The sequence below is a fragment of the Oceanobacillus sp. HCA-5259 genome, from assembly GCF_037892815.1.
GTDB classification, from domain to species: domain Bacteria; phylum Bacillota; class Bacilli; order Bacillales; family Amphibacillaceae; genus Oceanobacillus; species Oceanobacillus indicireducens.
The window spans coordinates 115344-167950 of record NZ_JBBKBV010000005.1; the positions used below are offsets into that span (position 1 = coordinate 115344).

The window sequence follows — 52607 nt, forward strand, 5'->3', positions numbered from 1 at the left end:
TATCAGAACAGCACTCGTAACACCGGCAATTGATGCAATTAAGGTTGTCCCGACGATTTCAGTTGGCGAAACCGAGTTATATTGCATGCGGATGGCTATAACAGTAGTCGGAATCAACGTTAGACTCGATGTATTGATAGCAAGAAAGGTTATCATCGACCTGGATGCGGTATCAGAGTTACTCAGGTTTTTCATTTCTTGCATCGCTTTGATCCCTAATGGGGTTGCAGCGTTACCTAAGCCGAAAAAGTTCGCAGTGAAATTGGAGAGGATATACCCCATTGCCGGATGATCCTTCGGTATGTCCGGGAAAATTTTTATAATAAGAGGTCGCAATAATTTAGTGATTAGCTTAAGTATTCCCGCTGCTTCAGCTATTTTCATTACGCCAAGCCAGAAAACGAGAATGCTGATTAATCCAATCGATAACGTTACGGCTTCATTTGCACTTTCAATTATTGCTTTATTCACATCATCCATCGTACCATTCAACATCGCATAAAGGATTCCGACAATCGCCATCAGTGCCCAAATTAAATTCACCATGTTTGAATCCCTGTCACTTTACGTAATATTTCAGATAAAATAGACGAAACACTGTTTCCAGCGGTTTCTTTTACCTCTGTCTCTTTTTCAGGGCTATTTTCTGTTAACTCTTCAAATCCCCATTCAAATAAGGCGATATGATCATTCCAATCATTCCCGGCATTCAGGGTTACGACAATTAACGAATGGCCATTTTTTTCAGCTGTCGTTACAAGAGTTCTGCCGGTCTGTTTCGTATATCCGGTCTTTCCCCCTGTAGCATTCTCATAATACCCAGTCACAAGTTTATGTTTATTCCGCCAACTGTAGGAACGGTTTTCAGATAAATAACTCGTACTGCCGCTAATTTCCCGAAACTGTTTATTTTTCATCGCCTCTCTTGTTAGAAGCGCCATGTCGTAAGCGCTCGAATAATGTTCTTCATCATCCAAGCCGTGCGGGTTTGTGAAATGAGTCTGATCCATCCCTAACCACATTGCCTTTTCATTCATCAAATAGACGAATCCCTCTTCACTTTCCCCAATATGTTCAGCAATCGCGACAGCAGCATCATTTCCTGAACGCAGCATTAGCCCATAGACAAGATCTTGAATCGTAATCTTCTCCCCCTGTTCCAGATAAATAGAAGAACCTTCTGTATAAATAGCATTTCTTGAAACAGTTGCCTTCTCGTCCATTTTTCCAGATTCAATTGCAAGAATAGCTGTCATGATTTTCGTAATGCTTGCAATCGGTCTTGCTTCAAATGCATCTTTTTCAAATAAAACTTGTCCACTCTCTGCATCCATTAAGATTGCCTGTGCTGCTGATACATCTGGAGCAGCCTGTCCATGCTCAGGTAAAAAGAAAAAAAGGGAAACGCATAATATGAAGCCGAAGAATAATCGCATGCGAACTTGCCTCCTAGCATATTTCTCTATTTCATTCTATGCAGGAAGGTTTTCTATATATGACAAAGATAAACTTAATCGCGGATGTTCATTGCTCTTAACAAGCGATTGTTGACATCCTCCCAGTCCACAATATTCCACCAGGCTTCCACATAATCGGCTTTCTCTGTTTTATATTGTAAATAATAAGCATGTTCCCACATATCAAGGACAAGGAGCGGAATCATCGAAACGAGGTGATTCTGCTGATGTTTCTCAATTGATTCAATTACAAGCCGGTGGTTAACTGGATCGTACAATAATGCAGCCCAGCCCGGACCTTGGACACTTTTGGCGACATTTGTAAAACCTTCCTTAAAATGGGCGAAAGAACCAAAATCCCTATTAATCCATTGCTCTATCTGTTTGCTTGGTACTTTTGATGAGTATGGGGTCATATTTTTCCAAAAAACAGAGTGAAGCAGATGCCCTGATCCGTTGAAAGCCTGCTCTCGTAACCAATGTCTTAACATATCCGGTTCATGATTACGGTAATAAATCTCTTCTTCAGCTTTATTTAATCCATTCACATACGCTTGATGATGCACGAGATGGTGGAGCCTCATGATTTCTTCACTAATATATGGCTCCAATGCATCATAAGCATAGGGAAGCGGGGGAAGAACATGATTCGCATAATCTGCACGGATTAATTCTTTTGAAGAATCACTTAAATGACGCCGCAATTCCTCCCCTTGCTGGTGGAGCTTTATTAATTGTTCTTGTTCCACGCCATTTTCAAGAGAAGCTTGAATTTTCCCGTCCCAGTTTCCCCAAGTATTTATCGTTTCCTCCGGTAAATCTTCCATTTGTATGGTCTTCTTTACATCATCACTCCACTTTTTTAACGCTTGTAAATACAATTCATTCATATTAAAAAGCCCTCCTCCAAAGTATTTTATGAAGGGGGCTGCTAATTGTGCCTATGAACTACTCTTCTAGTTCATCATTAAATCGTTCGAAAAACAAATCAACTTCTTGATTGTTTGTATCGTCTGTCGTTTCCGGAAGTGGCGGCAATTCGTCAAGGGAAGTTAAACCAAAATAAGTCAAGAAATCTTTCGACGTTCGAAAGAGGATGGGACGTCCAATCGTTTCTTTTCTGCCCATCTCTTCAATTAATGAGCGATTAAGTAATGTCTGAACCGGTCCATCGCTCTTCACCCCTCTGATCTCATCGATTTCCGCCCGGGTGATGGGCTGCTGATAAGCGATGATTGCAAGTGTTTCAAGGGCTGCCTGTGACATTCTTGTCGAGCGGGGTGTTTCAATTAATTTCTTGAAATACGAGCTATGTTCCGGTTTCGTTGTCAGATGCAATACTCCATTTGCTTCCATGATTTTCAGTCCACGAGTTTTCTGTTCATAATCATCTTTTAATTCATCAATAAGCTCTGTTGCTACGTCTTCTGTAATATTAAGCACTTTACTTAATTGTTTAATGGTAACTCCTTCATCTCCTGTGGCAAAGAGAAGCCCTTCCGCGACAGCTTTCAGTTCTCCGATATCCACTTTCATTCCTCCATAGCATACAAATATAACACATCAAAATGCTTCGTTTGTTTACAATAAATTTGTCTATCCTTCATTAGTTCTAATAAGGCAAGAAAGGTGACGACTATATGGTTCCGGGTGCGCTCCGGAAATAATTCATCAAACCGGACGCCTTCCCTTGTTTTATTAACGATGGAAAGCACTTCTTCCATCCGCTCTTCTATTGAAATTTCGGCGCGCTGGACTTTCGTATCAAGCGGTTCACTCCATTTTTTCCTTTCTAGCATCTTACCGAGAGCACCAAGCATATCATAAATCGTAATTTCCCCTTGTACAACAGGCGGTTTTTTAGTTAGGATTTCATCAAATCCCATCGGTGGCCGTGTAAAGGTGTGAGTTGCTTCTTCTTCTTTCTTCTTGAACTTCTCAGCGGCTTCTTTGTATTTACGATATTCGATTAATCGCTGCATAAGTTCATCCCGCGGATCTTCCATATATTCTTCCACGTCTTCCGTCATTTCTTGCTTAGGTAAAAGCATTTGACTTTTAATTGCGACAAGCGTCGATGCCATAACGAGATATTCACTTGCAATATTCAACTCTAACACTTGGAAGGTATGGATATATTGCATATATTGTTTCGTTATGTCTGCTACAGGGATATCATAAATATCAATCTCATATTGCTTGATTAAGTGTAATAAGAGATCAAGCGGCCCTTCAAATTGTTCTATTTTCACCTTATAAGCTTCTTGCATCATTTGCATCCTTTCTAGAAAAGAAAAAATATTATGTAATCTGCCCAAACATATTTGTTAGCAACACATAAGCTATATCGTAAGCAAAGTCAGAATGCTCTTCATCTGACTTTATCACCTACGCATTACGTAAAGGAGGTTTTTAGTTATGAGTGGTTACGGTGGAGGCTTTGCAGGAGGATTCGCGCTAATTGTCGTGCTGTTTATACTCTTAATTATTGTAGGGGCAGCATGGTTCTAAGTCGAATGTAGGTGATTATTCTACCGGCTTAAAATAGCAGGTATAAAAGCCAGCCCGGTTGATGGGGCTGGCTTTTACTACTCAATCGAGTCACATTTCTCATAAAACTGTCTGATTTGTTCACTTGGATAAACAATATATTTCTCACTATATATTTCTTTTATTTCTTGTATTAAAGTTTTCCCTAGGCCTAGGTTCCGGTGGGATGGGTTGACGGACAAATCTTGAATAATCGCATTCACTTCATCCTCTATTCGAACACCAACCGTACCTAGGATGTCATCTTCCTCGTTTTTCCATAAATACAAATGCCAATCCGGATTCGTTTCATACTCTTTTATATGTTGCTGGAGCTTTTTTACATCCCTTTTTTCATCAGGCATAAAAGATAATAAGCCCATTGCAATTTTCTCCATATTTTTCTTATAGCGAATTAACATATTAATCCCTCATTAATTAACTTAAACTTATATTAAGTCATTTCAACAATGAATCATTCTAAAGCATATATATATTTATGGCATTTTAATGCTAGTTTGTCAACAAAAATCCGTTATGAAAAAATGAATGATCCTTAGTGCTCTAGAATTATTCAGCAGATACCCGCACTTCTTTCATGACATCACCATTCTGCATATTACGTGCAACTTCTAGTCCAGAAGTGATTTTTCCAAATACAGTATGGACTCCGTCTAGATGTGGTTGCGATTCATGGACAAGGAAAAATTGGCTTGAGCCTGTGTCTTTACCAGCGTGTGCCATAGATAATGCTCCTGCTTCATGTTTGTGCGGATTACCTTCTGTTTCACACTTAATGGTCTTACCACTGCCACCAGCCCCAGTTCCTGTCGGGTCTCCTCCCTGGCTAACGAAACCAGGAATTACGCGGTGAAATGTCACCCCATCATAAAATCCTGAATTTGCAAGTTCTTCAAAGTTCTTTACCGTGTTCGGTGCAGCTTCAGGGAAGAATTCCATTTCAATTTTTTCCCCATTTTCCATTTGTATATAGCCTGTTTTAGTCATGCAAAACGCTCCTTCTATGTTTAATTCATATTCCAATCTATTTTACCATTTTCGATTATTATTGAAAAGAAATGTCATATCATTCATAGGATAAATCATTTTTTACAATGTCTTCTACGCTCTCTCTTCTTACAACGAGTCTATCCATACCATCTTCAACAAAGACTACCGCAGGCTTTGCTAAACGGTTATAATTACTTGCCATAGAAAAACCGTAAGCTCCGGTTGCAAGGACTGCAAGTACATCTCCGGGCTGGACTTCCGGAAGCGGCAAATCCCAGATAAGCATATCTCCTGATTCACATGCTTTCCCTGCAATCGATACAGTTGTTGTCGGTTCTTCCGTCGCTTTATTAGCGAGAACTGCTTCATACTGCGCCTCATAGAGGGCTGGGCGGATATTGTCAGCCATCCCACCGTCAACTGATACATAATTTCTTATATTGGGAATTTCTTTGGATGAACCAATCGTATATAAAGATACACCAGCATTTCCAACAATCGAGCGACCTGGTTCAATCCAGATCTCCGGCAGGGATATGTTTAAACGCTCACTGTTTTCTCTCACAGCTGCAACGATTTTTTCCGCGTAGATATGATATGCCAAAGGCTCATCTTCTTCTGTATAACGAATCCCGTATCCTCCACCAAGATTTAATACTTCCGGAACAAAATCTACTTGATCCAACCACTTTTCTAGTTGATCGAATAATAGATTAACAGCAACCATAAAACCTTCTGTTTCAAAAATTTGTGAACCGATATGGCAGTGTAGTCCCTTCAATTGAATATGTCCATGATTATGTAAGAGTTGAAAAGCTTCATCCGCTTGCCCGTTAATAAGATTAAAGCCAAACTTAGAGTCTTCATTCCCCGTCATAATATATTGGTGAGTATTCGACTCGATACCAGGCGTTACGCGAATAAGAACATCGATTGTTTTATTCTCTTCCCGAAGAATTTCTTCAAGCAATTGAATTTCATACAGATTATCAATGACGATACAGCCAATGTTTTCGTCAACTGCCATTTTTAATTCTTCTCTGCTTTTATTATTGCCGTGTAAGTGGATCCGCTCTGTTGGAAATCCAGCTTGAAGGGCGGTATATAGCTCCCCTTCTGAAACGACATCAAGACACAAGCCTTCCTGTTTCGCAACTTGTACCATTGCAATACTGGAAAATGCTTTACTTGCATATGCCACTTTAGCTTGGACATCTAAATCTTTAAACGTTTGGACGAAGCTTCGCGCATTTTTACGGATAATCCCCACATCATATACATATAATGGGGTTCCATATTTTTCAGCAAGCGTCAGACTATCAACGCCCCCGATCATTAAGTGCCCTGCAGCATTAACCTCAAATGGATGGTGGTCAATTATCATCTTCATCTCCCCCGTACGCTATATTGTAAAATGATACATTACTTTACCATATTAAAGGAGAAAACAAAAGCACAATGCCTTAAAATATTATAATTATACACTCAACGCATCACTTTCATTCAGCGTAAGTGCAACTCTCTTTCCAGGGTCCGCAGTCCAGACACCTCTCGCACCTGCTGAGCGGCTGGTGAGCCTCCTCGGGCTAACGCCCTGTGGGGTCTCACCTAGGCCTATCGACGAACAGGAGGTTCTAATGCCGGCATTGGTCACAGGACGTGACCGCACTTAGCCGGCCTCCCGCAGGAGTCTCGAGGTGTCTGGACTGCTCCGAGGGGAAAGCCAAATTTGGAACCCTATTTATTATTCTAGGGATAGAACGCTCATCATGATTGGATCGTTTCCAATAATAATGTACTCTACCAGTTCAGTTGCCCGGCGGACGGTGACTCCTACGGGAAAAGCACGAGTCCAGACCTGAGCAGGAAGCGGTTTTCTTCCGAGGCAGACTAAGAACGCTCTCGTATGTGGCAACGTCTGACATTAACGTCCTGTGCGTCGAGGCTGAGGCCGTGCCCGTGGAAAGCATCCGTCCGCCGGGTAACTGAACGGCGATTAGAGATCTAAACTAAAGGAAACGAGCAAAGACACTTACGCTGAATGAAAGGGAACGAATTATTTGTCTTTTCCTTTCCCTTTTTCAAGTGGTTGCCGGTAAACATTCTTCGGATGAACAATGCTTGGTCTTCTGTTCGTGTACGGAACAGGAATACGAAAGATGATATGGAGCAATGCACTTGGATTATAAGGAATGAACGGCCAGAAGTACGGCGTTTTCAATGATTTTTGCTCTACCAAAAATAAAATCGTTAACGTAAAACCAATCATTAATCCATTAATACCAAATAGCGCCGTTACAATCACTAGAAAATATTTAAGAATCTTATTCGCTGTCCCTAACTCATAACTAGGCGTCACATAGGAACCGATTGCTGAAATAGATACATAAAGGATGACTTCCGCACTGAACATACCAACATCAATCGCAATTTCACCAATCAATACCGCCGCAATCAAACTCATCGCAGTGGAAAGAGGCGTTGGGGTATGAACAGCTGCCATCCGCAAGAATTCAATCCCCAAATCGGCTAAAATGATTTGAAGAACGATTGGCACACTTCCTTCTTCGTTTGGACCGATAAAAGCCAGATTTTTCGGTAATAAACTCGGATCCTGGACAAACAATATCCATACGGGAAGCAGAAATATTGATAAGAATACGGCTAAGAATCTTATCCATCTTACGAAAGTACCAAATACCGGTGATTGTCTGTATTCCTCCGCATGCTGCAAATGGTGAAAATAAGTTGTAGGAAGAATAATCACACTTGGTGAAGAATCAACCGTCACTATTACATGTCCCTCTAACAAGTGATTCGCTGCTACATCCGGACGTTCGGTATAACGTACTAATGGAAAAGTATTCCACTTTCTTTTAATAATAAACTCCTCTAGTGACTTGTCGGCCATGGATAAACCGTCGACTTCAATACCTTCAATTCTTTCCTTGACTAAGTCTACAAGACCATCGCTGGCTATATCTTTAATGTAAGTGATACAGACGTCCGTTTTAGACCGTTCTCCCACTTTCATCATTTCATTACGCAAACGAGCGTCCCGCAATCTTCTTCTCGTTAAAGCAGTATTTTCTACCACATTCTCTGTATATCCATCTCTGGAACCCCGAATGACTTTTTCTGTGTCCGGCTCTTCAGGTGTTCGGCCAGGGTAATGTCTTACATCAATTGAAAATACTTGGTTGTATCCATCTACAAATATGACAACCAAACCGGAAAGCATTTCATCTACTGCTTCATCCAATGTTTTCAACTTAGCTACCTGTTGATGTACTAAGCGATTTGTAAGAATTTCGGGAAACTTCTCCTTTTCTTTCTCATTTTCATTCAAGTTAAGCATTTCTATTAATAACTCTTGAACGATGGTCGTATCACAAAGCCCGTTAACAAAATACAGTTGAACACGGCGACCAAGTATAATAACTTGCCGGTAGTCAACATCATAGGAAATATCCAGGCCTAACCTTTCCTTCATATACTTTTCATTTTTCTTAATATCTTGATATACTTTCGTTTTTACTTCCATCCCGTTCACTCCGAATTCTCGTTTAGTACGAATCTAAACCGTTACGAAATATAGCCATTGAAAAAGTGAGCCAATAATTTTACCGAACATAATCGCCATTAATAACCAAAGTAAAAAACCGTCCAATTTTACTCGCTTCAGCAAAATAGGAAACACATTCAGTATTTCTGTAAGTGCCGCTGCGAGCATCCCATTAAAAATCCCATGCAATAACCCCCATAATACGAGCAGTATAACCGGCTCCTGCCAATTGCCGTTAAAGAAGGTGAGAAAAGTTCCAAATAATAAACCTAATATAATACTTGCTGTATATATTTTAATAAATGCTTCACTTTTACTTAGCTGAATGAGGCGCGGAATGATCCTTAATACTGTAATAAAGGCAACAAAACCAGCACCAACCGTAATGCCACCACCAAAACCGATGAACGCTTGCGCGAGATTCAGACTAATTTCTTTCATCGAGCTCATTCTCATGCATCACTAAATACTGATTGAGTTCAGTTTGATAATTTGAGATTTCGATCTCAAGAGGACTCGGTTCTTCGTTAAACCGTTTATTGAACCAATGGTTGAAAAACAATAAAGTCCCGAGACCGAGACCAAGGGAATAAGGGATTTGAATCCATAATGGAAATTCATTTTCCTCACCGGTTAATATATAGTGGAGCTTCTGTTGAACTTCCTGCATGCTGACATCATAATGAAAGTTCATGATAGTCATTGCTGTACCAATAAATAAAAGCAACCAGATTAATACTGCAATAAACAAATTTGCTTTTTTCTTTTTCTTTTCTATCCGGATGACCGTTTGATCCGGTCCAACTGATTGGATATCCAGTTCAGGGAATTCTTTTATAAGTTCTTTAATAATGAGAAATACGTCAATGACAAGGATGTTGAGGTCTTTATCACTGATGCGGTAAATTGGTTTACTTTCAAGGTTCTCTTTGATCGCAAAAGGTGCTGCTATATGGGCAATATCTCTAAGATGCAGCTGCTTATTTTCATTTACATCCACATTACGCTTCATTCGCAAATAGACCGTATGAACCATAACATCATCAACCTTTACCGAGCATTTTGCTTAGTATGAGTATTTCGATTGAATTTTATCCCCCAAAAAACAATTTCGGACACAGCATTTTTATTTTATAGTTTCTTATACAATCAACAGAAATACCCCCAGCAAGGATCCCGATATCCATGCTGGGGGTATGTTTAGATTCCTAAGTATTCTTTTATCTCTTGTAAGAGCTTTTTTTCAATTCGTGATACTTGGACTTGGGAGATTCCTAGACGTTCTGCTACTTCCGTCTGGGTCTGGTCTTTATAATACCGCAAATAAACAATTAATCGCTCTCTTTCATCTAAATGCTGAATCGCTTCTTCCAAGGAAATTTTCTCAAACCACTTCGTATCCTCCGTTGAAATCTGATCTAGCAATGTAATCGGATCACCATCATTTTCAAAAACCGTTTCATGTATTGATTGCGGTGTCCTTGCAGCTTCTTCAGCATGAATGATTTCTTCTACGGAAAGATCCAACTCCTGCGCAAGTTCACTTACAGAAGGGGATCTGCCCAGTTCCTTTGTCAAGGCATCCTTCGCTCTCCGTATTTTATTCCCTGTTTCCTTTAACGTCCGACTCACCTTTACGCTCCCGTCATCTCGAATAAACCGCTGAATTTCACCGATAATCATCGGGACGGCGTAAGTGGAAAAACGTACGTCATAGGTTAAATCGAATTTATCGATGGATTTGATTAAACCGATACTGCCGATTTGGAATAAATCGTCCGGATCATACCCCCGATTGATAAAGCGTTGCACGACGGACCAAACGAGCCGAACATTCTGCTCCACCAAGAAATCCCTTGCTTCTTTATTGCCATTTTGGCTTTGGAAAAGTAGTTCTTTAACTTCCTCATTCGTAAGCTTATGCTTATTTGACTTTGGTTTTGTATTAAGATCCATTGGCTTTCATCCTAATTATAAACCGTTTTATTATTTATTAATTGCTTTGACATCTCTACCGTCGTACCTTCACCGGGACGGGAAACAATCTCTACTTTATCCATAAAGTTTTCCATAATCGTAAAACCCATACCTGAGCGTTCTAGTTCTGGTTTGGATGTATAGAGCGGTTCACGGGCTTCTTCAATATCGTCAATACCTAATCCTTTGTCTTCAATTCTAAGTTTAACTTCATTATCCTCTATTGAACAAAAGATTTTAATGAAATGATGAGGTTCATTCTGGTAACCATGAATAATCGCATTGGTTACCGCTTCAGAAACAACGGTCTTCATTTCTGTCATTTCCTCAACCGTAGGATCTAATGGTGCGATGAATGCTGCAACAGCTACTCTCGCAAAGGCTTCATTCTCACTAACACTCAAAAATTCCAATTGCATACTATTTTTCATGATGCCACCCCCAAGGTTTCCAAAGCATTTTCCTCATTTTCAGCAAGACGGATAATTTTAAATAACCCAGCCATTTCAAACAAGCGATTAATCGCTGGTGTAACAGAACAAACGACCATTTCACCACCAAGCTGTAATACTTCTTTATATCTGCCTAAAATAACGCCTAAACCAGAACTATCCATGAATGAGATTCCACCCAAGTTTAAAATAACATGTTTTACAGGACGACTATAAAGCATGTCTTTCCACTCTTTTCGAAGCGTTTCAGCTGTATGATGGTCCAGTTCTCCCGTCAGTCTGACAATTAGTACATCCTCCTTCACGGAAAATAAGGATTGTAATCCCAAATTAATCTCCTCCTCTTTAATTCCTTAATCTATGTTTCTTTATTCCTTCGTCTAATTCCTGCATGACGACAAAACTAGTCAGAATAACCGTTTATTCGACCCTTATTCAAAAACAGCCACTTCCTGTAAAGACCGTTTCATTAAGGTGAAAAAAGATGCCTTATGAATTGGGTGTTCTACGGTCAGCGGAGATTCGATTATAATTTCTTCACCATTTTTAATCAAAAGTGTTCCAATTCTGTCCCCTTGTTCAATTGGAAGACTGATATCGTCCATCAATTCATATTCTGTTGTTAAATCTTCAAGCTTTTGACCCTTCGTATGAATCGTGCTTATCGGGGATGCAGTGATGATATTTGTTTTTTTTCTGTCACCTTTTAGCGTAGTAATTTCGGTAATGACCTCGCCTTCTTCATAAAGCCTTTCCGTTTCAAATTGATTAAATGCATAATCAAGCATTGAGGAAACAGCAGCATTTCTCGCTTTCGAGCTCTCGTATCCTAAAACGACAGCAACAACTCGCATGTCATCCTTTTTGGCAGTTGCAGTCAAACAATATTTCGCTTCACTCGTGTACCCTGTTTTTAATCCATCCACTTCAGGGTAAAAACGGACGAGTTTGTTTGTATTGACAAGCCAGAATTCCTTATCAGTATCTTTCCGTAAGTAGTCCTCATAAATCGAAGTAAATTCTGTGATTTTTTCGTATTTTAGCAGTTCGCGTGCCATCATTGCCATATCATAAGCTGTGCTGTAATGATCATCTGCTGGTAGTCCGGAAGTGTTTTGGAAGTTAGTATTTTCTAGACCTAGGGATTTCGCTTTTTCATTCATCGCTTTCACAAAAGCTTGCTCACTTCCCGCAATCCGTTCAGCAAGTGCTACACTCGCATCGTTTGCTGATGCTATTGCAATACCTTTCAAAAGATCTGTAACCGACATTTCCTCCCCTGCCTCAAGGAAAATTTGCGATCCACCCATAGACGCAGCATTTTCACTCACACGCACCTTCTCATCGAGTGATAAGGACCCTTCATCGATCGCTTCCATGATTAATAAAAGGGTCATGATTTTCGTCATACTTGCGGGTGGTAATTTTTCATGAGGATTCTTATTAAATAAAATGGTGCCAGTGTCCTGTTCAATCAAGATTGCTGACTTGGCATCCTCCGCGAGTTCCGGCTGATTTTCCTCCTTTGAAGCTGCATGAACTGCAAGTAGTGGGGTGAAACTAGTAAATAGTAAAAACGAGATAACTGTTAGAAGAATACTGCTTTTATTCATAGATTTACCTCCAAAATATAGTATGGAACTAGGATGCCCAATTTGGAGGGTTTTATACAGTAAAAAACCCTTATTCATTTGAATGGAATAAGGGCTTAATGCGTTTAGTTAAGCTCTTGGATGATATGCTTTGTACATATCTTTCAGTCTTTTCTTCGTAACATGTGTATAGATTTGCGTGGTGGAGATGTCCTCGTGACCAAGCATTTCTTGGACGATCCGTAAATCAGCGCCATTTTCGAGCAAATGGGTGGCAAAGGAGTGGCGTAAAGTATGTGGTGTAATATTTTTCTTAATACCAGCTTCTAGTGCTTTTTTCTTGAGGATTTTCCAAAATCCTTGTCGTGATAACGGTCTTCCATGCTGGTTGACGAAAAGTGTTTGCGTACTTTGTCCTTTAACAAGCTTCGGTCTAGTGTTTTCTAAATAGTCTTCAATCGCATGGATTGCTGTATTTCCCAATGGAACGATACGTTCTTTGGATCCTTTGCCGAAGCATTGCACAAATCCCATCATAAGATGCAGATCATTTGTTTTCAGTTCAATCATTTCCGTCACCCGTAAACCTGTTGCATACAATAATTCGAGCATCGCTTTCGTTCGTAATTCTAGCGGGGTGTCATCATTTATTTCAAGAAGCTTATCAATTTCCTCTTGCGCTAAGACGTCTGGTAACGTGCGGTCGTTCTTCGGCTTTTCAATATGGAGGCTAGCATCTTGTGCGACGATTTGCTCCCTGACTAAAAATTGATGGAGTGAGCGGATAGAAGAAATATGCCGGGAAATGGTTGCAGTTGATTTCCCGTTATCCTTTAGATGATAGAGAAACTGTATAATATCGTTACGTGAAACTTCTTTCCAGTTCGTTTTAGCTGCTTCTTTCTCCAAATGTTTTATATAATTTTTTAAATCTCGCTTGTAGGAGGTCAGCGTATTTTCCGCTAGACCTCTTTCAATTTGTAAAAAATGCAAAAAATCTTCCAGTTCATTATGTAACATCGTTCTCATCCCCTATAATGTCTAATTTACCCTTTTTCAGTTCAATTGTAAATTACAGTCTGACCGAATATATGGAGTTGGATCATAGCATTTTTATTTTATAGTTTCTTATACACAAAAAAAGCTTCATCCCGTTTTTGGACAAAGCCGTTCTTTGCATTGATTATTGTACTTTCACTACTGATTCCTGGCATTGTTTGCAAATTCCATGAAACGTCAAACGATGATCCATCACCTGGAAACCGAAATCATTTTCAACAATTTTTTCAACATCTTCTAATAGATCATTAACAATTTCTTCAACAGAGCCGCATTCAATACAAACTAGATGGTGATGAAAATGTTTAGCGCCTTCTTTACGAAGATCATAGCGAGAGACACCATCTCCAAAATTTATTTTATCGACAATCTTCAGTTCAGATAATAACTCCAATGTTCGGTAGACAGTCGCTAAACCAATTTCAGGCGATTTTTCTTTAACTAATAAATAAACATCCTCCGCACTTAGATGATCTTCTTCTCTTTCTATTAATACCCGAACGGTTGCTTCTCGTTGCGGTGTCAATTTATAATTCTGTGCATGGAGTTGTTTTTTAATTTGTTCAATCCGATGTTCCATTCCCTGTTCGCCTCCCTCATAATCCCAACTTTATTATAGGCACCATTCGTAAGCGTGTCAAAGTATAGTCTATCACTTTATATTAATAATAATTATAAAGAAGGTTCGATTATAAGTAAAATGATTTGATTAGCGTCTCCATCAAACCACCGGAAATATAAACTTCAACGAAGGATGCGCCGATTGATACGATAATCAGGATTGAGAATATGACGATGTAATTGACAAATGGTTGCCAAAGCGAATCAACATTTCTTCTCGAAAATATTTTCCGTAAACTGAACAGCGCAAAGATCATCGCCATTGTGCCGGCAAATATATAGATTGGAATGGCAATTAAATTATGTGGGGCTATCGTTAAAGTTGAAAACAAAAGACCTTCTGAACCTAGCTGATTAACGATGAAACCAACAGAGAATCCAATGACTAAGCCTTTAATGAACAATAAAATCCAAATAACCGGCAAGCCAATCACAGAAAGACCCAGTACGAATAATAACAAAAGATATTTCAAGTGAAAATAAAAGCTATCTTTCCATACCATAAAGCGGTCCACATCTTTTTCGTCTAACGTATGATTGAAAAAACGTTCCAAATAAAAAAACAAGTCCTGTTTCTGGATAAAATTCATGCTGTTAACGAGGAGTGCACCGAAGATGATTCCCGTTAACAGCAAAATGCACATGAATAAATAGATGATAGCGTAAGTTCGTATATGGTTGGCGAACCGTAATTTAAATTCTTGCATGTGGACCCTCCTTCGCATATTTCTATAATTATGCTATGAGGGTCTATAATTAAATAGAACTTATTACTAGATTCACCCTTGAAAAAGAAGAGAGTTTAATTGCTGGAATCTGTTTCACTGGCAACAACTTTACCATATTTACCGCCACCACCTGCTGCTATTTGCAATTCTCCATTCCGGTTTGCTAATATCATCTCGGCCAGTTTAGCAGGGACGACTTCTTCCAATTCTTCTTTACTCACCCGGTGAATGATATTCATTTCTGTACCGAATGCTTTTAATAGTTTTGCGTACGTTTTCGCACCTAATGAAGGGATGAAGTCAAGCGGAACTTGGTGTACATAGGTTGGACGTTCACGAGAATATTCATTCGTTTTTAACATATCAATCCGTTCCTTCACACCATTTATCCGCTGTAGGGAGCCGCAGTTACTGCACGGTTCATTTTTAGGCGCAGGGTGTAAACATTTTTTACAAACCGTATGATAATATTTTCCAAGAAGTGGATTCATTCCATAATTACGAACTATTTTTCTTCCTTTGACGTGATGGATTGCATAGTAAAGCTCCTTAAAACTCGGTGTTTTCATAAGCACTTCCTGATATTCCCTCGCCATCTTCCCTAATGAATGGGCATCAGAATTCGTTAAAAATGTGTAAGGATTAAGCTCATCAATCCCGTCAACCATATACGTGTCCGAACTAAGACCTAACTCGACTGCATCAATTAATGAGTCATCTAATACTTCCCGGAGTGACTGCTGCACCCCTTTTCCGTATAAACTCTTAAATGGGGTGAAAATATGGGCCGGAATAAACAAGCCGGATAACTCTTTTACTTTATACTGCAAATCCCGTGCAGAACCATAATACCTTTGAGAGCTGAGGTTAATATTTGTCATCCGTTCCCTTAGCCAAGCTGTAAAGGCGCTCATACTTGCTAGAGTCGGGAAAAAGCAAAGCACATGGATCGGTCCTTTACAATTTTCATCATAGATTTCGATCTCTGAGCCTAGAATCAATGTCACTTGTTTGAACTGGATTCCACCATCTTTCAATTCTTTAGCCTGCTTCGTATCGATCAATTCCTGAATTTCAGCTTGTACGGCAGGAGCGTGGCAATCGATCACACCAACCAGATCCAATCCCTTCTTTTCATCTGATTCCTTTAGAATATTGGATAAGGTAAGTGTCTTTGCTCCTGTAATCTTCACCGGTCGATTATTGTAATCCCTGCCGATATGAATATGCAAATCTACAAAATACGATGATAAGTTCATTACATCCTCCCAAGAGCGTGTAAGTAGAGAATGGCATAATTTGTTTTCGCATCATGAATCTTTTCTTCTTCGACGTACTGCTTCGCTTCATCCAGTGTCAATTCAATGATTTCGATAAACTCATCGTCATCTCCTTGAACTGGTGTCTCCAACTTTTCCAATGTATCCGTAATGTAAATATAGATAAGTTCATCTGCAAAGCCAGGTGATGTATAAAAAGATGTGACGAAATTCAGTTCTTTCGTCGTATAACCCGTCTCTTCCTCCAGCTCGCGTATCGCTGCTGCAAGTGGTTGTTCATTATCATCCAATTTCCCTGCCGGTATCTCTACTAATGTTTTTTCAAGCGGTTTACGATATTGTTTCACAAATACGATTTTTTTATCCTTTGTAATCGGTATAATTGCCACTGCACCAGGATGTTTGACAATCTCCCTTTTTGCTTTTTCACCATCTGGTAAAACGACATCATCGACTTGCAGATCAATTATCTTTCCTTCATATATTTTTTCTGTATGAATTGTTTTTTCTTCAAAATTTTTCATTATAATCTCCTTTATTTCCTTGTATGTCTCACCATTTTATCATATATTTAATTATTAAAACTAGTAACTGATTGGCGTATGTCACGAATCTTCCTTATAATAGAGTTAACTTGAAACTAGTGAGGTGCAAGACATGAAAATGAATCAATTAGGGAAATCAGATATTTATGTATCCGAGCTTACCCTCGGTTGTATGTCCCTTGGACAAGACAAAAATAAAGCAAAAGAAATTATCAGTACCGCATTAGCACAAGGGATTAATCATCTCGATACAGCTGATTTATATGATTTCGGATTAAATGAAGAAATTATCGGAGAAATTATTAAAGATAGAAGACAAGATGTGATTCTCACTACGAAAGCTGGAAACCACTTTTCAAAAGAAACGAAGGATTGGTTCTGGGACCCGTCTAAAGAATATATCATGCAGGCTGCAAAAGAAAGCTTAAAACGACTCCAGACCGATTATATTGACTTCTTCATGCTTCATGGCGGAACGATGGAGGATCCAATAGACGAAACGATTGAAGCAATGGAAGAACTGAAAAAAGCAGGATTAATCCGAGCTTACGGTATCTCCTCCATCCGTCCTAATGTAATTGATGCATATGTGAGAAAATCTTCCATCGATGGTGTCATGCTGCAATACAGCTTGCTTGACCGCCGGCCGGAAGAAAGTGTATTAAAGCAGCTGGATGATAATAATATTAGTGCAATAGCAAGAGGGCCACTAGCGAAAGGGATGCTGAGTACATATTATAAAGAAAATATTACGAAGAAAGCTGCAAAAGGTTTTCTCGATTATAACCAGACCGAGCTGCTGCAAACAGTTGAAAATATTGCCGCACTCTCTGAAGGTATGCCAATGAACGAATTGGCTTTAAAATATGTCTTACAACACCCTGCCGTGACAACAATTACCTTTGGTGCGAGTAGGATAGAGCAAGTCATAGAAAATACCAAGGTTGATTTAACTACTGGATTATCTGAAGAAATGTATGAAAAATTAAAAGAACAAACAAAACGAAATATCTATGAGCAGCATCGGGTCTAAACCTACAATGTTTCGAAAGGATGGATCACTTGCAGACGATGATATTCGCTCACCGCGGAGCAAGTAACTATGCCCCGGAAAATACGATGCCCGCTTTCGAGCTCGCCTATCAGATGGAGGCGGAAGGAATTGAAACCGATGTACAATTATTAAAAGATGGCATCCCCGTTCTGATTCATGATGAAGACGTCCGGCGAACGACGAATGGAAGAGGTTTTATTATAGATCATCGATTAGAAGAACTACTGAATTTGGACGCTGGCGCTTATTTTGCACCTAAGTTCAAAGGTACCCGCATATTGACACTTGATCAATTCTTAGAGTGGGCATGTGATAAGCCGTTACACTTAAACTTAGAACTGAAAAATAATAAGATAGCCTATGAAGAAATTGAAATTAAAGTTCTTGACGCAATACGGAACTATAATGTTAAGAAGCGTACGACGATATCGAGTTTTAACCCGGAAAGCGTCAAACGGATGAGGCAACTTGATCAGACATTAGACGTTGCCCTGCTCCGTTCAAGGAAACATCCCAATCTTGTGGGGTATGCCAAGGAATTAGGAGCAAGCTCTCTGCACGTTAAACATACCTTACTCACCCCATCCTTAGTTAGGGCATGTAAAGCTGCAAACTTACAACTTCGGGTTTATACTGTAAATCGGACGATCTTAATAAAAAAATGCCTAAAACTCGCTTGTTCCGGCATCATTACCGACGTCCCGGATAAAGCACATCACATCCGGAATAATTTTAAATAAACCATCTATCACCTTCGTTCAGCGTAAGTATTTTGCTCGTTTATTTAATTTAGCGCTCTAATCGCCGTTCAGTTGCCCGGTGGACGAATGCTTTCCGCGGGCACAGCCGAAGCCTCGACGCACAGGACATGGCGAACTTAGTCTACCTCAGGCTGAGCACTAAGGGGTCTCCGGACTCGTGCTATTCCCGCAGGAGTCACCGTCCACCGGGCAACTGAACTGGTAGGGATGATTACTTTGAATGGAAATTATCTCCTCCCAATGAGCAAACATCGTACCTGTTAAATAATAGTGTTCTAAGTCAGGCCTTTCCTCGGAGCAGTCCAGACACCTCGAGACTCCAGCAGGAGGATAGGCCTAGGTGAGACCCCGCAGGGCGACAGCCCGAGGAGGCTCACCAGCCGCCTGCGGAAAGCGAGAGGTGTCTGGACTGCGGACCCCCAGGAGAAAGTAGAAAGTTGCACTTACGCTGAAAGTAAAGGTATACCTAGCTGTCTAAGAATACGGAAGTTGGATTAATAAGTAAACTATTTGTTTCGGAGGAAATCGCATGGAAATTACATTTCTTGGTACTGGCGCAGGTCTTCCATCGAAAAGCAGGAACGTGTCGGCTATTGCCCTACACCTTCTGCAAGAAGAGAATCAAATCTGGTTATTTGATTGCGGGGAAGCAACCCAGCACCAAATCTTACACACTTCGATTAAACCGAGGAAAATAAATAAAATATTCATTACCCATTTACATGGCGACCATATTTTCGGTCTCCCTGGCCTGTTAAGTAGCCGCTCCTTCCAAGGAGGAGATGATGCTGTCACAATTTACGGGCCACAGGGTTTACGAGATTATATCGTAACAGCACTGCGAATCAGCAAATCCCATTTGAACTATCCGATAACGATTAAAGAAATTAAAGATGGGACGGTTATTAAAGAAGACAACTATACAATTTTTGTAAAAGAACTGGATCATGGAATCCCGAGCTTCGGTTATCGAATTGTCGAAAAAGACTCCCCTGGGGAGTTACTTGTAGACAAATTACAAGCAAAAGGAATACCAGCGGGACCGTTATACGGTAAAATTAAAAGTAATGAATATATTAATACGAAAGACTATGGTATACTCTATCGCAAAGATTTCCTCGGCCCAGATAAACCTGGGAAAATCATTACGATTATGGGAGATACCCGTTATCAGGAAAGTTTTACTTCTTTTGTTGAACGGTCTGATGTGCTCATTTATGAAGCCACCTTTAACGCGGAGCAGGAAGATTTAGCTTTTCAATACTTTCACAGTACAACGAAGCAAGCCGCAACCCTGGCGAAAGAAGGTAACGTAAAACAATTAATCATGACTCATATTTCGTCACGTTACCAGTTAGCAGATTATGAGGATTTATTAAAGGAAGCTCGAGAAGTTTTTCGAGACACAGAGCTTGCAAACGATTTTTATCATCATCAAATTAGGTAATGAATGAGGGTTACACAGTAGGAGAGAGAAAAAATGAATCATATCCAAGAATTAATAGAAAATCAGCGAACCTTCTTTATCCATGGGAACACCACTGATTTTGAATACCGCAAAGAAAGTTTATTAAAATTAAGGAAAATGCTCAAAGAAAATGAAACAGAGATTTATTACGCTTTAAAACAAGATTTAAATAAATCAAAACATGAAGCCTTTGTGACAGAATTAGGCTTCTTATATTCCGAGATTGATTTTACATTGAAAAATTTAAAAACATGGATGACTCCGGAAAAAGTCCCGTCCCCATTATCACATAAAGGATCGAAATCCTATATAATGAAAGAACCATACGGGGTTGTACTAGTTATATCGCCATGGAATTATCCATTACATCTTGCACTCGCACCCGCAATTGCGGCTCTTGCAGCTGGAAATTGTGTCATTATTAAACCATCCGAACATGCAATAGCAACATCCCAATTGCTACGTGCGCTCATACAAGATACGTTTGACCCTTCTTTAATTGACGTTGTTGAAGGTGGTGTAGAAACAACAGAAGCACTTCTGAAAGAAAGGTTTGATTATATCTTCTTCACCGGTAGTGCGAACGTTGGAAAAATAGTAATGAGAGCCGCAAGTGAACATTTAACACCGATCACGCTTGAATTAGGCGGAAAGAGTCCAGCAATTATCGATTCTGACGCCAATGTTAATCTTGCAGCTAAACGAATAACATGGGCGAAATTCACCAATGCGGGACAAACGTGTGTAGCCCCGGATTATCTCTATGTTCATGATGACGTCAAATTTAAATTTATGAAAGCACTCGTGAAACAGATTAAAGCCTTATTTGGAAAGCATCCGTTATACAATGAGGATTATACAAAAATAATTAATGAGAAACATTTCAACCGGTTAGTAAATTTTATTGATCAGGAAAAAGTTATTCATGGCGGAGGTTTTGCGCCTGACACGCGTTTAATCGAGCCGACTGTGATGGATAAAGTGACCTGGGATGATCCAATTATGCAAGAAGAAATTTTCGGGCCACTTCTCCCTGTTCTTTCCTTTTCCAATATTGAAGATGCCTTGTATACAATCAAGCGACAAGAAAAGCCGCTCGCTCTCTATTACTTTGGAGAAAATGAAAAAATTCAACAGCAGGTCATTGAGTTTATTTCCTTTGGTGGTGGGGCCATCAATGATGCTGTCTATCATTTAGGCAATCCGTTCCTGCCGTTTGGCGGTGTTGGCCAAAGTGGAATGGGAGCCTATCACGGTCAATACGGCTTTGACACATTTACCCACCAAAAAGGCATCCTTAAACAAACAACCAAATTCGACTTCCCGTTCCGTTACCCAGGAAGCAAGCTAAACACTTCAGTTGTGAAAAGAATCATGAAATAAACGGTAACTAAATAAGCTACCAAAAATCCGCAGTGCAAAGGAATCGGGGCTGCGGATTTCGTTTATTTTTTAAAGTCATCGAGGAAGTCTTTTTGAAAGCTTGTTCTGAATTCATTGGAATCATTGTCTTCTTTATTAGGTAATGCCTTAAATGTGTCCTCGCCAAATTTATCTGCAAGTTGGTTTACCGTCTGCTTTAACTTCTCTTTTTTCACCGCGTCTTCATACGTAAATAAATCAAGCTGCTCCCCAACATTACGCTTATCTTCTAGATGTTGAGCGGTCACTCCTAATAGCCGGATGGGTTGCTCATTCCAATGCTGCTCGAATAACTCAACCGCTATTGGCAGGAGATCCGCCTTCTCATCGATATATGTATCCAATTTCCTGCTACGCGTAACCGTCTTCCGGTCATGATAACGAATCATAACTTGCACACTTTTCCCCACGACTTCCTTTCGCTTCATGCGGCTAATGACCTTCTCAGAAAGCTTATCAAGCAAGTAGTGAATCTCTTGAAGGTTCGTCGTGTCGTATGGTAAGGTTTGTGAATTGCCGATACTTTTGAAATCAAAAATCGCATCGGGGTCGACTTCCCGATTATCAATGCCGTTTGCACGATTGATCAATCGCTCCCCGTTGATGCCAAGCAATTGCCGTAACTCATAAACATCTGCTTCCGCCAAATCTTTAATCGTATGAATTTTAATCGCTTTTAATTTTTCCGCCGTCTTTTCCCCCACACCATACATTTCATCAATGGGAAGTGGCCACAACGTTTCGGGCAACTCCCTTTTTCGGATAATGGTTATACCAAGGGGTTTCTTGAGGTCTGAACCCATCTTTGCTAAGAATTTGTTTGGGGCAATACCGATGCTGCATGGCAAATCAAGTTCATTTAATATCCGCTTTTGTAAATTTCGAGCAATCTCTATAGGAGTACCTTGACCCTCCACGTCCGTCACATCTATGTAGCCTTCATCAATCGATACAGGCTGAACAAGTGGGGTAATTTCAGACATCATCCGGAAGATTTCACTTGAAGCAGCCCGGTACCGTTCAAAATTCGGCTTCAAGATGATAAGTTCTGGGCAAAGTTTCTTCGCTTGCCAAACCGTCATAGTTGTCCGAACTCCTTTTGCCCTTGCCTCATAACTGCTCGTTACGATAATCCCTTTTCGTTCTTCAGGGTTTCCTGCAATAGCGACAGGTTTTCCTTTCAGGTCCGGATTGAAGGCCATTTCAACAGATGCATAAAAACTATTCATGTCTATGTGAAAAATTACTCTTCTTCTCCCTGTTGGCTTCAGCGTAGACATGTTAACCACCCTCTACTGATTGGTTGTCACTCTCTATTATATCATAGAAAAAGCATCCATTAGGTCTGAATCAGACCCTGGATGCCTATTATAATGGTTTAATTTATCATTACTTTGTTGTTTCCATAACAATTGCTGTAATTAGTTCTGTAATTTTAATCAAATTGTCTATGGAGATTCTTTCTTTCGTCGTATGGATTTCTTCATAACCTACTGCAAGGTTCACGGTTGGAATTCCGAAACCAGCGATAATATTAGCATCACTGCCACCACCGCTTTTCAGCAGTTTACTTTCTCTACCAATCGATTTCGCGGCTCTTCTTGCCACTTCAACGACTTGGTCTCCACTTTCTTGTTTGTAGCCGGGATACATGAGCTTTATTTCTACTTCCGCTTCACCGCCAAGTTCACTCGCTGCGTGTTCAAACGCTTCTTTCATTGCTGCTGTTTGTTTATCGAGTTTCTTTTTGTCTAAGGAACGAGCTTCTGCAATAATATCTACATGATCTGCAACGATATTCGTTTGTTGTCCCCCTTCAAAACGACCGATATTTGCCGTCGTTTCTTCATCGATCCTTCCAAGCGGCATCTTAGATACTGCTTTGGCCGCAATCGTAATCGCAGAAACACCTTTTTCCGGCTCGACTCCAGCGTGCGCAGTTTTCCCTTTAACGGTTGCGAAGATCTTCGCCTGATTCGGCGCTGCGACAATAATGTCACCAACATCACCATTACTGTCAATTGCGTAACCGTAATCAGCGTGAATAAGAGAAGCGTCTAATGCTTTAGCACCTACTAGACCCGATTCTTCTCCGACTGTAATAATAAATTGAATATCTCCATGCTCCACATTTTCTTCTTTTAATAAACGAATCATTTCTAAAATTGCTGCAAGGCCAGCTTTATCATCTGCGCCAAGAATGGTAGTACCGTCAGACTTAATATAGCCGTCTTCTATTACCGGCTGGATATTTTTCCCCGGTACAACGGTATCCATATGGGAAGTAAAATAAATAGTATCGCCATCCGATTTGGTCCCTTTAAGTGTACAGATTAAATTTCCTGCACCGTGACCAGTCTTTTCCTTTGCATTGTCTTCTTTCACTTCAACCCCAAGTTCAGTGAATTTCTTTTTCAGTAATGCTGCAATTTCTGCTTCATATTTTGTTTCTGAATCCACTTGAACGAGCTCAAGGAATTCCTCTACTAATCTTGTTTCATTTACTGTGACCATTATTTAACCTCCAATTACTCTTATTAAATTATAGTGTGTGTTCAAAAAGAAGCAAGGTCGGCTAAGTAGAAGGGTGGCCTTGGCAATTTCGCCCCTAACGTACTATGCGCCGAAACTCGAGGTTGCGAGAGCACTCCGTACCGGAATAAGCTGGTGAGACATAAGAAATGCAAATGCAAGCCACCCAGCTTATCACTTATGTGACGGATTCTATACCATTCGGCTTAAGTAGAACTTCTACATTCATGAAGTGCCCTTTAAACAAGACTTTTTGAACAACCTCTTATAAAGGTATATTTCCATGTTTTTTATGAGGGCGTTCTTCCTCTTTGTTCCGCAGCATTTCTAAAGCTTGAATAAGCTTAATTCTCGTTTCCCTTGGATCAATGACGTCATCAACCATACCTAGACCTGCAGCTATGTAAGGGTTAGCGAATTTCTCGCGGTAGCTTGCAATTTTCTCTGTCCGCAAGCTTTCCGGATTTTCACTTTCAGCGATTTCCTTTGCGTATAGAATATTAACTGCTCCTTCTGGACCCATTACAGCTATTTCAGCGTTCGGCCAAGCGAAAACGAGGTCAGCACCGATTGACTTACTGTTCAATGCTACATAAGCTCCGCCAAATGCTTTTCGCGTAATCACCGTAATTTTGGGAACAGTTGCTTCTGAGTAAGCATATAAAATTTTCGCCCCATGACGTATAATACCACCATGCTCTTGTTTTACACCAGGGAAAAATCCGGTAACATCTTCAAAAGTGATAATCGGTATATTAAAGCAATCACAGAAGCGAATGAATCGGGAAGCTTTATCACTTGAATCAATATCAAGTCCACCGGCCATATATTTCGGCTGATTACAGACAAGACCAACTGCTTCACCTTTAATCCTAGCAAAACCAACGACGATATTTTTCGCGAAATCTTGATGAATCTCAAAGAAACTATCTTCATCAACAATCGCTTCAATAACCTGCTTTACATCATACGGACGAACTGGATCAAAGGGGATGAGATCTGCTAAATTTAAACGGAGCTCTTCTTCCATTCGTTGCTCCTCATATGGCTGTCGCTTAGGCTTCTCTTCAAAATTCGCTGGAATATAGGATAATAGTTTTCTAACTGTATCAAGAGCAGCTTCTTCAGTTGGAGTTCTTATATGCGCATTTCCGCTTTTTGTATTATGGATCGAAGCACCGCCAAGGTCCTCTGAAGATATTTTCTCTCCAGTAACCGCTTCAATCACTTTCGGTCCCGTAATGAACATTTGTGAGGTCTTCTCCACCATTATGACAAAATCAGTTATTGCAGGTGAGTAGACCGCTCCACCCGCACTTGGACCCATAATAACTGAGATTTGCGGAATAACACCTGAATAGATGGAGTTGCGATAAAACACATGCCCATAGCCATCCAATGAAGAGACACCTTCCTGGATGCGTGCGCCGCCTGAATCGTTCAATCCGATAAACGGTACCTTTGATTTGGCTGCAAGGTCCATTACAGCCGCAATTTTTTCTCCATGCATTTCACCAAGAGCACCGCCATAAACAGTAAAGTCTTGGGCAAATAAATAGACAGGTCTTCCATCGATTTTTCCGTAGCCTGTTACAACTCCCTCTCCCTTACCGCTTGAGTTACCGTTCATGCTAAAGTCAGACGTGCGGGTTTCAATAAAGGGATTCAGTTCTACAAAACTTCCTTCATCCAGAAGATAATCAATACGTTCCCTTGCAGTCATTTTCCCTTTTTCATGCTGCTTTTTAATTCGTTCGTCCCCTCCGCCTAGTTCAACTTCCCTCCGTTTATCATACAACTCATTAATCTTATCATACATATCCATCATTCATCACTTCCTTTTGCCTGTTCGCATAACTCAACTAAGACACCATGAGCTTCTTTCGGATGAATGAAAGCGATTTGACTGTCGTTTGCACCTTGTTTCGGTTCTTCATTAATGAGGCGGATGCCTTGTTCTTTCAACCGGGAAAGCCTCACCGCTAAATCTTCCACTTCAAAAGCTATATGATGGACGCCTTCCCCGCGCTTTGTTAAAAATCCCTTAATAGGTGATTGGTCATGTAATGGTTCGAGTAATTCAATTCGTGTTTCCCCTATTTTTAAAAATGCGATTTTAACACCTTCCGACTCAACCTCTTCAATTGCTTCCACTTCAAGGCCAATTGTTTCCGTAAAAAACTGCAGTGCGTCTTTAATCTGATGAACGGCAATACCAATGTGCGCAATCCTTTTCGGAGGAACTGGCGCTTCTTCCGGTCGCAGGAGATTCTTTAAATAGACAGCCATTTCTTCTGTTGATGATCCGCTCGTGAAAATTCGTTTTATACCTTTTTCAAGCAGGAATGGTATATCCTCATTCGGGATAACTCCCCCGCCAATTACCGGAATATCCCCTGCATTTCGTTTCTCCAGTTCTTCAATTACTTTGGGAAATAGTGTATTATGTGCCCCTGATAAAGAAGACAATCCAACAACGTCAACATCCTCTTGAATAGCCGCAGTAGCAATTTGTACAGGCGACTGACGCAGCCCGGTATAGATTACTTCCATTCCGTGATCACGCATTGCCTGAGCAATGACGAGTGCTCCACGATCATGCCCATCGAGTCCAGGCTTCGCAATTAGTATTCTGATTTTCCTCATGATACCTTCCCCCTTAAAATCCTGTGTACTCACCAAACTCATCACGCAACACGTTACAGATTTCACCAATCGAGGCATAAGCTTTTACAGCATCTAATATATATGGTATCAAATTAGCCTCCTCGTCAATTGCCACCCTGCGCAGTGCTTCGAGCTTTTGGTCAACTGCTTCTTGGTTCCTCTTTTTGCGTACTTTGTGTAAATTATTGATTTGGGCCTTCTCCAACGCCTCATCAACCTTCAATAGATCAGGGTTAACCTCTTCCTCCAATTTAAATTGATTGAGTCCGACAATAATTTCTTCTTCACTTTCAATTCGTTTTTGCGTTTCATAGGCATTGTGATGAATCTCCCGTTGCATATATCCTTCTTCAATTGCTTGCACGGCCCCTCCGAATTCCTTGATCCGTTCTAAATAATCCATTACTTTTGCTTCCAGCTCATCTGTTAGCGCTTCCATATAATACGAGCCACCAAGGGGATCGACCGTATCCGCAACTCCACTTTCATGGGCAATAATCTGCTGTGTCCGTAAAGCTATTCGTGCCGATTCCTCTGTCGGTAAAGAAAGTGCTTCATCGCGTGAATTTGTATGCAGACTCTGTGTGCCTCCTAATACCGCTGCAAGGGCTTGCATGGTCACACGAACAATATTATTATCCGGTTGCTGCGCAGTCAGTGTTGAGCCGCCAGTCTGAGTATGAAAACGCAATTTCCAACTTTTCGGTTCCTTTGCCTTATAATGTTCTTTCATAATTTTCGCCCAAATTCTTCTCGCGGCCCGGAATTTAGCAATTTCTTCAAAAAAGTTATTATGAGCATTAAAGAAAAATGCCAGCCGTGGTGCGAAAGTGTCCACATCAAGACCGGATGCAATTGCAGCATCGACATAAGCCATTCCATTTGCGATTGTAAACGCCGCTTCCTGTACAGCATTTGAACCCGCTTCCCGGATATGATATCCAGAAATACTTATCGTATTGAATTTAGGCAAATGTTCTTGACAATAAGCGAAGATATCTGTAATTAGCCGCATGGATGGCTTTGGCGGGAAAATATATGTCCCCCTTGCGATATATTCCTTTAAAATATCGTTCTGAATCGTTCCAGTAAGCTTTTCAGATGATACACCCTGTTTTTCCCCTACTGCAATATACATACATAAAAGAATTGCTGCAGGAGCATTAATTGTCATGGATGTACTTACTTTGTCTAGTGGAATTTGATCTAATAAATTCTCCATATCAGCCAATGTATCAATTGCGACCCCGACTTTCCCAACTTCCCCTTCACTCATGACATCGTCTGAGTCGTAGCCTATTTGTGTAGGTAAATCAAAAGCGACAGAAAGACCTGTCTGGCCTTGTTCCAATAAGTAGCGGAATCTTTTGTTCGTCTCACTCGCAGAACCGAATCCAGCATATTGTCGCATTGTCCATAATCTGCTGCGGTACATCGTCGGCTGGATCCCGCGCAAATAAGGATATTGACCTGGATAGCCCAAGTTATAATTTGCATCCTCTGTTCCATATAAATAGTCAACCGTGATTTCAGAGGAAGTGTGAAACGTTTCTTTACGCTCCGGAAAGCGCTTTAATGTTTTCTCGACATCTTTTATCCATTTTGTTTTTTCACTCTCATGCTTTTCAGGCATATTAGTTCCCCCATTCTCCAGCAGTTCCATAGCAAAAACATTTTCTAACAATTTTTAAACTTGTCCAATGAGCAATTTCACGTTAAAATACTTAATAGTAGTAATTGTGATAAGGAGGTCAGAGAATTGTCCAAACAATCTTATACAAAAAGACAATCAAAACGTCAACGCAGGACAAAGATTATTGTATACGTAATGATTATCCTTATGTTGTTGTCAACATTCACTTACGGGTTGGCCGCCTTCGCTTTTTAATGAATCCGACTAATAAAAATGACTTACAAAGACTGGTAAATAAAACCGGTCTTTTTTAATTTCTTATTGATTCCACGTTCACATCTGAAAACTGCCCATCGCTTTCATACAGCGTAAGCCTTAGCTTTCTCTCCTGAGGTCCGCAGTCCAGACACCTCTCGCTTTCCGCAGGCGGCTGGTGAGCCTCGACGCATAGGATGTGCTAATGCAGACGTTGCCACAGGACGTGGCGTTCTTAGTCTGCCTCGGGCTGTCGCCCTGTGGGGTCTCACCTATGCCTTTCGACGAACAGGAAGTTCTAATGCCGGCGTTGGTCACAGGACGTGACCGTTCTTAGACGGCCTCCTGCAGGAGTCTCGAGGTGTCTGGACTGCTCCGAGGGAGAGCCTAATTTAGATCACTCTTTATTATTCCACAGATATAATTTCTATCGTGTCATGGGACTAGAATAAATGCTTTCAATAATAATCATCTTACCAGTTCAGTTGCCCGGTGGACGGTGACTCCTGCGGGAAAAGCACGAGTCTGGAGACCCCGCAGGGCGGTAGCCCGAGGAGGCTCCAGCTGTGCCCGCGGAAAGCATCCGTCCGCCGGGCAACTGAACGGTAATCAGAACGCAAAAAAACTGAAAGAGCAAGACACTTACGCTGTATAAAAGGAATTCAGTTTATTCTTCAGTTTATTTTAAGTTTTATAAAGAAATGTTTAGTTATTTTAGGGTATGTAAGGTTGAGCTATGTAGTAAAAAGGAGACTGACTTGTGCTTGCCAGTCTCTACCTGATAATAATTAGATTTCTTCACAGTGTGCGTCAAATAACGCTTGCAGCTTCACCATTACGTCCATTGCACTATAGCTTTCGATATCGTGACGTTCTAGCATAGACACAATCTCGCCGTCTTTAAGTAAAGCAAAGGATGGGGAGGATGGCGGGTAGCCTTCGAAATATTCTCTTGCTCGTTCCGTTGCCTCACGATCCTGACCGGCGAATACCGTTACTAAATGGTCTGGCCGTCTATCATAGTGAATAGAAGTTGCCGCTGCAGGGCGTGCAATTCCTCCTGCACATCCACAAGTTGAGTTAACCATAACTAATGTAGTTCCTTTTTGTTTAAGTGCTTCATCCACCTCTTCTGGTGTTCTAAGCTCTTTAAAACCTGCTTCTGTTATATCTTTTCGAGCGGCATCAACAATATCATTCATAAACAAGTTAAAATCCATCACAAACACTCCTTTCCCGGATAAACATAAATTTGTCTAAATACATATTTAGCTTAGCAGGGAATATTATTAATTTCAATTAAATAAATTGCAAAATACCTTCATAACGACCGATTAATAAACTGAAGTCGTACTTTCATTCATATTCTCAAGGATTTCTTTCACCCTTCTTAAGAACTGACCACAGACCAATCCGTCGAGTATACGATGATCTAATGATAAACATAGGTTAACCATGTCTCGTGCAGCAAACATATCGTCAATTATAACTGGTCGCTTCACAATCGATTCTACCTGAAGAATTGCCGCTTGCGGGTGATTGATAATCCCCATTGATTGTACCGAACCAAATGTACCCGTATTATTTAGCGTAAATGTGCCACCACTCATATCTGCAGTAGTTAGTTTACCACTCCTAGCTTTCTGTGCTAGTTCTGTAATCTCTCGGGCAATTCCTTTAATCGATAACTCATCCGCATGTTTAATGACGGGAACAAACAATTCCTCATCACTTGCTACTGCAATTGAAATATTAATTGCTTTTCGCTGAATAATTTTATCTCCTGCCCATGTACTATTAAGCTGCGGGAATTCTTTTAATCCTTGCGCGACAGCTTTAACAAAGAAAGCAAAGAAGGTTAAATTGTAGCCTTCTTGTTCTTTAAAATCTTTCTTAAGTGAATTACGATAATTAACAAGGCTGGTTACATCTGCTTCAACCGTCATCCATGCATGTGGAATTTCTTGAGTAGAGGTGACCATTTTTTGAGCAATCGCTTTTCTTACACCGGTTACCGGAATTTCGATATCGCCGGTTTCCGATTGAATGAACGATTCAACCGATTTTTTCGGCTTTTGTTGATCCGGTTTCGGTGTATCAACTGCCGGACGCTCTGTTACTTCTGTTGCTTCTGGTTGGGGAATGTTTCCGGATTCGATGATTTTCTCAATATCTTTTCTCGTAATTCGACCACCACGTCCAGAACCTGCCACATTATTTAAATCAATATTATTTTCCTGTGCTAGTTTTAATACGGCCGGAGAATATCTCTTCTTCATCGAAGTGTCTTTTTCCTCGCTAGGAGCAGGTTCGATTGCTTTATCTTCCCCGGTAGTACTTTCATCTTGCTCAGGCGAGCCCCTGCCTTCTGTTTCAATTTGGCACATCACTTCACCAACTGCAATCGTATCTCCTTCAGTTGCAACAAGTTCTTTTATTACACCTGAGAAAGAAGACGGTACTTCGGCATTCACTTTATCTGTCATTACTTCAGCGATGGGATCATATTTATTAATTTTATCCCCAGGTTGTACAAGCCAGGTCGTAATGGTCCCTTCTGTCACACTTTCTCCAAGTTGCGGCATTGTAATTTTTTCCAAGCCCATTTTTTCATCCTCCTAAAGCTTAAAATTCAGCTAAATCACGCATCGCATTCTCGACTTTTTCCGGATTAATCATAAAGTATTTTTCCATCGTTGGAGCATAAGGCATGGCAGGTACATCCGGTCCAGCGAGACGCTTGATTGGTGCATCCAAATCGAACAGGCAGTTCTCTGCTATAATTGCTGCCACTTCGCCAATGATGCTCCCTTCTTTATTATCTTCTGTGACAAGTAATACTTTTCCAGTCTTCGTTGCCGCTTCAATGATAGCTTCCTGATCGAGCGGATAAACGGTGCGTAAATCAAGAATATGAGCTTCAATCCCCTCTTCAGCAAGCTTTTCCGCTGCTTGCAGGGCGAAATGTACACCAAGTCCATACGTAATAACCGTGATATCATCGCCTTCACGTTTCACATCTGCTTTTCCGATTGGAAGTACATAATCATCGCTAGGGACCTCTCCTTTAATAAGTCGGTAAGCCCGCTTATGTTCGAAAAACAAAACAGGATCGTTATCCCGGATTGCTGCCTTAAGTAACCCTTTTACATCGTATGGGGTAGACGGCATGACAATTTTAAGTCCAGGCTGGTTGGCAAACATTGCTTCAACAGATTGAGAATGATATAAAGCACCATGTACGCCACCGCCATACGGAGCACGGATGGTAATCGGGGCCTGCCAGTCATTATTAGAGCGATAACGAATTTTAGCTGCTTCTGAAATAATTTGGTTAAATGCGGGTAAAATAAAGTCAGCAAACTGCATTTCAGCTACCGGCCGCAAACCGTACATTGCCGCTCCGATTCCAACCCCGGCAATCGCTGATTCAGATAGAGGTGTATCCAACACACGCGCCGCGCCAAATTCATCGTAAAGTCCGTCCGTTGCTCGGAATACGCCACCTTTTTTACCGACGTCTTCACCGAGAATAAAAACTTTATCATCCCGTTGCATTTCTTCTCGTAATGCAGTAGTTACCGCTTGTATATAAGACATTACTGCCATTTCTCTTATCCCTCCTGTTCTTCATAAACAAAGCGTAATGCATGTTCCGGTTCTGCATAAGGAGCTTCTTCTGCATATTCGGTTGCTTCGTTCACAATCCCCTGTACTTCACTATTAATCTTTTCTTCGATTTCATCTGTAAGTACACCGGATTCTTTTAAGTAAGTGGAGAAAGTAAGGATACAGTCATCTCTTTTCGCTTCTTCCACTTCCTCTTTCTCACGATACGTGCGGTCGTCATCATCACTCGAATGAGCGGTAAGACGATATGTTACTGCTTCGATGAGTGATGGACCGTCTCCGTTAATCGCTCTCTCCCGCGCTTCTTTAACAGCGGTATAAACTTCAATTGGATCATTTCCATTAACCGTCACGCCATGCATGCCATAGCTTTTAGCCCGGATTGACACGTTTTCACTTGCAACCTGACGATCAAATGGCACAGAAATTGCGTACTTATTGTTTTCAACCATCGTGATGACCGGAAGCTTGTGTACACCAGCAAAGTTCAGACCTTCGTGAAAGTCACCTTGATTTGTAGACCCTTCGCCGAGTGTTACAAAGGAAACAAACTCCTCCTTCTCCATTTTACCTGCGAGGGCAACACCTACCGCATGTGGTAGCTGCGTTGTAACAGGAGAAGACCCAGTTAATATCCGATTTTTCTTTTGACCAAAGTGCCCTGGCATCTGTCTTCCACCAGAGTTTGGATCCTCCGCTTTCGCAAAAGCGGAGAGCATGATATCTTTTGCCGTCATTCCGAACGCTAAAACAACACCTAAGTCGCGGTAATATGGTGCTGTCCAATCTTGCTCCCGGTCAAGCGCAAAGGATGCTCCAATTTGTGCCGCTTCCTGACCTTGACAGGATATAACAAATGGAATCTTGCCTGAACGGTTCAATAACCACATCCGTTCATCGATTTTCCTGGCGAGCAGCATCGTTTTATACATGTCAAGTACTTGTTCGTCTGTTATGCCAGCTTGTTGATGACGATTTAAACTCATCTTTCGTTCACTCCTTTTATTTAAACCATTTAACCATGGATTTGCTTTCCATCTACAGCGAGTGCCGCTTCACCTATCGCTTCTGAAAGCGTAGGGTGCGGATGTACAGCAGATGCAATTTCCCATGGGGTTGCATCAAGGACCTTTGCAAGACCTGCTTCTGAGATCATATCTGTCACATGTGGTCCAATCATGTGAACACCTAGTAAATCATCTGTATCCCTGTCCGCAACGATTTTTACAAAGCCTGCTGCTTCACCATGAACTAACGCTTTTCCGACTGCTTGAAATGGAAATTTGCCTACTTTCACATTATACCCTTTGTCCTTCGCTTCTTTCTCTGTTAAACCTACATGTGCTGCTTCTGGACTCGAGTAGATGCAACTCGGAATCGTTTCATAGTCAAGCGGCAATGGATTTTCATTTGCTAGATGTTCTACTGCTTTTATTCCTTCATGAGAAGCAACATGTGCAAGTTGCATACCACCTATCACATCACCAATCGCATAAATATGCGATTCTTTCGTTTGCATGGAGGAATTCGTTACGATAAAGCCTTTTTCTACTTGAATATCCGTGTTCTCTAAACCGATATTTGCTACATTAGCCGTTCTACCGACCGATATAAGAATTTTTTCCGCATTGAAATTGATTTTTTCCCCAGCAACTTCTGCCTGTATGGAAACATCATCCGCAATATCTATCGTATCGGCGAGGACATTCGCCCCTTTCACAAAGTGAATCCCCTTTTTCTTAAGGAGGCGCTCCATTTCTTTCGCGATTGCTTTATCTTCCGTTGGTAAGATTTGTTTCGCATATTCAATGACTGTTACATCCACACCAAAGTCATTCAGCATAGATGCCCATTCAATTCCAATTACTCCACCGCCAATGATGAGCATGGAACTTGGGAGTTCTTCCAATTGTAAGGCATCATCTGAAGACAAGATATGTTCCCCGTCAAATGGCAGGCCGTTCAATGAGCGAGGACTTGACCCGGTAGCGATAATTACATTTTTAGGAGTCAAAATTGTATTTTCCTCCCCATTTTCATACTCTACCGAAATCGTGCCAGGCATTGGAGAAAAGATGCTGGGACCAAGAATTCTTCCAAACCCTTCATAAACATCGATTTTCCCCTTCTTCATCAGTCCCTGTACACCTTGATGCAGTCGGTCGACAATTGAATTTTTCCGGGCCTGGACTTCTGAGAAATTTATCGTCGTATCTTTCGTTTCAATTCCGTATTCTCTCGCTTCCTTTGTCTGACGATACACTTCAGCACTGCGCAATAAAGCTTTAGATGGGATACAGCCTCGATGGAGACATGTCCCTCCAAGCTTCCTATTTTCAACGACTGCCGTCTTCAGTCCAAGCTGGGAAGCACGGATTGCTGCAACATATCCCCCCGTACCTCCCCCTAATATGACTAAATCGTAATCCTCTGCCATCGTCTATAACCCCTTTCCAGTTTACATTCCATTCTAGCGATTTAAAATAGATCGTTCATTGACTAGGAATTGGCTGCGTGATTCCCGTTTCGCTTTAATTCGTTCTTCAGCCATTCGGTCAGCCGCAACATATGTCGGGATATTATCTCTTCTGGATATAGCAAAAACACGCTCTAGATTGGAATAAATTACTTCAACTTTTTGTAACGCTCTTTCTTTATTATAACCGGCAAGCTCATCTGCAACATTAATTACTCCGCCTGCGTTAATAACATAGTCCGGCGCATAAACAATTCCCATTTCATGGATAATGTCCCCATGCTTTTCTTCTGCCAACTGATTATTTGCAGATCCTGCAATCATTTTCGCTTTAAATTGTGGTATTGTTTCATCGTTGATGATGGCCCCTAATGCACACGGAGAGAAAATATCACACTCAACGCCATAAATCTCATCCGGTCCAACGGCTGTTGCCCCAAATGCTTCTACCGCACGTTGTACAGCAGCTTCGTTAATATCCGTGACGATAAGATTTGCACCTTCATCATGGAGATATTCACAAAGTGCAAAAGCGACATTACCAACTCCTTGGACGGCGATTGTTTTTCCTTCCAATGAATCTGTGCCAAATGTTTCTTTTGCTGTTGCTTTTATCCCTTTGTAGATTCCATAAGCGGTTATTGGAGAAGGGTTTCCGGCTGCTTCTGGTGTAGTTGGTGAAGTCCCAGTAACGAACTCCGTTTCCAAATGGATAAGATCCATATCTTCCGTTGTCGTTCCAACATCTTCTGCAGTGATATAACGTCCGTTCAACCCTTGGATATAACGACCGAAAGCACGGAACAACTCTGGATTTTTGTCCTTTTTCGGATCACCAATTATGACTGTCTTCCCACCACCTAGATCGAGTCCTGCAGCAGCATTTTTATAAGTCATTCCTTTAGCAAGACGGAGTGCATCTTCAATCGCGGCTTCTTCCGTCTCATACGTCCACATCCGTGTTCCTCCAAGAGCTGGTCCGAGTGTTGTATCATGGATTGCAATAATTGCCTTCAATCCAGATGCCTTATCCTGGCAAAGTACTAATTGCTCATACTCATATTTCTCCATATATTTAAATAATTCCATTTCCCATTCCTCCTAGTTTATTTATTTATTTTTTTACAAAGGCAAGTTGTATGTAAGCGCTTTAATATCCATTTATGATTAAATTTTATTCAAGCTGATATTTCTCGATTTTATAATATAAATTTCGAATAGAGATATCTAATGCTTGAGCTGTTTTCGTCTTATTGAATCCATTATTTTCATATACTTTATAAATATAATCTTTTTCAAAATTTTCCACGGCATCGGTTAATGAATCCCATTCCGGAAACATGAGATTGGATTGTTTTAGATTGGAAGATGAATGAAGTAATTTCGGTAAATACTCCTTTTTAATTTCTTTTTCCTGATTATCCATGAAAATCATCGCCCGCCCAATAATATTCTCTAGTTCCCTTACATTCCCTGGCCAGTGGTATTGTTCAAGCAATGCGATTGCATCGTCACTAATATACTGGACATCCCTTCGATAATCCTTATTAAGCTTTTTAATAAGATGATGTGCCAGTTCACGAATGTCGGAAACTCGTTCTCTTAAGGATGGTATAAAAATTGGTAAACGATTTAATCGGTAGTAGAGATCTTCTCTAAATGTCCGATTACTGATTGCTTTTTCCAGGTTTGTGTTCGTTGCTGTAATGATTCGAACATCTATCGGGATTGATTGCTTGCCACCAACACGGATAATCTCCTGCTCTTCCAAGACCCGCAATAGTTTAGACTGCATATCTAAAGATAATTCCCCGATTTCGTCGAGAAAGACACTGCCTTTATTCGCTTCCTCGAAGGCGCCGATTTTACTTTTCGATGGGTCAAGTGATTCATAACCGAATAATTCAACTTCAAGTAATGTTTCTTTAATCGTGGCACAATTGACACGAATGAATTTTTCTTGCTTTCGGTTACTTTCATTGTGAATAGCATGTGCAAACAATTCTTTCCCTGTACCGGAATCGCCTCTTAGCAATACAGTTGCAGGGGTTTTGGCCCCAACTTTCGCTTGTTCAAGTGCTAGTTGCATTTCTGACGATGAACCGATAATATCATCGAACGTATACTTTGCTTCCAAGCTGCGAATGATTTGCCTTGCCCGCTCGAGTTCATTTGTAAGAGCTTGAATTTCCGAAACATCATGCAGGACTCCAACACTTCCTTGAATTTTACCTTTCGCAATGACGGGAGCAACATTTACAATAACTTCCCTTTTTTTCTGACCGACCTTCATGCGAACCCCACGATAGACACTGCCTGTTTCGAGCACCTTCATATGCATGCTTTCCCCTTCATGGATATCGACTGTCGCCGGTTTACCAATCACATCTTCTTCTGTTAGCCCTGTTATTTTTGTATATGCCGGATTAATCATGATGCCATTGCCATGTTTATCAACAACACTTATCGCAGCATCTGAAGATTTGATGATAGCTTCAAGCATATTTTTCAGTTCAATTAAGTCCGTGTTTTCCTCCGCCAGTTTTACAACTTCGGTAATATCTTTAAATACAGTAAATGCTCCAACAAGATCATTGCTTTCACTGATTAATGGTATTCGTGTTGCAATGATTTTTTTTCCGTTTTCTAATGGGAACTTTTGATTAATTTCTTTTTCTTTCGTCTGAAGCACGATAGGTAGGCGCGAATTTTTTATAACATCTCTTATACGCTTGCCAATAAACATATCTTTTTGAAGCCCAATAATCTCTGCGGCTTTCTCATTCACAAATTGAATAACCTCATTCCTGTCAATGACAATCATGCCATCACGAATATGGTTGAGGATTAATTCTTGATTATCGCTTTGCTGCTTTATTCGTTCGAGCAATGCATCTTTTTCATCCACGAGTTCAGAGATGATGTAGGCTACGGAGCCAGGAACGACTACTGTCTGCTCCCTTTTTGAACGGATCAATTCCTCCAAAACAGCCTGATCACCTGTAGCTTCAAAGATGATATCGATCTCCTTATCGATCCAGTCTTTCCAATCACTTCCGGTTTGAATGTGTAACTTATTTGCTAATGCAAGGCCGGGTGCCCCTTCATTGTGATCAATTACTGCCACAATTTTCATAGTTGTTGTGGAGTGAATGATATGGATTAATGCCGTACCTCCCCGTCCGGCACCAACAATAAGTACATTTTTCATCGATTCACCACCTTTGCATTATCTTGCATACTAATATCATACGTTATCATGAATGAATTGGCAATGATTAATTGATTGTGATAATTACTGCACGTTATGTAAGAAATGCCTGTGTTGGAATGATATTGTTCCGTTTTAATAGTCATCTTTGCTATACTCTATAGTTGAGACAACTTTTGATATGATTAAAGGGGAATGAGTATGAGAAATATAGCAATTCTTATTTTATTAATCCCAGGCGTCATTGCTGCTATTGGAATTAAATTAATGCGAGATACTTTATTTAATGATTTTTATACCATTTTTATCTATTCGTGGATCCAGTTCGGAGTTGGATTAGTTTTATTCATCGGGGGGATTGCTTTCCTTGGGGGATTTATCGTTTTCCGTGACCGAAAAAATAAAGCGAAAGAGAAGAATTCCTCTGTTAATGGTGAATAAACAAAATTTATTAACTTTTTATCGTAATTTTGCATGATTTTATGGTATGATAAGTAGAAAATTATCTTTATGCAGTAAATTAAGGAGGAAATCAGATGAAGGTCGCAAAATTTGGCGGCAGTTCAATGGCTAGTGCAAGCCAATTAATTAAAGTTGGAGATATAATAAAGGATGATGCAAGCCGCAAATTTATCGTTGTGTCAGCTCCCGGGAAACGCTTCAAGGAAGACACAAAGATGACCGACTTGCTGATCGATCTTGGAACCGCATATTTACAGCAAACCAATTTTGCTGAACAGTTCGAGGCTATTATGCAGCGTTTTACGGAGATTGTTACGGAATTGGAACTTCCAGATACTTTATTGGATGAATTTACTGAATCATTAAAACAAGTACAGGAACTATCTGATAATGAAGCAAGTTTAATGGATGCTGTAAAGGCAATCGGCGAGGATAGTTCGGCGAAAATGCTAAGTGCCTATTTAAATAAAATCGGTATCAATTCGTCATATATCAACCCACAGGAAGCAGGCCTCATACTTAGTGATGAACCAGGTAACGCACAAATTCTTCCGGATAGCTTCGATAAGATTCGCATGCTTCGAGAACGTGATGGAGTACTCGTAATCCCTGGTTTCTTCGGGTACACGGAAGAAGGAAAGCTTGTTACATTTTCAAGAGGTGGGTCAGATATCACGGGATCGTTAATTGCGGCGGGTGTGGAAGCTGAAATTTACGAGAACTTTACCGATGTAGATTCTGTGTTTACAGTGAACCCTTCCTTTGTATCTAATCCGAAAACAATTACGAAACTTACGTATAAAGAAATGCGGGAATTATCCTATGCAGGTTTCTCTGTTTTCCATGATGAAGCTTTGATTCCCGCCTATCATGCTAAAATTCCTGTTGCAATCAAAAACACGAATAACCCTTTAGCTAAAGGAACATTAATTGTAGCAGAACGGGAATTAAATGGACGAGTCGTAACTGGTATTGCGAGTGATACCGGCTTCTGCAGCCTTTACGTCAGTAAATATTTAATGAACAGGGAGATTGGGTTTGGCCGTAAATTATTAAACATCTTTGAAGATGAAGGTGTTTCATTTGAACATGCCCCGTCCGGGATTGACAATATGTCTGTTATCTTCCGAGAAAGAAATTTACCGCGTGATAAAGAGAGAATTATTTTAGAACGAATTAAAAACGAACTCCATCCGGATACGGTCAGCATTACAAGAGGAATTGCAATAATCATGGTCGTTGGTGAAGGGCTTGTCAATTCAATCGGTGTCGCGAACCGGGCAACAGAAGCCTTTACGAAAGCAAATGTAAATATTGAGATGATTAACCAAGGTTCTTCTGAGGTATCCATGATGTTCGGTATTCAAGCTGCCGATTTGAAACGAGCCATACGTTCTCTGTATGAGTTATATTTTATGGAGGAAGATGCATTAGTGAGAAGCGGTTCATAATAGTGCATATAAAAGAGACTGGACTAACCAATCCAGTCTCTTTTTTTAACTGACCTGATGTTCAAGCCTAAGTCGGTCCGCGACCATCGCGATGAATTCACTGTTCGTAGGTTTTGCTTTAGAAATATTAATTGTATAACCGAATAATGCCGAAATTGAGTCAATGTTGCCCCTACTCCAAGCAACTTCTATCGCATGACGAATCGCCCGTTCTACTCTTGAGGCCGTTGTGTTATATTTTTTTGCAATTTGCGGATAAAGCGTTTTCGTAATTGCTCCCAATAAGTCGATATTATTATAAACCATTGTAATTGCCTCTCGTAAATACATATACCCTTTAATATGTGCAGGTACTCCAACTTCGTGAATAATATTTGTAATGCTTGCTTCTAGGTTATGAGTTTTGTTCGTTTTTTTCGGTTTCCTTACCTTTGCCTTGAAATTATCGGTATTTGTACTGATTGTCCGGATTCGGTCTGCTAAATGGTCCAAATCAAATGGTTTTAAAATGAAATAAGAAGCACCGAATTCGACTGCTTTTTTCATTACTTCTTCCTGGCCGAACGCAGTTAACATAATGACTTGTGGTGTTTTATTCAATTCCATGGTACGCAATTGATTCAGCACTGCAATTCCATCGATATGTGGCATAATAATATCTAATATAAGTATATCGGGTTCTAAAACCTCCAACATTTCTAGGCATTCTCTGCCATTGGATGCTGTACCGATTACTTCAATATCATCTTGACCTTCAAAATATTCCTCCATCAACGAGATTAATTCCGGGTTATCATCGACTAAACATACTGAAATACTTTCCACTTTACGAATCCTCCTTATTTTTACTCTTCCCTCTTACATATTCTACAAAAGATATTATTATCCTTCTTTATTTTAAAGAATTTGCATATTTTTATATTTCTCTATTATCTCTACATTTACCTTTATATACCGAGCATTTTCGACAAATTTATTCGACTCGTTTCGACAAAAATCATTACTTAATTTCAAGGGGATTAAAGCAGTCTGCTTCCATTCAGCGTAAACACCCCCCTCTCTTGGAGGTCCGCAGTCCAGACACCTCTCGCTTTCCGCGGGCGGCCGGCAAGCCTCCTCGCGCTATCGCGCTGTGGGGTCTCGCCAGGCCTATCGACGAACAGGAGGTTCTAATGCCGGCATTGGTCACAGGACGTGACCGTACTTAGCCGGCCTCCCGCAGGAGTCTCGAGGTGTCTGGACTGCTCCGAGGAAAAGCCAAATTTGGAGCACTATTTATTATTTTAGGAATAGAACCTTTGCTAATAATAATAATAACGCTCTCTACCGGTTCAGTTAACTCCTGCGGGAAAGCGGAGATGATGAGCCCCCGCAGGAAGTGCCTTTCTTCCGAGGCAGACTAAGATCGCCACGTCCTGTGGCAACGTCTGCATTAGCACGTCCTGTGCGTCGAGGCTCAGCGCGGAGCCCTAGGATGCGCATCCGTCCTCCGGGCAACTGAACGGCGATTAGAGACTTACGCTGAATGAAAGCAGAAAGAACTTGCAACAGGGGGCCTGTTACAAGTTCTTGGTCAACTTGCTTGTGCAATGGTTTCTTCTTTCTCGTTAATGGTTATTCCTGCATCATTTAGCATCCATTCGATATGAACGCCATAACCGGATGTTGGATCATTTACGAATACGTGTGTTACGGCGCCTACTATCTTCCCATCTTGGATAATTGGACTACCGCTCATTCCTTGGACGATTCCGCCTGTTTGTTCGAGTAGACGAGGATCGGTTATTTTAATAACCATCCCTTTAATATCTGGTTTTTCTTGGGGGGTCGAACTGACGATTTCAATGTCAAATTCTTCAACTTTTTCATCAGCAACAACAGTCAATATTTTTGCTGGACCTTCTTTTACCTCATCTGAACGTGTAATCGGTAATGGCTCATCGTATTTATCATTTGTTATTTTTGATTCAAGCACACCAAAAATACCATGTGGTGTATTTTTCACAATGCTTCCGATCACATTCCGGTCTGCGGAAAATCTCGCCTGTTTCTCTCCGGGTGTACCCTGGTTACCTTTTTCGATATGGACGACGGATGACCGAACGATCCTCCCTTTCATTAACTCAATTGGTTTTTTTGTATCCATATCGGAAATTACATGCCCGAGCGCACCATATCGCTTGCTCACTGGATCATGGAAGGTCATTGTTCCTATTCCCGCTGCGGAGTCCCTAATATAAAGCCCAATTTTGTACTGCTGATCACGTTCATCTTGTACAGGTTGTAATGATGTGTCGAGTGTCTCATTACCCCTTTTCAGTTTAATCTTTAGAGCTTCATTTTGTTTTCCTGCAGCGTTTACTAATGGTTTGATCTGACTCATATCTTTAATTGGCTTACCATTAATTTCGACGATCATATCGCCTATCAATACTTTTGCATCCTGCCCAGGGGATAATGCCCCTTCTTTACCTTGAATGGAATGATGTCCAACTACAAGCACTCCTACTGTTTCCAGCTGAACACCGATCGATTGACCACCTGGAATAAGTTTAATGTCTTCATCCCTTTGTATCGGTTCTAATGAACTGCTTTCTTCCGCTGAAGCGGTTTTAAGTGAAATCAGATTCGAAAAAACATCGTGAACCATAGGCTTCGCATCAGAATGTGAAAGTCCCCCTGTTAGAAACGGATTTGTAAAGGAAAGGAGAAATAAGAAGCTGGCCAATAGTGTAAAGGTATGTTGTATCCATTGTCTCTTTGTTTTTTTCATGTATATTAACACCCCTCGCATCTCACCCATACCAATTTTTTTTCTGTACTTCTAATTTGAGCGAAGCAGGCCTTTTTTAAACTGGTGATTCATAAGTGAAATGCTTAAGTTTACCTTGCATAAAGTAATGACGTTCAGAAGAGGCTAATTTATAATGATATGAGAAAAAAACATTAAAAAAAGCCGGTGCTGTTAGTTTCCGGCTAATCCACAATATTATTCCTGATGATTTTTTACCTTGAACATATCGGCAAGGTCAAGCATTTCCTTTGCATGTTCTTTTGCTGTTTCTGTCAGTTCCGTTCCAGTTATCATCCGACTCAATTCCTCCATTTGTTCATCTGGACTTAGTTCGGTAACAGTGGTTGAAGTCCTGTCATCCTTTTCATGTTTTTCAATTAATTTATGCGTATCGGCCATGGCAGCAACTTGTGGTAAATGGGTAATACAGAGAACTTGGGAAGCGTTGGATATTTCATATATTTTCTCAGCAATCGCCTGGGCAACGCGCCCACTTACACCTGTATCAACTTCATCAAAAATAACACTTGTGACTCCTTGATGTTTTGCGAAGATTTTTTTCAGAACGAGCATAATTCTGGATAATTCTCCGCCTGAAGCTACTTTTGTCAGTTCTTTAAGCGGTTCCCCTGGATTTGTTGAAATCATAAAACGAATCGTATCATATCCGTCTTTATGGAGTTTTGGATGGTCCGTTTCATTGTCAAAGCTAATTTGAAACTTTGCTTTCTCCAAATATAAGCTTTTTAATTCTGAATGGATTTCTTTTACAAGTGCATTTGCAGCTTTTTTTCTTAAATGGTGCAGCTCTTTTGCTTCCAACCTCGCGTCTTTCTCTATTTCTTCAATTTCTTCCACAAGAGCGGTCAGGTGAAAGTCTTTATTCGTTATTTCTTCCAATTCTTCTTCTATTTTGGCCATATATGTCTGCATTTCATTTACCGTCGCGCCATATTTCTTCTTCAATCGATTCAGTTCATTAAGTCTTGCTTCAATTTCATTCAGTCGTTCCGGATTATATTGCAATTGGTCGATATAATTTCGTAAATCAAAAGCCATTGTTTCAAGAGAATAATAATAGTTCGTAATTTCTTCGGCTTTTTCATCAATAAACGGATCAATTTTTTCATGCTCACTCAAAGAGAGCATCGCATGATTTATCCATTCTAGTCCTCTTCCATCCCCATACAATGCATTATAAGCATTTTGAAGCGCTGTATGGACGTTCTCAAAGTTGGCTAAGGAATTTCTTTCTTTTTCCAGAATTTCATCTTCATCTGGGACAAGATTGGCCTGTTCCAATTCTTGTAATTGGAAAGATAATAAATCTTGACGGTGAGCGATTTCTTGCTCATTTTCATTTAATTGTTTGTAGCGTTGTTGTAACTTTCGCAGTCTGTCGTAAAGATTCGTGTATTCTTCTTTTGCCTGCTTGATTTGCTCATAGTCATACAAGTCAAGTAGATGAATATGGTTGTCCGCATCCATCAGGGACTGGGTTTCGTGCTGGCTATGTATATCGATGAGCGTTTTACCGAATTCACGAAGAATTGCGAGTGTCACCAATTTACCATTCACACGGCAAATACTTTTCCCACTTTTTGTAATTGTTCGTTCTAAGACAATCTGTTCATCGGTTATTTCAATACCGTATTGTCTGCCAACTGCATAAATAGGATGTTCCATTGATTCAATGGAGAATAATCCTTCGATTTCTGCCTTATTTGTTTTATGACGGACATATTCAACAGAACCGCGACCACCTGCAAGTAATTGGATGGCATCGATAATAATTGATTTCCCTGCTCCTGTCTCACCAGAAAGCACCGTTAATCCTTCATTAAATGTAATGGAGATTTGATCAATAATTGCAAAGTTTCGAATAGATAATTCTGTCAGCATGAATCATTCACCTCTTCCTTCATCCAAGTTAAAGCATGCGTATGAAGCGGTTTTTTATTTTCTCGGCATCATTTTCTTTTCGACAGATGATTAAACATGTATCATCTCCACAAATTGTTCCCATTATCTCTTCCCATTCGAGGTTATCAATTAACACTCCGATAGCGTTAGCGTTTCCCGGTAATGTTTTTAAAACAACGAAATGATTCGCATGGTCAATATTAACGAAAGCATCGACAATTAGCCGTTTTAATTTTTCTTCCGGATTAAATCTTAAATCTGCCGGTAAGCTATATTTATATTTTCCAGATAATGTAGGCACTTTCACTAGGTGCAGTTCCTTAATATCACGTGAGACAGTTGCTTGAGTCACATTATAGCCGAGTGCTTTCAACTCATCAACGAGTTCATCTTGAGTCTCGATTTCATGCTCATTAATTAATTCGCGAATTTTAATATGACGTTGGATTTTACTCATCTTCCGGCCTCCATTCTTACTAAATGTTGATGTGCTTGCTCGACAACTTTTTCAAGAGGGGGTATATCAGGTTTTTCTTTTTGTTCCGAGAGATATTTAAAATGGGCGAGAAATTCTACATTCCCTTGACTGCCAGTTATTGGAGAATACGTAATACCATGCAGAATAAAGTTTTCGCCTGCAGCAAAACGAATGACCTGTTCAAGCACTTCTACATGGACTTGCTTTTCCCGAACAATTCCTCCTTCACCGACTTGCTCTTTACGCGCTTCAAATTGGGGCTTGATTAAAGCTACGACATCATTTTCCTCGTCTAAGAGATATTTGAGCACAGGTAATATCAGGCGTAAAGATATAAAGGAGACATCAATCGAAGCGAAATTTGGTATGGTATTTAGCATATCTTTCGTCACATAGCGGAAATTCGTCCGTTCCATAACGACGACCCGCTTATCATTGCGTAATTTCCAATCAAGTTGGTTGTAGCCTACGTCGATTGCATAGCTTAATTTAGCACCATGCTGGAGTGCGCAATCGGTAAATCCGCCTGTCGATGACCCTATATCAAGGATTGTTTTTCCTTCCAGATTCAAATCGAACTGCTGGATTGCCTTCTCCAACTTCAATCCGCCGCGACTGACATAGGATTTATTTTTTTGTTTTATACGGATTGGCATGTCTGGATCAATTTTTACACCTGGTTTATCAAGCCGTTCGTGTTCAGAAAAAACCAATCCAGCCATAATCAGACGCTTTGCCAAGTCTCTGTTCTCCACTAAGTTACGTTCTACAAGTAATTCATCTAAACGTTTTTTTGTCATCTTCATTTCCTTTACTTTTAACTATCATTCATATTAATAAGCTTTTCTGGTTTATTATACATCAAATGACTCATATTCTGAAATAGAATACCTCTATAGAATAGAAAAACAGCCGCTCACTTTGTATGCTGAACGGCTGAATTTTCTTACTTACTTAATGGTCACGATTGCTGATATAGTCAATCAGTGCTTTTAGTTGGGAATCAATTGCACCTGCTTGTTCAAGAGATGCTAATGCTTTTTCCACATAGATCTCTTTTTGTTTGATTGCCCCTTCTAAGCCAAGAAGTTTCGGGTATGTACTCTTATTATTATTTACATCACTTCCTACAGGTTTACCTAGTGCTTCCTCTATTCCTGTAATATCTAAAATATCGTCTTGAACTTGGAAGATCAGCCCTAGATAATGGGCAAAGCGTGTAAGGTGTGTCAATTGTTCTTTTGTCGCTCCCCCTAAATAAGCACCAGCATAAACGGCGAATTTTAATAATTCTCCCGTTTTAAGTTCGTGGATTTTTTCAAGTTGTTCTAGCGGGACGGATATGTCTTCATTTTCAGCTTGCATATCGAGAATTTGACCGGCCACCATACCAAGTGGTCCACTTGCTATTGCAATTTTCCCTGTTAGTTCCACTTTTTCACGATCGGTAAGGAGTGGTTCGTTCGCAATTAAAGCAAAGCTATGTGTCAGTAGACCGTCGCCTGCTAAAATAGCCGTTGCCTCATCGAATTTCTTATGATTCGTCAGTTGTCCGCGCCGGTAATCATCATCATCCATTGCAGGCAAATCATCGTGAATTAAGGAGTATGTATGAATCATTTCTAGGGCGATAGCTGTAGAAAGTGTCTTTTCAACAGCGGTACCATAAGCTTCAAAACTTGCGAGCAAAAGAACCGGTCGAATTCTTTTCCCGCCTGCTTGAAGGGAATAAAGCATTGAAGCCTTTAATTGATCAGGAATCGGAAGTTTAGTTAATCGTGTTTCCATTTCATTTTCAATTAAATCTTTCTGCTGTCTCAAATAAGCTTCCAGATTAACCTGGTCCATGCTAGACTTCCCCTTCCACATCAAAGTTTGTGATTTCTCCATGCTCATTTAAAATTTTTGCCATTTTATCTTGGACTGAATTAATTTTATCACTGCATATTTTCGATAAAATCATCCCCTCCTGATAATAATCAATTGCTTGTTCCAAAGGAACGTCTCCCGTTTCAAGTTTCCCTACTATTTTTTCTAACTTTTCCATCGCTTCCTCGAAGGATAGTTCCATGTTTTTCTCCGTCATTTGAAGTCTCCTTTACTGATAGTACTTGTGCATGGATTGTGCCGTCCGTTAATTTTACTGCCAGTTGTTCTTTTTCCTTAATATGCGTTACAGACTTCAGTAATTGTCCATCCGCAGTATAAGGTAATGCAAAGCCACGTTTCAAGATTTCTAATGGGTTTACTAAACTAAGCTTATCCAGTAAATTCCCGAGTTCGCGGCGATGGTAATCAACGGTTTGATTCATGTAGCGGTTATTCTTCATTGTAAGTTCAGTTATTCTCTTTTCTGCTTCATCGATTCGCTCTTTGGGATGCTGCACTGATAGACGTCTCATAACTGTTTTATAGGCCATTGCGGCATCGTTTACTTGCAACCTTAATGTTCGTTCTAGTGCCTCCATTTGCTGATCCAACTCCTGCTCTTTCTGCCTAATGAGCTCTTTTGGATAACGAAAAGCATAGGAATTAAGCGCGTTGTTAAGCCGGCGTGTTTCCTGGTCCAATAATTGGTTCACTTCACGGGTTAATCTTCGGTTGAGCAGTTGAAGATTATTTCTTAATTCCGCTTGAGACGGAACCGCAAGCTCTGCTGCACCCGTTGGAGTCGGTGCTCTTAAGTCTGCTACAAAGTCACTAATCGTCGTGTCTGTTTCATGTCCGACAGCAGAAATAACTGGAATCCGAGATTCGTAGATTGCACGGGCAACGATCTCTTCGTTAAAACTCCATAGTTCCTCAATCGAACCACCGCCTCTACCGACAATTAATGTATCAAAGTTCATCCGATTAGCTGTTTCAATTCCCCGTTTTATCGAACTCGCCGCTTCTGGTCCTTGAACAAGAACCGGGATAACTACTACTTCAACTAATGGATAACGTCTCTGAATAGTCGTAATGATATCCCTTACCGCTGCACCCGTCGGCGAAGTAATCACACCGATTCGCTTCGGATATGCTGGAATTCGTTTTTTATGAGCCGAGGAAAAGTAACCTTGCTGTTCCAGCTTGACCTTCAATTGTTCATAAGCTAAATATAAAGCCCCGATTCCATCCGGTTCCATTGTATTAATATACAGCTGATATTGCCCGGCAGCTTCATATACACTGACATTTCCGCGAATCAGTACTTTCATTCCGCTCTCCGGGGTAAATTTTAAATAACGGTTGTTCCCGGCAAACATGACTGCTTGGATCCTCGTCTGTTCATCTTTTATCGTCATATACATATGTCCACGGCTATGATGTTTAAAGTTCGATATCTCACCACGCAGCCAAATTTGTTGCAAATGTTGATCAATATCGAGTTTCCGCTTAATATATTTCGTTAGGGCCGTTACCGTTAAATATTTATCATTCAATACTTGTCAGTCCTTTAGCCGCTTTAATTGTATTAGAGAGAAGCATTGTAATTGTCATTGGACCAACTCCTCCCGGAACTGGTGTAATATACCCGGCCTTCTCCACTACTTCAGCAAAGTCGACATCACCAGTTAGTTTTCCTTCTTGTGTCCGGTTAATCCCAACATCGATGATGACCGCACCCTCTTTGACGTCCTCTTGCTTAATAAAGTTTTCTTTCCCGATTGCAACGATCAGAATGTCAGCCGCTTGTGTATATTTTTGCATATTCTCTGTTTTTGAATGACAATAGGTGACCGTTGCATTTTCATTCAATAACAGCTGTCCGACTGGTTTCCCAACGATATTACTGCGGCCGATAATGACAGCATGCTTCCCTTCAATCTCAACTCCTTTTGATTTGATCATTGTAATGATCCCATAGGGTGTACATGGTAAAAAGCTGTCCTCTCCTGTCATCATCTTACCGATATTAATCGGATGGAAGCCGTCCACATCTTTTTTCGGGTTAATCCGATCAATTACTTTCTGTTCATTAATTTGGTCTGGCAATGGTAATTGAACTAAAATACCATGAACCGCATCATTGTCATTTAGTTCATCAAGTAATGCCAACAGATCCGCTTCTGTTGTCTCGACAGGTAAAGTGATTACTTCAGAATCCATCCCAATTTCGGCTGCAGCCCTTTCTTTCCCTTTAACATAAGATAATGATGCAGGATTATCGCCGACAAGGACAACGACCAACTTTGGGATAAGATTTTTCACTTTCAGTCTTTCGATTTCTTTTGCTAAATCTTGTTTTATTTCTGAAGCTAATTCTTTTCCACTAATAATTTCAGCAGTCATGATTCATTTCCTCTCTTTTCTATATTGGATAACACACCATTAATGAATCTCCCCGACTTCTCATCGCCGAAACGTTTCCCTAGTTCGACGGCCTCATTAATTGAGACATTAAGCGGGATATCTTCCAGATGCTTTATTTCAAATGTCGCCAATCGCAAAATCGTTCGCTCTACTGCCGCTATACGATCTAGGCTCCAATTCTCCAAATGGTTAGCAATTATTTCATCTAAAGAGGATTTCTTGTCTATCACACCTTGAATTAATTGGTTAAGAAACGGATCATTCCCCTGTTCCTCAACATATTCCTGAATGCTGCCTTCATGGACTTCACAATTGATATCTATTTGAAACAGAAACTGGAATGCTTTTTCTCTTGCTTCGCTTCGTTTCATGCTTTTACTCCTTCTAATGTTCTTTTCTAAAGTGAAACTTCAATCAGCGGGGATTCTCCTTATCCCACTGTTAGGTGAACAAATCTGGGTGTTACCATCCGTTATCTTCCACCTAAACTCCCTGGTACATTCTGAAGTTTTACATTGGGTATACGACAGATGTTACACCGGAACAAATGATAAGAAGGCCAAAGTATTCCGCTCTGGCCTGTTTGTTTACTCATTATGTTTAGCTTGCTGTTCCTTTTCATCCATATTGATTCCGACTACATGTATATTTATTTCGGCAATATCAAGTTGAGTCATTGTTTTTAAGCTTTGTCGGATAGTTGTTTGCAATGATTGGGCTACCTTCGGGATAGAGATGCCGAAGTCTAAAATACAATACACATCAATTGTGATCCCATCGTCCGTGAGTTCAACTTTAATACCTTTACTATGTGTCTGCTTTCCTAAACGTTCTGCAACACCAGATGCAAAGGTACCACGCATGGCATATAAACCTTTCACTTCTGTCGCAGCGATTCCAGCAATTACTTCAATCACCTCTGGAGCAATTTCCACTCTTCCTAAAGACAAATCATTACTAACATTTAATAATGGTTGTTCACTCATGAAATCACACCTTTTATAGAAAGTTGTTGTTCTATTTCTCTACAATCGGGTTCTCTTCTAAAAAGTTCGTATTAAAATCCCCGTGCTGGAAAACGTCATGGTCCATTATTTGCCGGTGGAAAGGAATTGTCGTATAAATTCCTTCAATAACGAATTCATCAAGTGCCCGCTTCATTTTCTTGATCGCTTCTTCTCTTGTTGGTGCATAGGATATAAGTTTGGCTATCATGGAATCATAATACGGCGGTATAGTATACCCGGTATATGCTTGAGAATCCACGCGGATACCCAAGCCGCCAGGGGCAAGATACATATCGATTTTACCTGCCGAGGGCATGAAGTTCTTATACGGATCCTCCGCATTAATCCGACATTCAATTGCCCAGCCGTCAAATGTGATATCCGTTTGTTGCAGGCTCAACTTTTCATTATTTGCCACCTTAATTTGTTCTTTAATGAGGTCTACTCCTGTCACCATTTCTGTGACTGGATGTTCTACTTGTATTCTTGTATTCATTTCCATAAAATAGAACTCCTCTGTCTGACGGTCGAAGATGAATTCTATCGTTCCAGCACCAACATAATCAACTGCTTTAGCTGCACTAACTGCTGCTTGCCCCATCTTCTCTCTAATCTCTGACGAAACCGCTGGTGAGGGAGTTTCTTCGATTAATTTTTGCAGGCGTCTTTGAACTGTGCAATCACGCTCTCCTAAGTGAATAATATTCCCGTGTTTATCTGCTAGAACTTGAATTTCCACATGCCGGAAGTCCTCAATGAATTTCTCAAGGTAAACACCAGGATTCCCGAATGCTGTCTCTGCTTCTTTTTGTGTTACGCGGATCCCCTTAACAAGTTCTTCTTCATTTCTCGCGAAACGGATACCTTTACCTCCACCACCTGCTGTAGCTTTGATAATAACTGGATAGCCGATTTTTTCCGCGATTTCAATCCCTTCTTTTTCACTTTCGATGATTCCGTCAGAACCAGGCACAATCGGAACATTGGCCTGTTTCATCGTTTCCCGGGCCACATCTTTAATTCCCATTTTCTGAATTGCTTCAGCTGTTGGACCGATAAAGCTTATATTACATTCCTCACACATCTCCGCAAAATCAGCATTCTCAGCGAGAAACCCATAGCCTGGGTGGATTGCATCCACATCTCTCGAGGTTGCTACACTTAATATATTCGTAAAGTTAAGATAGCTGTCCTTACTTAAGGTAGGTCCGATACAATATGCTTCATCTGCTAGTTGCACATGTAAAGATTCTCTGTCTGCTTCTGAATAGACTGCCACGGTTTCTATTCCCATTTCATGGCAAGCTCTAATAATTCGAACAGCAATCTCTCCTCTGTTCGCAATTAACACTTTCTTAATCAATTACTCCATCCCCTTATTTTTTCTTTACCCGGAATAGTGGTTGACCATATTCCACAAGCTCGCCATTTTCCACGAGCACTTCTACGATTTCTCCACTTACTTCTGCTTCAATTTCGTTAAATAGTTTCATTGCTTCGACAATACAAACAATGGAATTTGAATCGACTTTGCTGCCGACTGTAACGTATGGATCGTCTTCCGGAGATGGTGATTCATAGAACGTACCGACCATTGGTGAAACAATTTCAAAGTCATAATCGCTGTTTTCTGCTTTTACTTCTTGTTTTTCTTCAATTATTTCCGCTTGTTTCTCGATTGCTTGTTCTTGAACTGGCTCGCTTTGTCGTTGTATTTGTACAGCGGTAGTTTCTGTTACTTGTGATGGTTCATTTACTACAGTTGTCGCTCCATGAGTTCCTTTTTTTAGTGACACGGATGTACCGTTCGTTTCATAATTAAATTCTGTAATAGATGATTGATCAATTAATTTAATAATTTCCCGAATTTCTTGTACTTTAAGCATATAAAAACGCACCCCTTATTCATTTTGATATACGATACTATACATTTTACTTAAATTTCGCTAACATGTCCAAGTTGTAAATATGTAGTATTCTTCTTTTATTTTATCATTATATCAGTAGTGCATAATGATAGCTATCAAAAATGTAACGAACCCCTCAACCACGCGAATGAATTAGTGTTCACTTTCATTCTACGTAAGTGTGTGCAACTTACTTCTGGAGGTCCGCAGTCCAAACACCTCTCGCTTTCCGCAGGCGGCTGGTGAGCCTCCTCGGGCTGTCGCCCTGCGGGGTCTCACCTAGGCCTATCCTCCTGCAGGAGTCTCGAGGTGTTTGGACTGCTCCGAGGAAAGGCGTGATTTGGATTACTGTTTAATATTCCAA

At 40.5% G+C, this 52607-nt stretch carries 54 protein-coding genes (1 of these 54 only partly in view); 8 read left to right on the forward strand and 46 right to left on the reverse strand.

All coding sequences use genetic code 11. The features are described from left to right. From WKU33_RS04975 to WKU33_RS04995, 5 genes are all read right to left on the reverse strand, one after another. Window positions 1–546, reverse strand: partial view of a nucleoside recognition domain-containing protein gene (locus WKU33_RS04975; RefSeq protein ID WP_156855922.1) — the 5' portion only. 39 nt of this gene lie to the left of the window's left edge; 546 of the gene's 585 nt are visible here — the first part of the coding sequence; it begins with the start codon at window positions 544–546; the stop codon falls past the left edge of the window. Continuing rightward, a complete protein-coding gene (locus WKU33_RS04980; protein ID WP_156855923.1) occupies window positions 540–1436 on the reverse strand; it encodes a serine hydrolase in 897 nt (298 codons plus the stop codon). The genes WKU33_RS04975 and WKU33_RS04980 overlap by 7 nt, the downstream gene beginning before the upstream one ends. 74 nt (window positions 1437–1510) lie before the next feature. Next, window positions 1511–2347 carry a superoxide dismutase gene (locus WKU33_RS04985; RefSeq protein WP_340453516.1) on the reverse strand — a complete coding sequence of 279 codons (837 nt, stop codon included), beginning with the start codon at window positions 2345–2347 and terminating at the stop codon, window positions 1511–1513. A gap of 58 nt (window positions 2348–2405) precedes the next feature. Beyond that, the gene (scpB, locus tag WKU33_RS04990; protein ID WP_156855925.1) at window positions 2406–2987 is read right to left on the reverse strand and encodes an SMC-Scp complex subunit ScpB; all 582 of its coding nucleotides are present in this window, start codon (window positions 2985–2987) and stop codon (window positions 2406–2408) included. A 2-nt stretch (window positions 2988–2989) separates the two neighbouring features. Next, window positions 2990–3727 (reverse strand): segregation/condensation protein A, encoded by a 738-nt coding sequence (locus tag WKU33_RS04995; protein WP_156855979.1) that lies wholly within the window; start codon window positions 3725–3727, stop codon window positions 2990–2992. 148 nt (window positions 3728–3875) lie between these two features. Here WKU33_RS04995 and WKU33_RS05000 point away from each other — a divergent pair, with 148 nt between their 5' ends. Beyond that, a complete protein-coding gene (locus WKU33_RS05000) occupies window positions 3876–3968 on the forward strand; it encodes a YjcZ family sporulation protein (RefSeq protein ID WP_156855926.1) in 93 nt (30 codons plus the stop codon). Window positions 3969–4045: 77 nt separating this feature from the next. On the opposite strand, the gene WKU33_RS05005 is transcribed toward WKU33_RS05000, so the two are convergent. From WKU33_RS05005 to WKU33_RS05075, 15 genes are all read right to left on the reverse strand, one after another. Beyond that, window positions 4046–4408, reverse strand: coding sequence for a GNAT family N-acetyltransferase (locus WKU33_RS05005; RefSeq protein WP_156855927.1), 363 nt, complete (start codon window positions 4406–4408; stop codon window positions 4046–4048). A 148-nt stretch (window positions 4409–4556) separates the two neighbouring features. Continuing rightward, window positions 4557–4994: a peptidylprolyl isomerase gene (locus tag WKU33_RS05010; RefSeq protein ID WP_340453517.1), complete on the reverse strand. Its 438-nt coding sequence runs from the start codon at window positions 4992–4994 to the stop codon at window positions 4557–4559. 79 nt (window positions 4995–5073) lie between these two features. Continuing rightward, the gene (gene lysA / locus WKU33_RS05015) at window positions 5074–6381 is read right to left on the reverse strand and encodes a diaminopimelate decarboxylase (protein ID WP_156855980.1); all 1308 of its coding nucleotides are present in this window, start codon (window positions 6379–6381) and stop codon (window positions 5074–5076) included. Window positions 6382–7053: 672 nt separating this feature from the next. Continuing rightward, window positions 7054–8541, reverse strand: coding sequence for a spore germination protein (locus WKU33_RS05020; protein ID WP_156855929.1), 1488 nt, complete (start codon window positions 8539–8541; stop codon window positions 7054–7056). A gap of 33 nt (window positions 8542–8574) precedes the next feature. After that, window positions 8575–9003, reverse strand: coding sequence for a stage V sporulation protein AB (locus WKU33_RS05025; RefSeq protein ID WP_156855930.1), 429 nt, complete (start codon window positions 9001–9003; stop codon window positions 8575–8577). Then, window positions 8990–9598 carry a stage V sporulation protein AA gene (locus WKU33_RS05030; RefSeq protein ID WP_156855931.1) on the reverse strand — a complete coding sequence of 203 codons (609 nt, stop codon included), beginning with the start codon at window positions 9596–9598 and terminating at the stop codon, window positions 8990–8992. Before WKU33_RS05030 ends, WKU33_RS05025 begins: the two co-directional genes overlap by 14 nt. 164 nt (window positions 9599–9762) lie before the next feature. After that, complete coding sequence (gene sigF, locus WKU33_RS05035; protein WP_156855932.1) at window positions 9763–10518, reverse strand: RNA polymerase sporulation sigma factor SigF; 756 nt, start codon at window positions 10516–10518, stop codon at window positions 9763–9765. Window positions 10519–10529: 11 nt separating this feature from the next. Further along, window positions 10530–10970 (reverse strand): anti-sigma F factor, encoded by a 441-nt coding sequence (gene spoIIAB, locus WKU33_RS05040; protein WP_156855933.1) that lies wholly within the window; start codon window positions 10968–10970, stop codon window positions 10530–10532. Further along, on the reverse strand, window positions 10967–11320 hold the full coding sequence (spoIIAA, locus tag WKU33_RS05045; RefSeq protein ID WP_229782628.1) for an anti-sigma F factor antagonist: 354 nt from the start codon (window positions 11318–11320) through the stop codon (window positions 10967–10969). The genes spoIIAB and spoIIAA overlap by 4 nt, the downstream gene beginning before the upstream one ends. 102 nt (window positions 11321–11422) lie before the next feature. Further along, window positions 11423–12604, reverse strand: coding sequence for a D-alanyl-D-alanine carboxypeptidase family protein (locus WKU33_RS05050; RefSeq protein WP_188856793.1), 1182 nt, complete (start codon window positions 12602–12604; stop codon window positions 11423–11425). Between the two features lie 108 nt (window positions 12605–12712). Beyond that, a complete protein-coding gene (xerD, locus tag WKU33_RS05055) occupies window positions 12713–13603 on the reverse strand; it encodes a site-specific tyrosine recombinase XerD (protein WP_340453556.1) in 891 nt (296 codons plus the stop codon). Between the two features lie 163 nt (window positions 13604–13766). Next, window positions 13767–14222 carry a ferric iron uptake transcriptional regulator gene (fur, locus tag WKU33_RS05060; protein ID WP_156855937.1) on the reverse strand — a complete coding sequence of 152 codons (456 nt, stop codon included), beginning with the start codon at window positions 14220–14222 and terminating at the stop codon, window positions 13767–13769. 109 nt (window positions 14223–14331) lie between these two features. Then, entirely contained in the window at window positions 14332–14970 is a 639-nt protein-coding gene (spoIIM, locus tag WKU33_RS05065) for a stage II sporulation protein M (protein ID WP_156855938.1), read from the reverse strand. A gap of 95 nt (window positions 14971–15065) precedes the next feature. Further along, complete coding sequence (locus WKU33_RS05070; RefSeq protein ID WP_340453521.1) at window positions 15066–16250, reverse strand: endonuclease Q family protein; 1185 nt, start codon at window positions 16248–16250, stop codon at window positions 15066–15068. Beyond that, window positions 16250–16795: an NUDIX hydrolase gene (locus WKU33_RS05075; RefSeq protein ID WP_156855940.1), complete on the reverse strand. Its 546-nt coding sequence runs from the start codon at window positions 16793–16795 to the stop codon at window positions 16250–16252. Before WKU33_RS05075 ends, WKU33_RS05070 begins: the two co-directional genes overlap by 1 nt. A gap of 133 nt (window positions 16796–16928) precedes the next feature. Between WKU33_RS05075 and WKU33_RS05080 the strand changes: the two genes are divergently transcribed. From WKU33_RS05080 to WKU33_RS05095, 4 genes are all read left to right on the forward strand, one after another. Then, window positions 16929–17849: an aldo/keto reductase gene (locus tag WKU33_RS05080; protein ID WP_340453523.1), complete on the forward strand. Its 921-nt coding sequence runs from the start codon at window positions 16929–16931 to the stop codon at window positions 17847–17849. 20 nt (window positions 17850–17869) lie between these two features. Beyond that, window positions 17870–18610: a glycerophosphodiester phosphodiesterase gene (locus WKU33_RS05085; protein WP_340453525.1), complete on the forward strand. Its 741-nt coding sequence runs from the start codon at window positions 17870–17872 to the stop codon at window positions 18608–18610. A 550-nt stretch (window positions 18611–19160) separates the two neighbouring features. Next, window positions 19161–20078 (forward strand): ribonuclease Z, encoded by a 918-nt coding sequence (gene rnz / locus WKU33_RS05090; protein WP_340453527.1) that lies wholly within the window; start codon window positions 19161–19163, stop codon window positions 20076–20078. Window positions 20079–20111: 33 nt separating this feature from the next. Beyond that, entirely contained in the window at window positions 20112–21482 is a 1371-nt protein-coding gene (locus WKU33_RS05095; protein ID WP_340453529.1) for an aldehyde dehydrogenase, read from the forward strand. Between the two features lie 62 nt (window positions 21483–21544). On the opposite strand, the gene WKU33_RS05100 is transcribed toward WKU33_RS05095, so the two are convergent. From WKU33_RS05100 to WKU33_RS05120, 5 genes are all read right to left on the reverse strand, one after another. Next, entirely contained in the window at window positions 21545–22801 is a 1257-nt protein-coding gene (locus tag WKU33_RS05100) for a DNA polymerase IV (protein WP_442946169.1), read from the reverse strand. A gap of 109 nt (window positions 22802–22910) precedes the next feature. Next, window positions 22911–24035 carry a M20/M25/M40 family metallo-hydrolase gene (locus tag WKU33_RS05105; RefSeq protein WP_156855945.1) on the reverse strand — a complete coding sequence of 375 codons (1125 nt, stop codon included), beginning with the start codon at window positions 24033–24035 and terminating at the stop codon, window positions 22911–22913. A gap of 283 nt (window positions 24036–24318) precedes the next feature. Then, window positions 24319–25881, reverse strand: a complete 1563-nt coding sequence (locus tag WKU33_RS05110; RefSeq protein ID WP_340453532.1) for an acyl-CoA carboxylase subunit beta — start codon at window positions 25879–25881, stop codon at window positions 24319–24321. After that, complete coding sequence (gene mce, locus WKU33_RS05115) at window positions 25878–26699, reverse strand: methylmalonyl-CoA epimerase (protein ID WP_156855947.1); 822 nt, start codon at window positions 26697–26699, stop codon at window positions 25878–25880. Before mce ends, WKU33_RS05110 begins: the two co-directional genes overlap by 4 nt. 13 nt (window positions 26700–26712) lie before the next feature. After that, a complete protein-coding gene (locus tag WKU33_RS05120) occupies window positions 26713–28353 on the reverse strand; it encodes an acyl-CoA mutase large subunit family protein (protein WP_340453534.1) in 1641 nt (546 codons plus the stop codon). Window positions 28354–28479: 126 nt separating this feature from the next. Here WKU33_RS05120 and prli42 point away from each other — a divergent pair, with 126 nt between their 5' ends. Continuing rightward, complete coding sequence (gene prli42, locus WKU33_RS05125; RefSeq protein ID WP_156855949.1) at window positions 28480–28608, forward strand: stressosome-associated protein Prli42; 129 nt, start codon at window positions 28480–28482, stop codon at window positions 28606–28608. A gap of 788 nt (window positions 28609–29396) precedes the next feature. Here the strand turns inward: prli42 and WKU33_RS05130 are convergent. The 8 genes from WKU33_RS05130 to WKU33_RS05165 form a co-directional block, all read right to left on the reverse strand. After that, complete coding sequence (locus tag WKU33_RS05130; protein ID WP_188856804.1) at window positions 29397–29828, reverse strand: BrxA/BrxB family bacilliredoxin; 432 nt, start codon at window positions 29826–29828, stop codon at window positions 29397–29399. 114 nt (window positions 29829–29942) lie between these two features. Next, on the reverse strand, window positions 29943–31214 hold the full coding sequence (locus tag WKU33_RS05135; RefSeq protein WP_188856805.1) for a dihydrolipoamide acetyltransferase family protein: 1272 nt from the start codon (window positions 31212–31214) through the stop codon (window positions 29943–29945). 19 nt (window positions 31215–31233) lie between these two features. Beyond that, a complete protein-coding gene (locus WKU33_RS05140) occupies window positions 31234–32217 on the reverse strand; it encodes an alpha-ketoacid dehydrogenase subunit beta (protein WP_156855952.1) in 984 nt (327 codons plus the stop codon). A gap of 5 nt (window positions 32218–32222) precedes the next feature. Next, window positions 32223–33224 (reverse strand): thiamine pyrophosphate-dependent dehydrogenase E1 component subunit alpha, encoded by a 1002-nt coding sequence (locus WKU33_RS05145; protein ID WP_188856806.1) that lies wholly within the window; start codon window positions 33222–33224, stop codon window positions 32223–32225. A gap of 29 nt (window positions 33225–33253) precedes the next feature. After that, the gene (gene lpdA / locus WKU33_RS05150; protein WP_340453538.1) at window positions 33254–34675 is read right to left on the reverse strand and encodes a dihydrolipoyl dehydrogenase; all 1422 of its coding nucleotides are present in this window, start codon (window positions 34673–34675) and stop codon (window positions 33254–33256) included. 33 nt (window positions 34676–34708) lie between these two features. Next, on the reverse strand, window positions 34709–35803 hold the full coding sequence (locus WKU33_RS05155) for a Leu/Phe/Val dehydrogenase (protein WP_156855955.1): 1095 nt from the start codon (window positions 35801–35803) through the stop codon (window positions 34709–34711). 85 nt (window positions 35804–35888) lie between these two features. Next, window positions 35889–37925 carry a sigma-54 interaction domain-containing protein gene (locus WKU33_RS05160; protein ID WP_156855956.1) on the reverse strand — a complete coding sequence of 679 codons (2037 nt, stop codon included), beginning with the start codon at window positions 37923–37925 and terminating at the stop codon, window positions 35889–35891. Further along, entirely contained in the window at window positions 37922–38071 is a 150-nt protein-coding gene (locus WKU33_RS05165) for a hypothetical protein (protein WP_156855957.1), read from the reverse strand. The genes WKU33_RS05160 and WKU33_RS05165 overlap by 4 nt, the downstream gene beginning before the upstream one ends. Before the next feature lie 55 nt (window positions 38072–38126). On the opposite strand from WKU33_RS05165, the gene WKU33_RS05170 reads away from it, so the two are divergent. Beyond that, window positions 38127–38366, forward strand: a complete 240-nt coding sequence (locus WKU33_RS05170; protein ID WP_156855958.1) for a DUF2627 domain-containing protein — start codon at window positions 38127–38129, stop codon at window positions 38364–38366. Between the two features lie 95 nt (window positions 38367–38461). Continuing rightward, the gene (locus tag WKU33_RS05175) at window positions 38462–39838 is read left to right on the forward strand and encodes an aspartate kinase (protein WP_340453540.1); all 1377 of its coding nucleotides are present in this window, start codon (window positions 38462–38464) and stop codon (window positions 39836–39838) included. 45 nt (window positions 39839–39883) lie between these two features. Here WKU33_RS05175 and spo0A read toward each other — a convergent pair whose 3' ends face one another. The 13 genes from spo0A to accB form a co-directional block, all read right to left on the reverse strand. Next, window positions 39884–40663, reverse strand: coding sequence for a sporulation transcription factor Spo0A (spo0A, locus tag WKU33_RS05180; RefSeq protein ID WP_340453542.1), 780 nt, complete (start codon window positions 40661–40663; stop codon window positions 39884–39886). A 748-nt stretch (window positions 40664–41411) separates the two neighbouring features. Further along, a complete protein-coding gene (gene spoIVB, locus WKU33_RS05185) occupies window positions 41412–42611 on the reverse strand; it encodes a SpoIVB peptidase (protein WP_340453543.1) in 1200 nt (399 codons plus the stop codon). 216 nt (window positions 42612–42827) lie between these two features. Next, window positions 42828–44534 (reverse strand): DNA repair protein RecN, encoded by a 1707-nt coding sequence (recN, locus tag WKU33_RS05190; RefSeq protein WP_340453545.1) that lies wholly within the window; start codon window positions 44532–44534, stop codon window positions 42828–42830. A gap of 28 nt (window positions 44535–44562) precedes the next feature. Beyond that, window positions 44563–45012: a transcriptional regulator AhrC/ArgR gene (gene ahrC, locus WKU33_RS05195; RefSeq protein WP_156855963.1), complete on the reverse strand. Its 450-nt coding sequence runs from the start codon at window positions 45010–45012 to the stop codon at window positions 44563–44565. Beyond that, window positions 45009–45839 carry a TlyA family RNA methyltransferase gene (locus WKU33_RS05200; RefSeq protein ID WP_340453547.1) on the reverse strand — a complete coding sequence of 277 codons (831 nt, stop codon included), beginning with the start codon at window positions 45837–45839 and terminating at the stop codon, window positions 45009–45011. The genes ahrC and WKU33_RS05200 overlap by 4 nt, the downstream gene beginning before the upstream one ends. A gap of 148 nt (window positions 45840–45987) precedes the next feature. Further along, window positions 45988–46881: a polyprenyl synthetase family protein gene (locus tag WKU33_RS05205; protein ID WP_340453548.1), complete on the reverse strand. Its 894-nt coding sequence runs from the start codon at window positions 46879–46881 to the stop codon at window positions 45988–45990. 1 nt (window position 46882) lies between these two features. Next, window positions 46883–47119, reverse strand: a complete 237-nt coding sequence (gene xseB / locus WKU33_RS05210) for an exodeoxyribonuclease VII small subunit (RefSeq protein ID WP_156855966.1) — start codon at window positions 47117–47119, stop codon at window positions 46883–46885. Then, window positions 47046–48458 carry an exodeoxyribonuclease VII large subunit gene (gene xseA / locus WKU33_RS05215; protein ID WP_336251410.1) on the reverse strand — a complete coding sequence of 471 codons (1413 nt, stop codon included), beginning with the start codon at window positions 48456–48458 and terminating at the stop codon, window positions 47046–47048. Before xseA ends, xseB begins: the two co-directional genes overlap by 74 nt. Then, a complete protein-coding gene (gene folD, locus WKU33_RS05220) occupies window positions 48451–49308 on the reverse strand; it encodes a bifunctional methylenetetrahydrofolate dehydrogenase/methenyltetrahydrofolate cyclohydrolase FolD (protein ID WP_188856812.1) in 858 nt (285 codons plus the stop codon). Before folD ends, xseA begins: the two co-directional genes overlap by 8 nt. Beyond that, window positions 49305–49700 carry a transcription antitermination factor NusB gene (nusB, locus tag WKU33_RS05225; protein ID WP_156855969.1) on the reverse strand — a complete coding sequence of 132 codons (396 nt, stop codon included), beginning with the start codon at window positions 49698–49700 and terminating at the stop codon, window positions 49305–49307. The genes folD and nusB overlap by 4 nt, the downstream gene beginning before the upstream one ends. Before the next feature lie 216 nt (window positions 49701–49916). Further along, window positions 49917–50315: an Asp23/Gls24 family envelope stress response protein gene (locus WKU33_RS05230; RefSeq protein WP_156855970.1), complete on the reverse strand. Its 399-nt coding sequence runs from the start codon at window positions 50313–50315 to the stop codon at window positions 49917–49919. 31 nt (window positions 50316–50346) lie between these two features. Further along, a complete protein-coding gene (gene accC / locus WKU33_RS05235) occupies window positions 50347–51699 on the reverse strand; it encodes an acetyl-CoA carboxylase biotin carboxylase subunit (RefSeq protein WP_336251409.1) in 1353 nt (450 codons plus the stop codon). Window positions 51700–51712: 13 nt separating this feature from the next. After that, complete coding sequence (accB, locus tag WKU33_RS05240; RefSeq protein ID WP_156855972.1) at window positions 51713–52222, reverse strand: acetyl-CoA carboxylase biotin carboxyl carrier protein; 510 nt, start codon at window positions 52220–52222, stop codon at window positions 51713–51715. Window positions 52223–52607: the final 385 nt, after the last annotated feature.

Bases quoted from the DNA above. Each gene is read 5' to 3' on its own strand.
- xerD (WP_340453556.1), bottom strand. From the start codon at position 13,603: ATGTTACATAATGAACTGGAAGATTTTTTGCATTTTTTACAAATTGAA.
- WKU33_RS05230 (WP_156855970.1), bottom strand. From the start codon at position 50,315: ATGAGTGAACAACCATTATTAAATGTTAGTAATGATTTGTCTTTAGGA.
- WKU33_RS05205 (WP_340453548.1), bottom strand. From the start codon at position 46,881: ATGGACCAGGTTAATCTGGAAGCTTATTTGAGACAGCAGAAAGATTTA.
- folD (WP_188856812.1), bottom strand. From the start codon at position 49,308: ATGACTGCTGAAATTATTAGTGGAAAAGAATTAGCTTCAGAAATAAAA.
- WKU33_RS05000 (WP_156855926.1), top strand. From the start codon at position 3,876: ATGAGTGGTTACGGTGGAGGCTTTGCAGGAGGATTCGCGCTAATTGTC.
- WKU33_RS05110 (WP_340453532.1), bottom strand. From the start codon at position 25,881: ATGATGGATATGTATGATAAGATTAATGAGTTGTATGATAAACGGAGG.
- lpdA (WP_340453538.1), bottom strand. From the start codon at position 34,675: ATGGCAGAGGATTACGATTTAGTCATATTAGGGGGAGGTACGGGGGGA.
- WKU33_RS05165 (WP_156855957.1), bottom strand. From the start codon at position 38,071: ATGACTATTAAAACGGAACAATATCATTCCAACACAGGCATTTCTTAC.
- accB (WP_156855972.1), bottom strand. From the start codon at position 52,222: ATGCTTAAAGTACAAGAAATTCGGGAAATTATTAAATTAATTGATCAA.
- WKU33_RS05170 (WP_156855958.1), top strand. From the start codon at position 38,127: ATGAGAAATATAGCAATTCTTATTTTATTAATCCCAGGCGTCATTGCT.
- ahrC (WP_156855963.1), bottom strand. From the start codon at position 45,012: ATGAGTAAAATCCAACGTCATATTAAAATTCGCGAATTAATTAATGAG.
- WKU33_RS05010 (WP_340453517.1), bottom strand. From the start codon at position 4,994: ATGACTAAAACAGGCTATATACAAATGGAAAATGGGGAAAAAATTGAA.
- WKU33_RS04980 (WP_156855923.1), bottom strand. From the start codon at position 1,436: ATGCGATTATTCTTCGGCTTCATATTATGCGTTTCCCTTTTTTTCTTT.
- WKU33_RS05005 (WP_156855927.1), bottom strand. From the start codon at position 4,408: ATGTTAATTCGCTATAAGAAAAATATGGAGAAAATTGCAATGGGCTTA.
- spoIVB (WP_340453543.1), bottom strand. From the start codon at position 42,611: ATGAAAAAAACAAAGAGACAATGGATACAACATACCTTTACACTATTG.
- rnz (WP_340453527.1), top strand. From the start codon at position 19,161: ATGGAAATTACATTTCTTGGTACTGGCGCAGGTCTTCCATCGAAAAGC.
- fur (WP_156855937.1), bottom strand. From the start codon at position 14,222: ATGGAACATCGGATTGAACAAATTAAAAAACAACTCCATGCACAGAAT.
- sigF (WP_156855932.1), bottom strand. From the start codon at position 10,518: ATGGATCTTAATACAAAACCAAAGTCAAATAAGCATAAGCTTACGAAT.
- WKU33_RS05075 (WP_156855940.1), bottom strand. From the start codon at position 16,795: ATGAAAAATTTTGAAGAAAAAACAATTCATACAGAAAAAATATATGAA.
- WKU33_RS05175 (WP_340453540.1), top strand. From the start codon at position 38,462: ATGAAGGTCGCAAAATTTGGCGGCAGTTCAATGGCTAGTGCAAGCCAA.
- spoIIM (WP_156855938.1), bottom strand. From the start codon at position 14,970: ATGCAAGAATTTAAATTACGGTTCGCCAACCATATACGAACTTACGCT.
- WKU33_RS05160 (WP_156855956.1), bottom strand. From the start codon at position 37,925: ATGAAAAATGTACTTATTGTTGGTGCCGGACGGGGAGGTACGGCATTA.
- WKU33_RS04985 (WP_340453516.1), bottom strand. From the start codon at position 2,347: ATGAATGAATTGTATTTACAAGCGTTAAAAAAGTGGAGTGATGATGTA.
- WKU33_RS05080 (WP_340453523.1), top strand. From the start codon at position 16,929: ATGAAAATGAATCAATTAGGGAAATCAGATATTTATGTATCCGAGCTT.
- WKU33_RS05100 (WP_442946169.1), bottom strand. From the start codon at position 22,801: ATGTCTACGCTGAAGCCAACAGGGAGAAGAAGAGTAATTTTTCACATA.
- lysA (WP_156855980.1), bottom strand. From the start codon at position 6,381: ATGATAATTGACCACCATCCATTTGAGGTTAATGCTGCAGGGCACTTA.
- WKU33_RS05200 (WP_340453547.1), bottom strand. From the start codon at position 45,839: ATGAAGATGACAAAAAAACGTTTAGATGAATTACTTGTAGAACGTAAC.
- mce (WP_156855947.1), bottom strand. From the start codon at position 26,699: ATGAGGAAAATCAGAATACTAATTGCGAAGCCTGGACTCGATGGGCAT.
- xseB (WP_156855966.1), bottom strand. From the start codon at position 47,119: ATGACGGAGAAAAACATGGAACTATCCTTCGAGGAAGCGATGGAAAAG.
- recN (WP_340453545.1), bottom strand. From the start codon at position 44,534: ATGCTGACAGAATTATCTATTCGAAACTTTGCAATTATTGATCAAATC.
- WKU33_RS05030 (WP_156855931.1), bottom strand. From the start codon at position 9,598: ATGGTTCATACGGTCTATTTGCGAATGAAGCGTAATGTGGATGTAAAT.
- WKU33_RS05120 (WP_340453534.1), bottom strand. From the start codon at position 28,353: ATGCCTGAAAAGCATGAGAGTGAAAAAACAAAATGGATAAAAGATGTC.
- WKU33_RS05020 (WP_156855929.1), bottom strand. From the start codon at position 8,541: ATGGAAGTAAAAACGAAAGTATATCAAGATATTAAGAAAAATGAAAAG.
- WKU33_RS05135 (WP_188856805.1), bottom strand. From the start codon at position 31,214: ATGGGCTTGGAAAAAATTACAATGCCGCAACTTGGAGAAAGTGTGACA.
- spoIIAB (WP_156855933.1), bottom strand. From the start codon at position 10,970: ATGAAAAATAGTATGCAATTGGAATTTTTGAGTGTTAGTGAGAATGAA.
- WKU33_RS05070 (WP_340453521.1), bottom strand. From the start codon at position 16,250: ATGAACTTATCATCGTATTTTGTAGATTTGCATATTCATATCGGCAGG.
- nusB (WP_156855969.1), bottom strand. From the start codon at position 49,700: ATGAAACGAAGCGAAGCAAGAGAAAAAGCATTCCAGTTTCTGTTTCAA.
- WKU33_RS05095 (WP_340453529.1), top strand. From the start codon at position 20,112: ATGAATCATATCCAAGAATTAATAGAAAATCAGCGAACCTTCTTTATC.
- WKU33_RS05025 (WP_156855930.1), bottom strand. From the start codon at position 9,003: ATGAAAGAAATTAGTCTGAATCTCGCGCAAGCGTTCATCGGTTTTGGT.
- WKU33_RS05145 (WP_188856806.1), bottom strand. From the start codon at position 33,224: ATGAGTTTAAATCGTCATCAACAAGCTGGCATAACAGACGAACAAGTA.
- WKU33_RS05085 (WP_340453525.1), top strand. From the start codon at position 17,870: ATGGATCACTTGCAGACGATGATATTCGCTCACCGCGGAGCAAGTAAC.
- WKU33_RS05155 (WP_156855955.1), bottom strand. From the start codon at position 35,803: ATGGAATTATTTAAATATATGGAGAAATATGAGTATGAGCAATTAGTA.
- WKU33_RS04995 (WP_156855979.1), bottom strand. From the start codon at position 3,727: ATGCAAGAAGCTTATAAGGTGAAAATAGAACAATTTGAAGGGCCGCTT.
- WKU33_RS05140 (WP_156855952.1), bottom strand. From the start codon at position 32,217: ATGGCAGTAATGTCTTATATACAAGCGGTAACTACTGCATTACGAGAA.
- WKU33_RS05105 (WP_156855945.1), bottom strand. From the start codon at position 24,035: ATGGTCACAGTAAATGAAACAAGATTAGTAGAGGAATTCCTTGAGCTC.
- WKU33_RS05130 (WP_188856804.1), bottom strand. From the start codon at position 29,828: ATGGATTTTAACTTGTTTATGAATGATATTGTTGATGCCGCTCGAAAA.
- WKU33_RS05050 (WP_188856793.1), bottom strand. From the start codon at position 12,604: ATGAATAAAAGCAGTATTCTTCTAACAGTTATCTCGTTTTTACTATTT.